This is a genomic window from Thalassospira sp. TSL5-1, assembly GCF_001907695.1.
Taxonomy (GTDB): Bacteria; Pseudomonadota; Alphaproteobacteria; order Rhodospirillales; family Thalassospiraceae; genus Thalassospira.
Window position 1 is genome coordinate 1 of sequence record NZ_KV880637.1, and the last position, 57,671, is coordinate 57,671.

The 57,671-nt window shown below is 54.8% G+C and carries 51 protein-coding genes, 1 tRNA gene and 1 rRNA gene (1 of these 53 running past the window's edge); 27 read left to right on the forward strand and 26 right to left on the reverse strand.

From position 1 onward, the window contains the following. Positions 1-305 precede the first annotated feature (305 nt). The 8 genes from LF95_RS00005 (at position 306) to LF95_RS00040 (ending at position 10,133) form a co-directional block, all read left to right on the forward strand. The gene (locus LF95_RS00005; RefSeq protein ID WP_073953115.1) at positions 306-1,310 is read left to right on the forward strand and encodes a helix-turn-helix domain-containing protein; all 1,005 of its coding nucleotides are present in this window, start codon (positions 306-308) and stop codon (positions 1,308-1,310) included. After that, positions 1,298-1,864: an HD domain-containing protein gene (locus LF95_RS00010; RefSeq protein WP_073953116.1), complete on the forward strand. Its 567-nt coding sequence runs from the start codon at positions 1,298-1,300 to the stop codon at positions 1,862-1,864. Before LF95_RS00005 ends, LF95_RS00010 begins: the two co-directional genes overlap by 13 nt. Next, positions 1,851-2,150, forward strand: coding sequence for a hypothetical protein (locus LF95_RS00015; protein ID WP_073953117.1), 300 nt, complete (start codon positions 1,851-1,853; stop codon positions 2,148-2,150). The genes LF95_RS00010 and LF95_RS00015 overlap by 14 nt, the downstream gene beginning before the upstream one ends. A gap of 487 nt (positions 2,151-2,637) precedes the next feature. Beyond that, positions 2,638-5,967, forward strand: a complete 3,330-nt coding sequence (locus LF95_RS00020; protein WP_073953118.1) for an Ig-like domain-containing protein — start codon at positions 2,638-2,640, stop codon at positions 5,965-5,967. A gap of 235 nt (positions 5,968-6,202) precedes the next feature. After that, positions 6,203-8,347: a type I secretion system permease/ATPase gene (locus LF95_RS00025; protein WP_073954713.1), complete on the forward strand. Its 2,145-nt coding sequence runs from the start codon at positions 6,203-6,205 to the stop codon at positions 8,345-8,347. Next, positions 8,331-9,773, forward strand: a complete 1,443-nt coding sequence (locus tag LF95_RS00030; RefSeq protein WP_083607421.1) for an HlyD family type I secretion periplasmic adaptor subunit — start codon at positions 8,331-8,333, stop codon at positions 9,771-9,773. Before LF95_RS00025 ends, LF95_RS00030 begins: the two co-directional genes overlap by 17 nt. Before the next feature lie 60 nt (positions 9,774-9,833). After that, positions 9,834-9,948 (forward strand): 5S ribosomal RNA (gene rrf, locus LF95_RS00035). A 108-nt stretch (positions 9,949-10,056) separates the two neighbouring features. Beyond that, positions 10,057-10,133, forward strand: a tRNA-Met gene (locus LF95_RS00040). 293 nt (positions 10,134-10,426) lie between these two features. Here LF95_RS00040 and LF95_RS00045 read toward each other — a convergent pair. After that, positions 10,427-10,666, reverse strand: coding sequence for a hypothetical protein (locus LF95_RS00045; RefSeq protein ID WP_073953119.1), 240 nt, complete (start codon positions 10,664-10,666; stop codon positions 10,427-10,429). 270 nt (positions 10,667-10,936) lie between these two features. On the opposite strand from LF95_RS00045, the gene LF95_RS00050 reads away from it, so the two are divergent. The 7 genes from LF95_RS00050 (at position 10,937) to LF95_RS00080 (ending at position 19,451) form a co-directional block, all read left to right on the forward strand. Continuing rightward, the gene (locus tag LF95_RS00050; RefSeq protein ID WP_083607422.1) at positions 10,937-12,304 is read left to right on the forward strand and encodes an FAD-binding oxidoreductase; all 1,368 of its coding nucleotides are present in this window, start codon (positions 10,937-10,939) and stop codon (positions 12,302-12,304) included. Then, a complete protein-coding gene (locus LF95_RS00055) occupies positions 12,301-12,825 on the forward strand; it encodes a TRAP transporter small permease (protein WP_073953121.1) in 525 nt (174 codons plus the stop codon). Before LF95_RS00050 ends, LF95_RS00055 begins: the two co-directional genes overlap by 4 nt. Before the next feature lie 9 nt (positions 12,826-12,834). Then, complete coding sequence (locus LF95_RS00060; RefSeq protein WP_073953122.1) at positions 12,835-14,112, forward strand: TRAP transporter large permease; 1,278 nt, start codon at positions 12,835-12,837, stop codon at positions 14,110-14,112. Positions 14,113-14,150: 38 nt separating this feature from the next. Next, positions 14,151-15,155, forward strand: coding sequence for a TRAP transporter substrate-binding protein (locus LF95_RS00065; protein WP_073953123.1), 1,005 nt, complete (start codon positions 14,151-14,153; stop codon positions 15,153-15,155). 482 nt (positions 15,156-15,637) lie between these two features. Next, positions 15,638-15,838: a hypothetical protein gene (locus LF95_RS00070; RefSeq protein WP_073953124.1), complete on the forward strand. Its 201-nt coding sequence runs from the start codon at positions 15,638-15,640 to the stop codon at positions 15,836-15,838. Positions 15,839-16,148: 310 nt separating this feature from the next. Continuing rightward, a complete protein-coding gene (locus LF95_RS00075; RefSeq protein WP_073953125.1) occupies positions 16,149-17,984 on the forward strand; it encodes an autotransporter outer membrane beta-barrel domain-containing protein in 1,836 nt (611 codons plus the stop codon). 666 nt (positions 17,985-18,650) lie between these two features. Then, entirely contained in the window at positions 18,651-19,451 is an 801-nt protein-coding gene (locus tag LF95_RS00080) for a SapC family protein (RefSeq protein ID WP_252509603.1), read from the forward strand. 108 nt (positions 19,452-19,559) lie between these two features. Here the strand turns inward: LF95_RS00080 and LF95_RS00085 are convergent, their stop codons facing one another. Next, positions 19,560-20,741 carry a fumarylacetoacetate hydrolase family protein gene (locus tag LF95_RS00085; protein WP_073953126.1) on the reverse strand — a complete coding sequence of 394 codons (1,182 nt, stop codon included), beginning with the start codon at positions 20,739-20,741 and terminating at the stop codon, positions 19,560-19,562. A 209-nt stretch (positions 20,742-20,950) separates the two neighbouring features. Continuing rightward, positions 20,951-21,586 carry a trimeric intracellular cation channel family protein gene (locus tag LF95_RS00090; protein ID WP_073953127.1) on the reverse strand — a complete coding sequence of 212 codons (636 nt, stop codon included), beginning with the start codon at positions 21,584-21,586 and terminating at the stop codon, positions 20,951-20,953. 151 nt (positions 21,587-21,737) lie between these two features. Between LF95_RS00090 and map the strand changes: the two genes are divergently transcribed. Then, on the forward strand, positions 21,738-22,490 hold the full coding sequence (map, locus tag LF95_RS00095; protein ID WP_073953128.1) for a type I methionyl aminopeptidase: 753 nt from the start codon (positions 21,738-21,740) through the stop codon (positions 22,488-22,490). 223 nt (positions 22,491-22,713) lie between these two features. On the opposite strand, the gene LF95_RS00100 is transcribed toward map, so the two are convergent. The 11 genes from LF95_RS00100 to LF95_RS00150 form a co-directional block, all read right to left on the reverse strand. After that, positions 22,714-23,634, reverse strand: a complete 921-nt coding sequence (locus LF95_RS00100) for an efflux RND transporter periplasmic adaptor subunit (RefSeq protein ID WP_073953129.1) — start codon at positions 23,632-23,634, stop codon at positions 22,714-22,716. Between the two features lie 4 nt (positions 23,635-23,638). Next, positions 23,639-24,352, reverse strand: a complete 714-nt coding sequence (locus LF95_RS00105) for an ABC transporter ATP-binding protein (protein ID WP_073953130.1) — start codon at positions 24,350-24,352, stop codon at positions 23,639-23,641. 3 nt (positions 24,353-24,355) lie between these two features. Further along, positions 24,356-25,492: an ABC transporter permease gene (locus LF95_RS00110; protein ID WP_073953131.1), complete on the reverse strand. Its 1,137-nt coding sequence runs from the start codon at positions 25,490-25,492 to the stop codon at positions 24,356-24,358. After that, on the reverse strand, positions 25,489-26,955 hold the full coding sequence (locus tag LF95_RS00115; RefSeq protein ID WP_215905634.1) for a TolC family protein: 1,467 nt from the start codon (positions 26,953-26,955) through the stop codon (positions 25,489-25,491). Before LF95_RS00115 ends, LF95_RS00110 begins: the two co-directional genes overlap by 4 nt. A 139-nt stretch (positions 26,956-27,094) precedes the next feature. Continuing rightward, positions 27,095-27,493: an EamA family transporter gene (locus LF95_RS00120; RefSeq protein WP_073953133.1), complete on the reverse strand. Its 399-nt coding sequence runs from the start codon at positions 27,491-27,493 to the stop codon at positions 27,095-27,097. After that, on the reverse strand, positions 27,490-28,653 hold the full coding sequence (locus tag LF95_RS00125; RefSeq protein WP_083607424.1) for a GNAT family N-acetyltransferase: 1,164 nt from the start codon (positions 28,651-28,653) through the stop codon (positions 27,490-27,492). Before LF95_RS00125 ends, LF95_RS00120 begins: the two co-directional genes overlap by 4 nt. Continuing rightward, the gene (locus LF95_RS00130) at positions 28,631-29,536 is read right to left on the reverse strand and encodes an alpha/beta hydrolase (RefSeq protein ID WP_215905635.1); all 906 of its coding nucleotides are present in this window, start codon (positions 29,534-29,536) and stop codon (positions 28,631-28,633) included. The genes LF95_RS00125 and LF95_RS00130 overlap by 23 nt, the downstream gene beginning before the upstream one ends. Then, on the reverse strand, positions 29,533-29,883 hold the full coding sequence (locus tag LF95_RS00135; RefSeq protein ID WP_073953134.1) for a DMT family transporter: 351 nt from the start codon (positions 29,881-29,883) through the stop codon (positions 29,533-29,535). The genes LF95_RS00130 and LF95_RS00135 overlap by 4 nt, the downstream gene beginning before the upstream one ends. After that, complete coding sequence (locus tag LF95_RS00140; RefSeq protein ID WP_073953135.1) at positions 29,880-30,830, reverse strand: arginase family protein; 951 nt, start codon at positions 30,828-30,830, stop codon at positions 29,880-29,882. The genes LF95_RS00135 and LF95_RS00140 overlap by 4 nt, the downstream gene beginning before the upstream one ends. A 4-nt stretch (positions 30,831-30,834) precedes the next feature. Then, entirely contained in the window at positions 30,835-32,247 is a 1,413-nt protein-coding gene (locus LF95_RS00145; protein WP_073953136.1) for an aspartate aminotransferase family protein, read from the reverse strand. A gap of 14 nt (positions 32,248-32,261) precedes the next feature. After that, positions 32,262-32,969, reverse strand: coding sequence for an MtnX-like HAD-IB family phosphatase (locus tag LF95_RS00150; protein WP_215905636.1), 708 nt, complete (start codon positions 32,967-32,969; stop codon positions 32,262-32,264). A gap of 507 nt (positions 32,970-33,476) precedes the next feature. Here LF95_RS00150 and LF95_RS23485 point away from each other — a divergent pair. After that, complete coding sequence (locus tag LF95_RS23485) at positions 33,477-33,803, forward strand: M24 family metallopeptidase (RefSeq protein WP_073953139.1); 327 nt, start codon at positions 33,477-33,479, stop codon at positions 33,801-33,803. A gap of 81 nt (positions 33,804-33,884) precedes the next feature. Here the strand turns inward: LF95_RS23485 and LF95_RS00165 are convergent, their stop codons facing one another. The 6 genes from LF95_RS00165 to LF95_RS00190 all read right to left on the reverse strand — a co-directional run bounded on the left by LF95_RS00165 (position 33,885) and on the right by LF95_RS00190 (position 41,114). Beyond that, positions 33,885-34,544 carry an amino acid ABC transporter permease gene (locus LF95_RS00165; protein WP_073953140.1) on the reverse strand — a complete coding sequence of 220 codons (660 nt, stop codon included), beginning with the start codon at positions 34,542-34,544 and terminating at the stop codon, positions 33,885-33,887. Next, on the reverse strand, positions 34,541-35,275 hold the full coding sequence (locus tag LF95_RS00170) for an amino acid ABC transporter ATP-binding protein (protein WP_073953141.1): 735 nt from the start codon (positions 35,273-35,275) through the stop codon (positions 34,541-34,543). Before LF95_RS00170 ends, LF95_RS00165 begins: the two co-directional genes overlap by 4 nt. Next, complete coding sequence (locus LF95_RS00175; protein ID WP_073954718.1) at positions 35,275-35,946, reverse strand: amino acid ABC transporter permease; 672 nt, start codon at positions 35,944-35,946, stop codon at positions 35,275-35,277. The genes LF95_RS00170 and LF95_RS00175 overlap by 1 nt, the downstream gene beginning before the upstream one ends. A 76-nt stretch (positions 35,947-36,022) precedes the next feature. Continuing rightward, positions 36,023-36,859 (reverse strand): ABC transporter substrate-binding protein, encoded by an 837-nt coding sequence (locus tag LF95_RS00180; RefSeq protein ID WP_073953142.1) that lies wholly within the window; start codon positions 36,857-36,859, stop codon positions 36,023-36,025. A 432-nt stretch (positions 36,860-37,291) separates the two neighbouring features. Next, a complete protein-coding gene (locus LF95_RS00185) occupies positions 37,292-39,484 on the reverse strand; it encodes a malate synthase G (RefSeq protein WP_073953143.1) in 2,193 nt (730 codons plus the stop codon). Between the two features lie 265 nt (positions 39,485-39,749). Beyond that, positions 39,750-41,114 carry an MFS transporter gene (locus tag LF95_RS00190; protein WP_073954719.1) on the reverse strand — a complete coding sequence of 455 codons (1,365 nt, stop codon included), beginning with the start codon at positions 41,112-41,114 and terminating at the stop codon, positions 39,750-39,752. 529 nt (positions 41,115-41,643) lie between these two features. On the opposite strand from LF95_RS00190, the gene LF95_RS00195 reads away from it, so the two are divergent. Further along, positions 41,644-42,609, forward strand: coding sequence for a TAXI family TRAP transporter solute-binding subunit (locus tag LF95_RS00195; protein WP_073953144.1), 966 nt, complete (start codon positions 41,644-41,646; stop codon positions 42,607-42,609). Between the two features lie 78 nt (positions 42,610-42,687). Continuing rightward, positions 42,688-44,469 (forward strand): TRAP transporter permease, encoded by a 1,782-nt coding sequence (locus tag LF95_RS00200; RefSeq protein ID WP_073953145.1) that lies wholly within the window; start codon positions 42,688-42,690, stop codon positions 44,467-44,469. Positions 44,470-44,580: 111 nt separating this feature from the next. Here the strand turns inward: LF95_RS00200 and LF95_RS00205 are convergent, their stop codons facing one another. From LF95_RS00205 to LF95_RS00215, 3 genes are all read right to left on the reverse strand, one after another. Further along, positions 44,581-44,766 carry a PLD nuclease N-terminal domain-containing protein gene (locus LF95_RS00205; RefSeq protein WP_073953146.1) on the reverse strand — a complete coding sequence of 62 codons (186 nt, stop codon included), beginning with the start codon at positions 44,764-44,766 and terminating at the stop codon, positions 44,581-44,583. Positions 44,767-44,975: 209 nt separating this feature from the next. Beyond that, the gene (locus LF95_RS00210) at positions 44,976-46,160 is read right to left on the reverse strand and encodes a BaiN/RdsA family NAD(P)/FAD-dependent oxidoreductase (RefSeq protein ID WP_073953147.1); all 1,185 of its coding nucleotides are present in this window, start codon (positions 46,158-46,160) and stop codon (positions 44,976-44,978) included. Positions 46,161-46,353: 193 nt separating this feature from the next. Further along, positions 46,354-47,475: a GGDEF domain-containing protein gene (locus LF95_RS00215; RefSeq protein ID WP_073953148.1), complete on the reverse strand. Its 1,122-nt coding sequence runs from the start codon at positions 47,473-47,475 to the stop codon at positions 46,354-46,356. Between the two features lie 491 nt (positions 47,476-47,966). On the opposite strand from LF95_RS00215, the gene LF95_RS00220 reads away from it, so the two are divergent. Further along, positions 47,967-48,734, forward strand: coding sequence for a TPR end-of-group domain-containing protein (locus tag LF95_RS00220; RefSeq protein WP_252509604.1), 768 nt, complete (start codon positions 47,967-47,969; stop codon positions 48,732-48,734). 108 nt (positions 48,735-48,842) lie between these two features. Here LF95_RS00220 and LF95_RS00225 read toward each other — a convergent pair whose 3' ends face one another. Then, complete coding sequence (locus LF95_RS00225) at positions 48,843-49,517, reverse strand: D-lyxose/D-mannose family sugar isomerase (RefSeq protein ID WP_073953149.1); 675 nt, start codon at positions 49,515-49,517, stop codon at positions 48,843-48,845. A gap of 222 nt (positions 49,518-49,739) precedes the next feature. Here LF95_RS00225 and LF95_RS00230 point away from each other — a divergent pair, with 222 nt between their 5' ends. The 3 genes from LF95_RS00230 to LF95_RS00240 all read left to right on the forward strand — a co-directional run bounded on the left by LF95_RS00230 (position 49,740) and on the right by LF95_RS00240 (position 52,233). Further along, on the forward strand, positions 49,740-50,465 hold the full coding sequence (locus tag LF95_RS00230; protein WP_073954721.1) for an SIMPL domain-containing protein: 726 nt from the start codon (positions 49,740-49,742) through the stop codon (positions 50,463-50,465). Between the two features lie 67 nt (positions 50,466-50,532). Next, complete coding sequence (locus LF95_RS00235) at positions 50,533-51,336, forward strand: rRNA large subunit pseudouridine synthase E (RefSeq protein ID WP_083607426.1); 804 nt, start codon at positions 50,533-50,535, stop codon at positions 51,334-51,336. Between the two features lie 15 nt (positions 51,337-51,351). Continuing rightward, positions 51,352-52,233: a 23S rRNA (adenine(2030)-N(6))-methyltransferase RlmJ gene (locus tag LF95_RS00240; RefSeq protein ID WP_073953150.1), complete on the forward strand. Its 882-nt coding sequence runs from the start codon at positions 51,352-51,354 to the stop codon at positions 52,231-52,233. A gap of 88 nt (positions 52,234-52,321) precedes the next feature. On the opposite strand, the gene LF95_RS00245 is transcribed toward LF95_RS00240, so the two are convergent. Both LF95_RS00245 and LF95_RS00250 read right to left on the reverse strand, forming a co-directional pair. Next, positions 52,322-53,026 carry a ChrR family anti-sigma-E factor gene (locus tag LF95_RS00245; protein WP_073953151.1) on the reverse strand — a complete coding sequence of 235 codons (705 nt, stop codon included), beginning with the start codon at positions 53,024-53,026 and terminating at the stop codon, positions 52,322-52,324. Continuing rightward, positions 53,023-53,613: a sigma-70 family RNA polymerase sigma factor gene (locus LF95_RS00250; protein ID WP_073953152.1), complete on the reverse strand. Its 591-nt coding sequence runs from the start codon at positions 53,611-53,613 to the stop codon at positions 53,023-53,025. The genes LF95_RS00245 and LF95_RS00250 overlap by 4 nt, the downstream gene beginning before the upstream one ends. Positions 53,614-53,845: 232 nt before the next feature. Here LF95_RS00250 and LF95_RS00255 point away from each other — a divergent pair, with 232 nt between their 5' ends. The 4 genes in view from LF95_RS00255 to LF95_RS00270 are tightly spaced (at most 18 nt apart) and all read left to right on the forward strand, a layout consistent with a single transcriptional unit that may run on beyond the window. After that, positions 53,846-55,168, forward strand: a complete 1,323-nt coding sequence (locus LF95_RS00255; protein WP_215905637.1) for an NAD(P)/FAD-dependent oxidoreductase — start codon at positions 53,846-53,848, stop codon at positions 55,166-55,168. Beyond that, complete coding sequence (locus tag LF95_RS00260; RefSeq protein WP_143181898.1) at positions 55,169-56,029, forward strand: DUF1365 domain-containing protein; 861 nt, start codon at positions 55,169-55,171, stop codon at positions 56,027-56,029. Continuing rightward, positions 56,022-57,296, forward strand: coding sequence for an SAM-dependent methyltransferase (locus tag LF95_RS00265; RefSeq protein ID WP_073953154.1), 1,275 nt, complete (start codon positions 56,022-56,024; stop codon positions 57,294-57,296). The genes LF95_RS00260 and LF95_RS00265 overlap by 8 nt, the downstream gene beginning before the upstream one ends. A gap of 18 nt (positions 57,297-57,314) precedes the next feature. Then, positions 57,315-57,671: the 5' portion of an MFS transporter gene (locus tag LF95_RS00270; protein ID WP_073953155.1), read on the forward strand. 1,065 nt of this gene lie beyond the right edge of the window; 357 of the gene's 1,422 nt are visible here — the first part of the coding sequence; the start codon lies at positions 57,315-57,317; the stop codon falls past the right edge of the window.

Here is a 57,671-nt window from a genome sequence, read left to right on the forward strand (position 1 = left end):
CGTCAGTTCAAATCTGGCCCCCGCAACCACTCTTTCCGATCCGTCGATTCTTGAGATATAGACTCGACGGATTCGCGAAACAAGAGAAAAAGCTCGGGAGCATGCCTCTAATAGAGGAGGCGGCACTTCCGAGCTTCATTTTTTCCAGAATTTTCAAGTAGATAAAGAAAAAACCCGTCGGCTGCAACCAACGGGTTCTTGGAAAGGCTTAATCTTTGCCCCTCGTGAAACATGAGGCAAATTTTAGGCGATGGGACCGCTTTGTCAAGTGCAAATGCGGTGTGAAGACTCTGCCGATATCATAGATGACATCTTCCATTTTTGACGCTCAAACCGGCGCGGATGCTGAGCCTTCAGCGCCGGTCGGAACGTCTGCCGTTGCCCGCTGGCACTGGGTGCAGACAAAGGTTCTCGATCATCCTGATCTCACGACCGCCGAGATTTGTGTCGCCGTTGTTCTGGCGTCGCATGTCAATGATCGCACCCAGAACTGTTTTCCCAAAATTGAAACGATTGCCCGTGAAGCCAGCCTGTCGGATCGCAAGGTGCGTCAGGCGCTCAAGCGGTTATCCGAGCTTGGCCTGGTTGCCAAACGCTGTCGGGCGGTTGGGCGGTTGCGGAATCGCAATGCCTATCAGTTGCTCGATCTCGGCGCTAAACCGGCATCTGGTTCCCTCATACCGGCATCAGATTCCGCTGTTAAACCGGCATACCGTGCCGGTTCCAATAAGAAGAACACGGATAAAGAAGAAAACACGGATGAAAGAGAACAGGCACCTGCCGTTTCCGGCGCGGGTGCCACCGTCCTTCCTGCCGTCGATGATCGCTGTTTGGTGTTAGCAAGAGAATGGCAGCGGCTGTGCTGTGAACCATGGACGCTGGCCAATGCTTGTCTGCGAGTGAATGAAGCGATTGAACGGGGCGGGTTCGAGGTGGTGCAGCAGGCACTCGATGATTTGAAGTGCCAGGGAAAAAGGCCGTCCCGTTTGGGGCTGCTGGATGTTCTCGATGGTTTGGTTCCAGAGAGCACGGGGCAGAGGTCTGAAACATCCCCTGATCCCTTTGACCCATCGGATCCGGCAGAATGGCAGCAGATATGCCGGATTGTCGCTCAGACCGATATTCCCGGGTGCCGCAACCCGCGCGCCTGGCTGTCACAGATCCGGGCCAATATCACCGATAATACCATTGAGTTGAGAACACCAAATCGTTGCGTTCAGGATACAACCCGTCACCAGTTGATGGTAGCAATCCGGCCTGTTGCAGAGCGCAAGGGATTGCAGATCGGCGGTGTGACATGCTTGAACTGATCGCCCCTACTCAAAACATTCCCCCGTCTCTCGAAAAACGCCTTGAGATTTTCAGGCATCAAGCGGCAGGTCTGGCGTATATCCGGCGCTGGAACGGGGCCTGCGAGGTTACGGTGGCCCAGCATTGTGTGCAGGCTTGTGATCTGGCCTCATCGCAAGCTGCAGGATATGCGCTGCTGCATGATATCGAGGAATTTGACACTGGCGACATTATCTCGCCGGTCAAAAATACCCTGCGTCGGCTCGGCGTCTGGCAGCGTTTTGAAACTGAAATCGTTCTGCCGATCCGGCGGCATTTTACCCTTCTGGCCGGCCTTGAATGGCCTTGGCCTCAAGCCGTGCTGCACGAAGTCCAGGAGATCGACCAGCGGTTGAAGGCGACGGAATATCGCGATTGTGTGGATCCGTCTCTGGTGCAGTTGAATGCGGGCGATTTGGCGGCACCGTTTGATGACTACATGCAGCCCTGGAGTGCGATCAAGGCCGAACGGGTTTTTATGGAGCGGGTGCGGTGCGTTCTGCCAGCATTGCGAGGTTGTGATGCTGGATGGTGACGTCACAGCCTATGCAAAAGAAGCAATTGATACCCTCGAAGCTGAGAAAAAGGCGTTGCAAACGCAGCTTGTCGAGCTGGACCGGATACAAACCCGGCAACCGGATGTCCAGGTCTGTGGCAGTGATCCCTTTGCATCTTTGGAACCGGCACAACGGGTAAGTGCCATGGAAACCCTTTACGAATGGGAATATCAGAATGCGCGCCGATCCGGGATGCGCCAGAGGCTGGTTTTTGTTGAAGTCGAGATTGCACACTGGTGCAACCGGCAGGATTCTGCCGGTTAGTCTGAAAAATCTCCCATATCGGGAATTGGGCGTGATTTACACTTATTGGGGCAGGCACCTTTGATGCAGTCAAAGATAGACTTTTGCGTGATAGGGCAGAAGAACGGTTTTTGTTCTTTGCCCGGTATGTGGGAGGTCGAGCGTGGAGTTGCCCCGCGTCCCCCGCATTGTGAGCCTCGCGGAGGTTTTTCGGGTTAGGGCCCTCGGAAAAGCGGATGTTTGGACAGGGTCGAGCTTCGGTTGAGGACAACCCTAAACGTCCATTTTTAATTTGTTCCATAGCGCATCCCTCCATGCCGATTTTTAAAGGAATTAAAAGGGTTTAGGTCGTAGATGATTGTTCGATTTTTGATTGAAAATTAAAACTATAACTTGCGAGCTTTGTGGTGACCAAATATTCTCGCAATGAGGGTTTTTTCATCATATTGCACGTATAGATAAGTTTTGATTCGTTCTTGTTTATGGGTGCCGAATTCAGGAGATTCATGTGCAAGACGACCTTTTCTCAGTTATAGCGAACCGTTCGACGGTATTTCTGGCGTCGGATCTTCTGGCGAATGATGACGGTGCGGTGAGCATCAGCTCGGTTCAGAATAGCGAATACGGGACGGTGTCGCTTGATGGTGATGGCAATGTGGTATTTACGCCGGTTGCGGATTATTACGGTCCGGCAGTGTTCAGCTATACCGCAGAGGATGCCAATGGCACCAGCAGCACGGCGACGGTGACGATAGATGTCAAGGCGACGCTGGATGAAAGCCATCTGATCAATAATGCGAATGGCAAACTTGCAGATCCTGCGAGATGGGATGTCGCCCAGTTGGCAAATGGCGGTCAGGTGACGGTATGGAGCGAGGGTCTCTATAGCTATTTGCAGCTCACGAAAGCGGATGGGACGATGCAGCGTGACCGTTATGTGATGTCTGATTCAGCGGGCCGTGTGACGGAGTTTAAGGTTGAGGGGCTTGTCGGTGGCGGTTTTGTCGTCATGGAGACGACGTCGGCCTATTCGCCACAAAGGACCCGTTTTGTGATGTATAACGCGGCGGGATACCGGGTGGGCAAGCCCCAGATGGTGACGGTTGAAGACCGCCAGCAGGGGTCGGCCGAGATCATTGCGCTCCAGGATGGCGGTTTTGTTCTGCTGTTTTCGTACCGGATGTCTGGTGATTCCAATGATGATAGCTATGGCCAGCGTTATTCTGCCACCGGGGAGGCCATTGGTGAGCGTTTTGAGATCAGTGGAGCGCAGACAGGAGTTGATGCGCAGACCAATGGTGTTGAGCTTGCCGATGGTCGTCTTGTTATTTTCTCGATGAATCAGTTTGGCCGGACGCATACGACCACGCTTCAGGTGTTCAGTGCGCATGGGGTCAAACTTGGCAGCAATGTTGTTGCTTTGCAGGGGGATGGCACGAATCCGGAGTTCAAGCCGAGTGCGATGCTATTGGCCGACGGCCGGGTCGCGGTGACCATCGGGACGACGCTTCAGGTCTATAGCATTGATGTGAACAATGCTGTGGCGCTCGATATGACAGTTGATATCGATGCGGCGAACATGACGAGCGGTGATGTGACCGTCTCGGATCTCGTTGCCCTAGCGGATGGGGGCGTGTTTGTGGCCTTCACGCGTCTTGTGCCCGGGGGCTTTGCCAAAGTTTATGGTCAGCGTTATGACGCGGCGGGCAATCCGGTGCATGGGGAGGTTGACTTTGAAGATCTTGCCTATGGGTCGGAGCTGAATATCCGTCTTGAACCAGCCTCGGACGGGGGTGTGTATCTGTATTACAGCAACGAGAATGCGTCGGGAACGACGGACCTTTATCGTATTCATGTTGATGCGGGCGTGACTGGAGAGACACTTGGCGATGCCCAGTATCTCGATGTCCCGACGGCTTATGCGGATGCCGTGTCGATTGTCGCGAACCGTTCGACAGTACTTCTGGCGTCGGATCTTCTGGCGAATGATGACGGTGCGGTGAGCATCAGCTCGGTTCAGAATAGCGACTACGGGACGGTGTCGCTTGATGGTGATGGCAATGTGGTGTTTACCCCGGTTGCGGATTATTACGGGCCAGCGGTGTTCAGCTATACGGCACAGGATGGTAACGGCAATAGCAGCACGGCGACGGTGACGATAGATGTCAAGGCGACGCTCGATGAAAGCCATCTGATCACGGAACAGGGATATAAACTTGCAGATCCAGGCAGATGGGATGCTGCCCAGCTGGCAAATGGCGGTCAGGTGACGGTGTGGAGCGAGGGTCTCTATAGCTATTTGCAGCTCACGAAAGCGGATGGGACGATGCAGCGTGACCGTTATGTGATGTCTGATTCAGCGGGCCGTGTGACGGAGTTTAAGGTTGAGGGGCTTGTCGGTGGCGGGTTTGTGGTCATGGAGACGACGTCGGCCTATTCGCCACAAAGGACCCGTTTTGTGATGTATAACGCGGCGGGATACCGGGTGGGCAAGCCCCAGATGGTGACGGTTGAAGACCGCCAGCAGGGGTCGGCCGAGATCATTGCGCTCCAGGATGGCGGTTTTGTTCTGCTGTTTTCGTACCGGATGTCTGGTGATTCCAATGATGATAGCTATGGCCAGCGTTATTCTGCCACCGGGGAGGCCATTGGTGAGCGTTTTGAGATCAGTGGAGCGCAGACAGGAGTTGATGCGCAGACCAATGGTGTTGAGCTTGCCGATGGTCGTCTTGTTATTTTCTCGATGAATCAGTTTGGCCGGACGCATACGACCACGCTTCAGGTGTTCAGTGCGCATGGGGTCAAACTTGGCAGCAATGTTGTTGCTTTGCAGGGGGATGGCACGAATCCGGAGTTCAAGCCGAGTGCGATGCTATTGGCCGACGGCCGGGTCGCGGTGACCATCGGGACGACGCTTCAGGTCTATAGCATTGATGTGAACAATGCTGTGGCGCTCGATATGACAGTTGATATCGATGCGGCGAACATGACGAGCGGTGATGTGACCGTCTCGGATCTCGTTGCCCTAGCGGATGGGGGCGTGTTTGTGGCCTTCACGCGTCTTGTGCCCGGGGGCTTTGCCAAAGTTTATGGTCAGCGTTATGACGCGGCGGGCAATCCGGTGCATGGGGAGGTTGACTTTGAAGATCTTGCCTATGGATCGGAGCTGAATATCCGTCTTGAACCAGCCTCGGACGGGGGTGTGTATCTGTATTACAGCAACGAGAATGCGTCGGGAACGACGGACCTTTATCGTATTCATGTTGATGCGGGCGTGACTGGAGAGACACTTGGCGATGCCCAGTATCTCGATGTCCCGACGGCTTATGCGGATGCAACAGTTGGCGATGTTGGCGATGATTTTATCGTTGGGTCTGCTCTGGATGATGTACTTGTTGGTAACACCGGGAATGATACTTTCTATGGTGGTTCTGGTAGTGACACTTTAACCGGTGGATCGGGAGCAGATACTTTCATGTTTGGACGGGGAGCAGATCACGACATTATTGTTAATGCCGATCCTACAGATACCATCTCCTTGGGAACTGAACTGGCGGCTGAAGATGTTTGGTTGTTTCAGCAAGGTGATGACTTGATGATTCAGCTCCTTGGATCCGATGATAGTTTGACGGTGGCTGATTGGTACGCCTCGAACGCTCACCAGATTGGAGCAATTGAGATTGGCGGCAGTACGCTAGAAGCTTCGAATGTGCAAAACCTTGTTGATGCAATGTCGGTTTTTGGCGTCAATGATGTTGCTGTTGACAGTTTGGATCATAACAGTACTGATTTTCAGAATACTCAGGCCGTAATAGCTGCAAACTGGCAAAGCAGTTAATGAAGGTTTGTCGGAGCAGGGCGCAGTAATGGGCCCTGCTTTTCTACTTCTGTCTTTGGTGCTTTACATTGGTCATTTTGAACTGATGATCAGGTGCTGCGAATTCATCAATCTATAATTGCAGCAGGCTTCTATTGTATGATTTATACGCAGTGATGCGCGCAGATACGATGGGTTTCTGTGTTTAGGGTGGGGAAATCTATTGCAGGAAGCAATCGAAAATAACCAATCGGAAGTGCAGGGATCCAAGGATAGTGGGTTATTGGCGCTGGTCACGATTTTGCGTTTCTTTAATTTGCCCGCAGACTCAGAGCAGATCAGGCATCAGTTTGGGAAGCCCGGTGCGTTTTTCGCAATTGAAGATCTGCAGCTGGCGGCCAAGCGGCTAAAATTGAAATCGCGAATTGTTCAGTCGAGCTGGGAACGCTTATACAAAACACATCTTCCTGCTATTGCCGAGATCAAAAATGGCAGCTTTGTTATCATTGCCAAGATCGATGCAGAGCAAGAAAAAGTCCTTTTACAGGAACCGGTAGCCGGGCGCGCGGTTGCTGTTAACAAGGCCGAATTTGAGGATAAATGGTCAGGGCGTTTGTTGCTGGCAACGCGCCGCGCAGCGATTTTGGGACAGGGGGGCAAGTTTGATATTTCCTGGTTTGTTGCGGCCCTGTCGAAATATCGCCGGATATTTATCGAAGTTCTGATCGCATCCTTTTTCCTGCAGTTATTTGCCCTGATTTCTCCGCTGTTTTTCCAGGTGGTGATTGACAAGGTTCTGGTTCATCGGGGGCTTACAACGCTTGATGTTTTGGTTTTCGGATTGCTTGTTGTCTCGGTGTTTGAGGTGTTACTGGGCACGCTCAGGACCTATATCTTCTCGCACACGACAAACCGGGTTGATGTCGAGCTTGGCGCTCGGTTGTTCCGACATTTGCTGTCTTTGCCGATGGGATATTTTCAGGCACGTCAGGTCGGACAAAGTGTTGCGCGTGTGCGTGAGCTCGAAAGTATCCGAAATTTCATCACAGGCTCAGCCCTGACCCTTGTGATTGACCTGTTCTTCACCATCGTGTTTTTTGCGGTCATGTGGCATTTCAGCCCGCTTCTGACCGTGATCGTTCTTGGGTCCATCCCGTTCTTTGTTGTTTTGGCCTTTGTTGTGACCCCCATCCTGCGCCGACGGCTGGATGAGAAGTTCCGGCGCGGGGCAGAAAACCAAGCCTTTTTGGTCGAAAGTGTGACCGGGGTTGAGACGCTTAAGGCGCTGGCGGTTGAGCCACAAATGCAGCGCCGATGGGAAGAGCAGCTTGCCGGTTATGTGCATTCAAGCTTCAAGACGGCCAATCTTGGCAATGTGGCAGGTCAGCTTACCCAGTTGATTTCAAAAACCACCACGGTGCTTACACTTTATTTCGGAGCAACCGCAGTGATTAGCGGGGATCTGACCGTCGGGCAGCTTGTCGCATTCAATATGTTGGCTGGGCGTGTCACCGGACCGATCCTGCGTTTGGCACAGCTTTGGAATGACTTTCAGCAGGCCCGTATTTCTATTGATCGTCTTGGCGATATCCTTAATTCCCCGACTGAACCAACCTATAACCCGAACCGTTCGACTCTGAATGACATTAAGGGTGATATTAAATTTGATCTGGTCACTTTCCGCTATCGTCTTGACGGGCCGGAAATCCTCCGTCGGGTAGATCTGAACATAAAGGCAGGGGAAATCGTAGGTATTGTAGGTCCTAGCGGATCGGGCAAAAGCACCCTGACCAAACTTGTGCAACGGATGTATGTTCCAGAAAGCGGTCGTGTATTGGTTGACGGCATTGATCTCGCTATGGTCGATACGGCTTGGCTACGTCGTCAGGTTGGCGTGGTCTTACAGGAGAACATTTTATTTAACCGGTCCCTCCGGGAGAATATCGCTTTATCCGATCCCGGTATGTCGATGGAACGCGTTATTGAAGCTGCCAAGTTGGCGGGTGCCCATGAATTCATCCTGTCACTGTCTGATGGCTACGATACCAAGATTGGAGAGCGAGGGTCTAATCTGTCGGGAGGGCAGCGCCAACGTGTGGCAATTGCGCGCGCCTTGGTCAATAATCCCCGCATCCTGATTTTTGATGAAGCGACCAGTGCTCTGGACTATGAATCAGAGAAGATCATTCAGGAAAACATGCGTCGTATTTGTAAGGGGCGAACCGTTCTGATTATTGCCCATCGGCTGGCAGCCGTTCGTGATGCGGATCGAATTATCACAGTGGAAGAAGGGCAGGTCATTGAAGACGGCACGCATGAAGAGTTGCTTCTTCAAAGAGGGCGTTACGCCAAGCTCTATCAATTGCAGGCAGGGACGGTGAGTGATGTCGCTGCGCAATAAGGTTGTAAGCTGCTGGGTAAGTGCAGAACGTGCACTTAAATTTGTTTGGGGCAAGTTTGCTGGTTTTCTTCCTTACTTGAATTCGGACAATCGCAAATCACGTCACGCTTCGCAGGAACGGCAGTTTTTACCTGCTGCAATTGAAATAATGGAAACGCCTGCCAACCCGATTGGCCGGGCGGTTGCGTTGTCGCTTGCGGGGTTCTTTACCATTGTATTGGCTTGGGCCGCGATTGGTGAAGTGGATGTAGTCGCAGTAGCCCAAGGGAGGCTGGTGCCGACAGGTGGTGTTAAACAAATACAACCGCTTGAAATCGGTACAGTGCGGGCTATTCATGTTCGTGATGGGCAGCATGTTAATGCAGGGGACCTGTTGATCGAATTAGATCCAACCGAAAGCGAAGCGGATAAGGGGCAGTTGTTGCATGAGCGCGATGCGTCAGCACTTGATATTGCGCGCCTTAAAACGTTTCTTGATGGTTTGGAAAACCGCGAGATTTCCGCTTTGCCGAAGCATGCCGCTCTCGATGATGAAATTCTGCAAACAGCAGAGCAAAAACTGCGAAGCGACCTTGCCGCTTTTTTTGCCAAACTTGCAGCCAAGGATGCGGAGGCAGCAAAGCTTCGGGCCGAGCGTGCCTCAATTAAGGCGGAGATCACGAAAAGTCGTGAACTTTTGCCTCTTCTGGTGGAACGTGAAGGGTCTCTTTCCGGGCTTGTGTCACATGGTATAAGCACCAAGCCGGTCTGGCTTGAAGTAAAACAACAACTGATCGAAACAAAAAGTAACTTAGAGATCTATCGAAATCGCCTTGAAGAGGCTGACGCGTCGATTATGGCGGCAGAAAAAGATCGTGAAAATCTGATTGCACAGACAAAGCAGCAAACGCTTGAGAAGTTGCTTGAAGCGCGCAACAAATTTCAGAGTGCTGCAATTACACTACGCAAGGCGGAAAGCCGCGAAGACCGTCAACAATTACGCGCCCCGGTTAGTGGTACGATCCAGCAATTGACGGTTCACACCGTGCGTGGAGTTGTTTCTCCTGCCGAAAGTCTGATGGTGGTTGTTCCTGACGACGTAGAGCTTGAAGTGGTCGCCAAGATTCAGAACAGGGATGCCGGTTTTGTTAGTACAGGGCAGGCAGCCGTGATCAAAATCGATAGTTTTCCATTTACCCGATATGGAAAGATCGATGGAAGGGTCAAAAGCATCTCGCGCGATGCTATTCAGGATGAAGACTTGGGATTGGTATATGAGGTCCGCGCGACACTGGATACCTCAGAAATCCTCGCAGATGGGCGGATGGTCAAGCTAACGCCTGGGATGACAGCATCGGTTGAAGTAAAAACCGGAAAACGGCGCATTATCGAATTCTTACTTTCCCCTATGATGAAGTATGGAGATGAAGCATTAAGGGAAAGATAAATGTTGGAAGCAATACTAATTTTCTTAAAAATCTATCAAATCATGACTGTGTTTTGACGGCCCGGTGGCCATAGCGGCCGGGAACCACCTGATCCCTTCTCGAACTCAGCAGTGAAACCTGCCTGCGCCGATGGTACTTTGTCTTAAGGCACGGGAGAGTAGGTCACCGCCGGGCCTTCAAAACACAGTCAGATCATATTCCCTAGCACAACGCAAAATAAAACGCCGTTCATTCCCTGATGCGGCGTTATCTGTTTAAACCCAAACAGATATCCCCCACCAACGCGGGGTGGAGCAGCCCGGTAGCTCGTCAGGCTCATAACCTGAAGGTCGTCAGTTCAAATCTAGCCCCCGCAACCAACATTAAAATAGCTCGCCCTTGTGGCGGGCTTTTTTAATGTCTGGTAGGTGGGGCCCGTATGACTTGAGCTGATGATTTTCCTGCGTTATGAGACTGTGCTCAGTGCTTGATGGTTTTGAGGGAACCGTGCACCCAGTGGGTGCGCGTAAGTCCCGAGAAAAGGCGTTAAGAAAACGTGCCTGTGGTACGTTTTTAGTCTGAAGGTCGAGCACGGCGAAGCCGCGCGCAGATTGCGGGTCTCTCCTCATCTACAGCACGAAGAACCATCCGGATCGCCCTTGTGACGGGCTTTTTAATGGAAGAGCGTATCGTCGGTGATGCCCTTGAAGTAGGAAGTCGGTGCGGAACTGCCCTCTGCGCCCTCGGGACCACAGGCTGCGATGCCGGCGGTCACGCCAGAGTCCTTCACCGCGTCCAGCATCGTTGCATGCCCGTTCATGCCAAGCGAGGCGCCTTCTCCCGTGGTGCCATAGAGCGTAATCCTTCCCACCCCCTGCACCACAACGTTGGCCGTGTGCGCCGACCGCTGCACGAGATTACCGGTCCGCTTTCGGTGAAAGGTGTCACCATTGCCAAGGAGACCCCGAAAAGATAGGCGCGGGGGCGATTTTCGCGCTTTGGTCGAGGGTCAGAGGGGCAAAGAGGTGCTTCTCCGAAGCTGGATGGATGCTGACATGTTAGTGCGTTGACATTAATGTAACAAGCTGTAACTATCGGGCAAAACTAAAGCACTAGAGGAGGAGTACGGCGCATGAATGGAGGAGTCCCCAATCCTGCATGCCAGTCAAAGGCGTTGGCCGAGATGCTATCTGGACTGCCCGAGATCGCGCGCGCCACGCTGGTCGATCCGGTGCCGCCACGCAACTGGAATGATTGGTCAGCCCTCGCGCCGGAAGCACCTGCCGCGCTGTTCTGCCCGCGTTCTGTCGAGCAGGTCTCGGCGATCCTTGCTGCCGCGAATGCCGCACGGGTACCGGTGGTGCCGCAGGGCGGTTTGACCGGCCTCTGCGGCGGGGCACGGCCGATCGCAGGCGGCATCGCCCTGTCGCTCGAAAAAATGGTTGGTATCGAGGAAATCGATGAAGCGTCGGCCACGATGACTGTGCTCGCCGGGACACCGCTCGAGACCATCCAGAAGGCTGCCGCCGAGCGCGGGATGTTCTTCTCGCTGGACCTTGGCGCACGCGGGTCCTGCGCCATCGGCGGCAATGCCGGGACCAATGCGGGCGGTAATCGGGTGATTCGCTACGGGATGATGCGCGACCTCGTCCTTGGCGCCGAAGTGGTGCTGCCTGATGGCACCGTCGTCAATGCGCTGTCCAAGCTCATCAAGAACAACACAGGCTACGACGTGCGACAGTTGTTTATCGGCTCGGAAGGCACGCTCGGGGTGATCACGCGACTGGTGCTTCGCCTGCACCCGGCGCCCGGTTGTACCCATGCGGCGATCTGCGGCCTGCGCGATTATGGCAAGGTGGTCGATCTGCTGCGCGGCGCGCGGCGCAAGCTAGGACCGATGCTCTCGGCCTTCGAGGCGATGTGGCCCGACTACTGGCAAGTGGCCTGCGCCGTTCCGGGGGTGCGCGACCCGCTTGATGGGCCCCACGCCCACACCGTATTGATCGAGGCGCAGGGCACGGACGAAGATATCGACGGCCCGCGCTTTATGGCTTTTCTCGAATCAATGTTCGATGAGGGGATCATCGACGACGCGGCGATCTCGCAGAGTCTCTCGGACGTGCAGTCCTTCTGGGGCGTGCGCGACGCCTGTGCTGAGTTCAAGACCACGCTCGGCCCGCACCACGCCTATGACGTCGGTCTGCCCACGGGCCAGATGGACGCCTTCGCCGACGCTTGCCGGGCCGCCGTGGCAAAAGCCGTGCCGGGAGGGCGCTCCGTCTATTACGGGCATATCGGTGATGGAAACCTGCACCTTTTGGCCTGGGTGCCAGGGGCTGATCCGCAACCCGGCGAGACGCTGGACGAGGCGGTCTATGCCACGGTACGCGCCTTTGGCGGATCGGTCTCGGCCGAGCACGGGATCGGCACGACCAAGAAGAAATACCTTGAATTCTCGCGCACGCCCGAGGAGCTGGATGTGATGCGACGGGTCAAACATGCGCTCGATCCCAACGGCATCCTGAACCCTGGCAAGGTGATCGACGCATGAAGCTGCTTCGCTTACTGGAAGCGCATTTCGAGCGCGCCATCCTTGCCACCATCCTCTTTGCACTGGTCACGATCCTCGCAGCACAGGTGGTATTTCGCTACGTCCTTGGTTCGCCGTTGGTCTGGTCCGAGGAACTGGCCCGATACCTGCTGGTCTGGTGCACCTTCATCGGGGTGAGCCTCGCGGTCCGTGAAGGCCGCAACATCTCGGTCGATCTGCTTCCGGTGCTCTTCGGGACGCGCTGGCTGCGCGCCTTTGCTGTGCTGGCACTGCTCGGCTCGGGGCTCTTCTTTGCCCTGATTGTCTGGTACTCGGTGCCGCTCACCCAACGGATCGCAAGGATCGGACAGGCCTCGCCGGGGCTGGGGATTCAGATGTGGCTGGTTTACCTCGCGGTGCCGGTGGGCATGGGGATGGCCTTGCTGCGCGCCCTGCAAGCCCTCTGTCTGCTGATCCGTAACGGAGCTGTTCCGGGCCATGAGCCGACGGACAACCATACCGTCATCAACGAAGACGTTTAGGGGACCCTGATGCTCGCCGCTTATTCTCTTGTCTTCTTCATCGTCGTCTTGCTGCTGAGCATTCCGGTCGCCTTCGCGCTCGGCTATGCGGCACTGCTGCCTGGCTGGCTCGGGGCTCCGACCAATCCGGGGCAAGTTGTGCGCTCGGTGGTCACCGCGCTCGACAGCTTCCCGCTTCTGGCCGTACCGCTGTTCATTTTGGCGGGCGAGATCATGACGCAAGGCGGGCTGGCCCGTCGTCTGTTCAGCTTTGCCGATGCGGTCTTCGGGCGCTTTCGTGGTGGCTTGGCAATGTCTACCGTGGCGGCATGTATGCTGTTCGGAGCCATTTCCGGCAGCTCGCCAGCGACAGTGGCCGCGATTGGCTCTATGGCTGTGCCGTTGCTGGTGGCGCGCGGCTATGATCTTCGGTTCGCGACCGCGCTGATCACGGCGGCAGGCACGCTAGGCGTCATTGTCCCGCCCTCGATTCCGATGATCATCTATGGCATGTCCGCGCAGGTCTCGGTCTCGGCACTGTTCATTGGCGGCATTGGCCCCGCCCTGGTGATTGGCTCGCTGCTGATGCTCTATGCTCATTTTTATGGTCGCAAGCACGCCGCGCGTATCACCTCTGACGCGGGAACGGTGAACGCGGTGAAGGCCTTCCGCGAAAGCTTTTGGGCCCTCGTTGCGCCGGTTTTCGTGCTTGGCGGAATCTATGCAGGGGCCTTCACCCCAACCGAGGCGGCGGCCATCGCCTGTGTGTATGGCGGTTTTGTCTCGATGGTGATTTTCCGCGAACTCTCCCCTTCCGATATGGGGCGCGTGCTGGTCAATACTGGTCTTACCATCGCACCGATCCTGATCATTGCGGGTACAGGGGCAGCACTCGGTCGCGTGCTGACACTTCTCCAGGTGCCCGCCGCCATTGGCGACTTCATTGGCGGCGCGATTGACGAGCGGATCATTCTGCTGCTGCTGATCAACCTGATCCTGCTTGGCGTTGGTATGGTCATGGAAACGCTCTCGGCGATCATCGTGTTAACCCCGATCCTGCTGCCTGTGCTTGCGCCTTACGGCGTTGATCCAGTGCATTTCGGGCTGATCATGGTGGTCAATCTCGCGATTGGCTTTGCCACGCCGCCGGTGGGGGTGAACATTTATGTCGCGAGCGGCATCACCAAGCTTTCGGTGATCCAGATATGCCGCGGTCTCGTGATACCCATCGCTTTGCTCATCGTCGGCCTTCTGGTCGTCACCTATTGGCCGGGGCTGACACTCTGGCTGCCAAGTCTCGCCGGCTGACCGCCGACGAGTACAAAACCTACAGGGAGGAACCAACAATGAACCTGAAGAAGCTTTCCATATCGGTACTGTTCGTGCTTGGCACGTCGATGTCCGCCTCGGCGGCGGATTACACGATGATCCTCGCCCACACGCTGAACGACAAGTCTCATCCGCTTTACCAGGCGTTTGACAAAATCGAGAAGGATATCGAGGAAAAATCCGGTGGCCGTATCGACGTGCAGCAGCAGGGTGGCGGCGCGTTGGGCGGCGACCGCGAGCTGATGGAGTCACTTATGCTCGGCGACATACAGTTCGTGCCGATCTCGACCTCGGGCGCGGTCCAGTTCGTGCCGGAATTCGCAGCCTTCGAAATTCCTTACGTCTTCCCGACCGACACAGCGCGGCTCCGCAAGATCCTCAATGACAGCGAGTTTTCGGCCTTCATCGACAACAAGCTGGCAGAGAAAGGCATCAAGTTCGGCTTGTTCTATAACGCCGGCTTCCGGCAGCTCACCACCTCCGAAGTCGCAGTGCATACGCCAGAGGATATCAAGTCGAACAACCTGCGTATCCGCGTGCCCGAGAACCCCTATTCAGTTGCGACCTGGAAAGCGATTGGTGCCGCCCCGACCCCGATCGCCTTTCCCGAGCTTTATGGCGCGCTGCAGCAGAATGTGGTGGATGGCCAGGAAAACCCCTTTGGGCATATCCTCTCGCAGCGTTTCTACGAGGTGCAGAAATACCTGACCACAACCAGCCACATCCTGCTGGCTAACGTGAACCTCATCAACAAGGAGTGGTATGACAGCCTGCCCGAGGACCTGCAGCAGGTGGTCGACGAGGTGCTGGTGGATGCAGCCAACTTCGAATGGGACGTGCAGGACGAAATGCTGAGCAAGCAGCGCGCACAGATCGCCGAGCATATGGAGATCATTGACCTTAACGAGGATGAACTGCAGCAGTTCCGCGACGCGACTGCGCCGCTGCAGGATATGGTGCGTGACAAGATCGGCGACGAGGCCGTGGACTCGCTGCTGAGCGCGATCAACGCCAACAGCTAAAGAGACACAGGTATGGGGCGGCATGTTCGGCCACCCCATACCGTCGGCGTCTCCATAAAATTTTCTGCGTGTTTGGTATAGATCGATCCGCGCCCGCCGACCCTACCTTTCAACGAAAGCTTCTCAAGGGCATCTGTTCCAGTGCTCTGAGGCTTTTAAATTGGATCGTTTTTTATTTATGCGGGTGTCTGCTTTGAGCTGATGATCTTCCTGTGTTATGAGACTGTGCTCATAACTGAAGGTCAAGCACGGTGAAGCCGCGCGCAGATTGCGGAATTTTCCTCATCCACATCACGAAGAAGCATCCGTCGTGCCCACATGACGGGCTTTTTTAATGCCTGCCAGGTGGGGCCGCTTTGTAAGGTGCAACTGCAGTAATTGAACTCTGCCGATATTGTCATGAGATCAATAAGTTCTCATGCGTTCACGCATGGGGCGGCCACCGTCTCCGGTCTTGTGGGGCGGACGGAACCTATGGCGATTTGCTCGCGCTCTGTGACGGTTTTACTGGCTATAATGATGTGACCACGGCTTTGGTTGTGGGGCTGGTCAACCGGGCGATTTCCTGCTTATCCCGCTGTTTCACCTATCTTTCCGTTCGGGTTCTCATTTTTCTGATCAAGCCTGTCTATGATGTGCGCGCCTGGCGTAGTGGCCGTTTGATGGCCTGGCCGGGCAATTGACGGTTGGTCGAACTGATCGGGATATGAGCCCGGGGGCGAAAACAGCGTTCGGGCATCTGTGGCAAAGACATTTCGGCCATGCTGGTAACCGCATAGAAGGCCGGTTAAGCCACCTTGGGTAGAAGATGTTCATCCTATCAAACGAAGCAGCCCAGGGCCGATAGTTTGTCCGTGCGCCGAATCACGCATCGTTCTTTGTAATTGATAAAATATTGATCACCATAAAGTTTTTTGTTTATAAGGCTGTTATGCAACGCAACGTTGTGTGGGGTTAAGCCGTTTGGGTGCGGAATGGTTCGGGGGAACATGTATGATTAATATTGCTAAATTGCCATCGTTGTTGCTTTTGGCGATGACCGTTTTTTGTGGCCTTATGATCGGTGATGGGCGCCACGCATTTGCGGCAACGACGACAATAACGTGCACCGGCCTCGCCACTGCCACATCAGCTGTATCTCATGTGTTCTACGACGACAGTGAAGGCGACTGCGTCGCGGGAAGCGGTAATCCCACCAGCGACGATTTGCGCGACATCATCTTCCAAGTCAATAACAATAAAGACGCATTCGACCAATTCTCGATCGGAATTGGCGGTGCCTCCAATTCCACAGCGCATAGAGGATGCAGTATTGGCGATAAAAACTTCGCCGCTGGTGTTTTGTGCGTAGATGACCGCACTAATGTCACTAATGAAACCGCGACGGTCACCATTGATGGGGAGAACGGGGCGACGATCCGGATGACCGTCAATTATACGCTTTCCGGATTAGGGGGAGGAAGTACTGTGGCCTTCAACAGTGCATCGGTCACAATCACGACTGCTGATGCGGCGTCCTCCTCGGGGAGCTCGGCCGCTGCCCTGCGCGCGCTTCAAGGTTCGGTGACACGGGCGCAATCTGTGATCATCGGGCAGAATTTTGGGTCGCGGGTGGCCAATGTGGCAGCGGGCCCAACCGTTGGAACGGTGCCAGCGGATGCCGCCTCGACACCGACACAGCAATTCGGTTTTGCTTCGGCGCGCTTGCTTGATGATCCCATGGAAAAGAAAACGCGCACAGAGGGCACAACCCTGGGCGGTCTGGCGATGCTTGCGTCTTTCGATACATCGCGGCTTTCTGCTGCGCAAGCCGCTGATAGTCCGACGGATGGAGCGGAACAACGCACGCTGCTGTCTCGCGAAAGTCCGATTACGGTCTGGGGGCATGGGTCCTTTACCGATATTGAGAACACACGTAATCGGATGGGCGAGGACAGCCGTTATGACGGCAACGTCTGGGGGTATAACCTGGGTGCGGATTATCGTTTTTCGTCCGCACTGGTGGCGGGCATGTCCGTCGGCTATGCGCATACCGACATTACAACCACCTTTGAGAGCGGAACTTACAAAGAGGATACGTGGAACCTTTCTCCTTATGTCATCTATAGACCGTCGGATATGCTGACCTTCTCGGCGATTGCGGGTTATGCGTTCGGGGATGTTTCCAGAAGCCGCAATAGCACTGTGACGGGAAACACCGACAGCCAGAGCTGGTATCTGCAGGTCGATGTCCGCCAAACTTTCCAGCCGATCGCAGATAGCCCGTTTCGGGTCACGGGCGGGCTGGGAGCGTTGACGTCGCGCAGTACGCTTGCTGCCTACACCGAAAGTGACGGCAACCGGGTTGCTGAATCCTCGGTCAACACGGTTCAGTTAAAGCCAAATGCCGAGCTGGCTTATTCTTTCCAGATCAGCGAGACGTCTCTGACCCCATATGTGAAAGCGGGTTATATTCACGATTTCACCGACCAGACCAACGGCGATGCCGGGGCCTTTGACCTTGGCGGTGGTTTGCGGTTTGCCTCGGGCGGGACGGGTCTGTCGGGATCAATCGAAGGGTCGCGCATGGTCGGGCGTGAAGATTACCGCGAATACACGCTGAGCGGCTTGGTTGCTTATGGCATTTCGTTTACCGGTCGGGATGGAAGTTTTGCCGGAACGGCATCGCCCTATGTCGGTACCAGCCTGTCCGATAGCGGCACGCCTGGAATTTCTGCTGGCGCAACGCTGACCGACCGTGATGACAGATTTTCCAGCAAATTGAATTTGTCCGGTGATCCGGCCACACGCAGCGCAGATATTCTGATCACGCTTGATCTAAAGTTTTGAATTTTGCGCGATGCTGTTTGCACCATGATGGACCAGTCATAAGAAAAGGGCCGGATAACCGGCCCTCAGACCGCTGACAAACCCCGGGCTAAATTGCCTGGGGTTTGTCCGCAGTCTGAAATCGCTCCTGTGGGGCGATTTTAAGCCGAAGGTCGAGAAAGGGCTCAGATTGCAGATCTCTCCTCATCTACATCATGAAAAAGCATCCTGCTCGCCCTTGTGGCGGGCCTTTGTAATGTCTGCTAGGTGGGGCCCTGTATGAGTTGGGCCAACTGTTCAAAACAAGCAAAGCATCGCTTTGCGCAGGCTCAGCAAGGGTGTCGCGCGCGGCAAAATCTGGCCCGGAAACCGACGATCTTCCTGCGTTGCGGGCCTGTATTCAGAACTGAAGACAGATTTGCGGCCTTCAGCACTAAAATGGGACGCTCCGTTCAGTCATAGCTGTTGCAACGGCAAGGACCGGGCGTGTATTGAGGAGGATACAGGCAGGTTCTTTACCCGGTTGCGTTCTGTCAGGGGCGATGGTTGGATGGTTCGCGGCAGGTTTACTGCGCACATGTGACTGTCTATCGGGGCTTTCGATGCGGGTCGAGAGAGACGGGAAGGAACTGCGGACCGTTTTTGAGCAGCCGTTTTCGGCTGGCGTTAGGAAGATGTGAGGATATTTTGGCGAAAGAAAGCAAAACAAACGGCGCGGCAACCAAAAATGCAGCAACTGCAGCACCAGCGGCAGCGCCTGCTGCTGGTGCATTGCCGCTGTTTTACAGCAAGCCGCGTGCGGTTCTGGCGGAACGGCATGGCAATATGTCGCTGACCCCGACGTCGGACTTTTCATTTGCCGCCAACACCAATTCGGTGCCGGTTGTGGCAACCGAACTGCCGATGGTCTGCAAGAATTATCCGATCCTGTTTACCGATGGGGCACAGACCCAGATGGTTGCGCTTTTGGGCCTGCGGGCATCTGAAAACGTGATGGTCGATGACAAGGGCAACTGGACCCCGGGTACCTATGTTCCGGCCTATATCCGCCGTTATCCCTTCATCTTTTTTGAAAATGAAGACAAAAGCCAATACACCCTGTGCGTTGATGAAGATGCGAAAACCGTTGTTGAAGGCACGGAAAACCCGTTCTTTGTCGATGGTGAACCGTCCAAAATGACGCAGGGCGCGCTGGATTTCTGCCGCGATTACCAGGCGCATTATGCCGCAACGGCAGAGTTCCTCAAGGCAATCAGCGAAGCGGACCTTCTGGTGGAAAACCGTGCCGATGCGACGCTGGCCGATGGCCGCAAGCTTAGCCTGTCGGGTTTTAAGGTGATTGACGAAGCCAAGTTCAACGCGCTGGATGATGAAACCTTCCTGGCGTGGCGCAAGCGCGGCTGGCTGCATCTGGTGTATTGCCATTTCATTTCCAATGGCAACTGGAATGCGCTGATCGAACGCACGGCGATGAAGACCGCCAATTAAGCTGGTCGTAACCGGCCTTAGGGCGAGAAATAGATAAGCAAAACCCCGGTGCCATAAATACGGCACCGGGGTTTTGTGCATTTAAGCGGGTTTGTTCGCCGTGAGGGCTTATTTCAGCAGGCCACGCCGGGCGAGGTTGGACATCAGGGCGGTGATGCCAAAGGTCCAGGGGCTGATTTTATCGGAACGGTCCACCCGGTTGATCAGCGCGCCCAGTTGCGGGGTCGAGATTTTGACAATATCGCCAATTTCATGGGTAAAGCCTGCGCCCTTGGCCCCACGGTCCTGAACCGGGGCAAACATGGTGCCCAAAAACAGCATGAAACCATCGGGATATTGGTGATGCTTGCCAATCGCCTGCCCAACAAGGCTTTCGGGCGAGCGGCTGATTTTGCTCATGGAACTGACGCCTTCAAGGTGGAAGTCGTCCTCGCCATCAATGGTCAGCGCGATATCGGCCGATTTGACATTTTCAAGCGTGAAGCTGCCGTCAAACAGGCGAATGAACGGCCCGACCGAGCAGGAGCCGTTATTGTCCTTGGCCTTGCCCAGCAAAAGGGCGGAGCGCCCCTCGACATCGCGGAGATTGACATCATTGCCCAGCGTCGCGCCAACAATGCGGCCGGTTGACGTAACAGCCAGGACCAGTTCGGGTTCCGGGTTGTTCCAGTGCGAAATCGGATGCAGGCCCACATTGGCCCCCTGGCCGACCGATGACATGGGCGGTGCCTTGGTGAAAATTTCCGCATCCGGGCCAATGCCGACTTCCAGATATTGCGACCAGGCACCCTTTTCGAGCAGTACCTTTTTAATATCGGCGGCTTTATCGGAGCCCGGCTGAATTTGCGAGAGGTCTTCACCGATGATCTCGGTGATTTCGCGGCGGATCTGATCTGCCCTGGAGGAATCGCCCCGGGCCTGTTCCTCGATCACACGTTCCAGCAGGCTGGAAACAAAGGTCACACCGCTGGCCTTGACCGCCTGAACATCGTTTGGTGCCAGCAGGTGCATTTTGCCAGGGTCGCTATCAGGCGTGCTGTTGGCAAGAACATCATCAAGCGCGCCCAGTACCGGGAAATCAGCCGCATTGGCAAGTTTCGCCACCAGGTCGTCACGTTCAAGAAGCTGGCTGGTGGTGGGCGCAAGCGCGCTGATGTCGTGCAGCATGCCATTTGCCAGCAAAACCGGCGTTGGGCCGCTGGCGCGCGGGTCCCAGACCCGGCCAATCAGTAGGGCGTCAGAGCTATCGTGCGGCAGAATGTCCTGGGCGTTCATTGAGTGTTCAAGCATTAAACGGGCCTGTTATTTTTCATGGGGTTCGGATAGGGGTGCAGGGCATGAAAAATGTGGTGCCCATGCAACCCTGCAAATATCTTGACCGACTACATCATGGAAAATGTGTTTTATCAATAAAATACCGAATCATTTTTCAAAAGGGGAGAGACAGGCTTTGGGGCCGCCCATTTCCCTTTTTTGCGCCTGTTTGTTCTTTCTGGTTCCTAATATTCACGGCCCGGACGGGCGCGATACACCGGGAAACTGAGCCGGAATTTAAGGGCGGCGGCCCGCAGGGCAAAGGCGCACAGAAAGGCGACCAGGGCGACGGGCTGCTTGGGCAGTTCAAGCATTGCGGTGCCGACGGTATAGATCAGGGCACCCAGCAGGGCTGAGGTAATGTAAATTTCCGGTCGCAGGATAAGCGGCAATTCATTACAGACAACATCGCGCACCATGCCGCCAAAGGTGGCACTGATCATGCCCAGAATGATGGCAACCAGCGGCGAGAGGTTAAGGTTAAGGCCAATCGCCGCCCCGGTCACGCCAAACATCGCCAGCCCCAGCGCATCGAGCCATAAAAGGGCGACATAGCGGCGTTCAAGCAGATGGGCGGTAAAATAAACCACAACGGCACTGACAATGCAGGTGATGATCCAGGCAGGATCGCGGATCCAGAAAACCGGGGTTTCGCCGGTGATCACATCGCGTACCGTGCCGCCGCCAATGCCGGTAAAGGTGGCAATCAGGATAAAACCGACAATATCCATTTGCCGGCGCGAGGCTTCAAGCGCACCGGTTACGGCAAAAACCGCAACGCCGGTTAGCTCCAGCCAGTAGGTCATGTCGGTCATGGTCATGATTTTTATCCGTTGCCATGTTTTCAGGGACGTTTCAACCCTAGCATAATGCTCGCACGATGATCTGCCAGTGCGATTTTTGCAAGGGGTGGCCTCGTTTGTAGCAGGCTGTATTCTTGACTTTGCCAGGCCAACATCGCATAGCCTTTGTATGACGATTAAATCCGAAAAAGACCTTGTCGCCATGCGCCGGATCGGGCGTTTGTGCGGCGATATTCGCGATGCCATGTGTGCCGCCGCCGAACCTGGCATGACCACAGCCGAGCTGGATGATATCGGCCGGGCGATGATGGACCGTGCCGGGGCGATTTCCGCACCGGAAGGGGAATATAATTTTCCCGGTGCTACCTGCATCAGTGTAAATGAAGTGGTGGCGCATGGCATTCCCGGTCCGCGTGTTTTGCGGCACGGGGATTTGGTAAATGTCGATGTTTCGGCTTCGCTGGATGGCTATTTTGCCGATACCGGGGCCAGTTTTGTGCTGGGCGGGTTCGAGGCCAGCCGACCAGAAATTGAAAAACTGTGCCGCGATGGCAAAAAGGTGATGATGCGGGCGGTCAAAACCGTGCGTCATGGCACGCCGTTGCGTGAAATTGGCCTGACGGTGGAAAATTTCGCTCGCAAAAACGGTTATACGCTGCTTCGCAACCTTGCCAGCCACGGGGTGGGGCGGTCGCTGCATGAAGAGCCCAAGACCATCGCTACCTGGGATGAACCGCGCGAGCGCCGTACCCTTAAAAAGGGGCAGGTGATTACCATCGAGCCGTTTTTATCCCTGGGCTCGGAATGGGCGACCGAAGACAAGGATGATGGCTGGACGCTTTATGCTGATACCGGCGCGCCCACCGTGCAATATGAGCATACGGTGGTGGTCACGCCCAAAGGCTATGAAATTCTGACCTGAAGGGCATCAACGCAAAACCCCCGCCATACTGTCGACGCCATCGGCTCAGAGGATTGTCACCGACCCCTGTCAGGCCGCAAATTCCTGTACCGGTACATCACAAACAAAACTCGCCGCAACAAGATGCTGGTTTTCCTCTGTCGTCAGTCTGCTCTCGCGGAGCGGTGAGCGCCGGTTGGGTTTGATCGCAGATTTGTACGGGTCGACTTCAAGACCTTTGAAGCTATTTATAGACACGAATAATGACCCGCTGTCCTACCCGAAACGGAGCGTCGGGGCTCAGCATGACTGTCGAAGTTGCGGTGCGAATGTCGTTGCGTTCGCCGGATATGCCGGTTGACTGCATCAAAACGGGAGAAATGCGGCTGATGCGGCCTTGATATGCCTGCCCTGTTCTGTCTTCTGCAACCACCTCAACAGGTACTCCGGGTTTGATGTTGTCGAGAAACTGTTCGGGAATCTCAGCCCTTACGATTTTTTGGCCTTCAGGAAGAATCGTGAAGACAACTGTTGCCCCGCTCGCGGCGGCAAATTCTCCGACCTTGATGCCCTGTCGAATAATGAAACCGTCAACGGGAGCGTGAATTGTTCGTATTTCGACCTCGCGCTTGGCAATATCACGCCGCATCCTGGCGACATTGAGAACCGAGGAGGCCACTTTCAGTTCGCCGGCGAGATTGTCCCTGGCCGCGAGTGCGTCATCAAGGGCTTGAGCCGAGACAGCATTTGCCGCTGCGGCACGTTTAACCCGGTCTGCCTGGCGAGAAAGATTTTTCATCTTCATTTGCAGAAGATTATATTGCTCTTCGGCCTGCAGGGCTTCCTCCGATGCGATCTTTACCGATAACGATTCCTGACTTGAATCGAGTATCGCCATCACGTCCCCCGCCTTGACCTGATCGCCCTCGTGCACCAGCAAGGATGCGACGATACCATCCCGGGGGGAGGTGACCCGAAAAAGACCGCCCGGGATATCCACGACCCCCCTTGCGGCAGCCAGGATGGGGCGACCGACCAGATCCGGTCGGTCGGTGTTTTCCTGTGCGCTTGGGGGAAGCGTGGTGAAATACAACAGCGCCACGCCGATCAGGCCAGCGGAAATCGTTGTCATTGCCGGACGTTTGATACGAGAGAAAAACTTCATGACTTCAAGATCCTGTGGAACTCTTACCGGAGAAGGAGCGGACGTCCCTGAACAAGCGTCCGTCTTCCATCTGGAGGACACGGTCAGCCTGCTTGACGAGACGCATGTCGTGCGAAACACACAACACCGCGGAACCGGAGTCTTTTGCGATGGATTGGAGAATCTCGACGATGTTACGCCCATTTTCGCTGTCGAGGGCGCTCGTCGGTTCGTCTGCGAATAGAATGGCAGGTTTTTTGACAATGGCGCGGGCAATCGCGACGCGCTGCTTTTCACCGCCGGACATTTCCGCCGGCCGCAGATGGCTTCTCTTTGACAAACCCACGCTGGCCAGAGCATCGATGGCCCGCTCACGGGCCTCCGCCGCCGGAACTGACATGTAATCGAGAGGTATCTGCACCTGTTCGACCGCAGTCAGGCCGGGGAAAAGATTGAACCCCTGAAAAACAAACCCGCAATTCTTCAGGCGAAATTCATCCCGCGCTTGGTCGCTCAATGACGAGAGCATGACATCCCCGGCATTGACGGAGCCTTCGTCTGCTTTGGTCATGCCGCTGAGGATTGCAAGGAGCGTGCTTTTGCCGCAGCCGGACGGCCCGGTCAGCAGCGTGAATTCGCCAGCGAATATATCCACCGAGACATCCGACAACGCCTGCATATGGATATTGTGTATCGTAAACGACTTACCGAGATTACGCGCGCTGAGGGCAGGCAACATGGTTCACCTTAAAAGCGTGGCGGGATCGGTATCCCGCAAACGATGTATCGCCAGGAGACAGGCGACAGCCGCGACAAGAAGCACTACCGTTGAGGACGAGGCGATGATGCTGAAGCGCAATTCGAAAGGAACCCGGTAAACAGCCGCCATCAAGGCGATGGCCACGCTTAGAAACATGCTGATGACAAAGCCGAAAAGACCGACCCAGCCTGCCTGTTCGATGACGATGAAACGCAACCGGTCAAAGGGCACGCCTAGGGCTCTCAAGGTTGCATATTGCGGAACGGTTCCTGCCACGGCACTCATCAAGGTTTGGCTCGTTATCACGGCGCCGATCATGACGGCGATCAATGTTGCGAAAATGAACGCAATTCCCGCACCTGAATCCATTAGCATGTACATCGTCGTCATCGATGCGAGTTCGTCGGCCGACCAGACCTCGAAGCGGCGTGTGTCGGAATCGCTGTTCAGTCGCGCCTGAATAGCGGGGCCATTGGTACCCGGCTTAAGGTCATAGAGGAAATAGGTGGCGCCGCTGTCGCCGGGCAGGCTTTGATCGAGATTTCGGGCGGTTTCCAGTGAGGCCACGACATTGACGCCTCCCAGGCCGCGAAGGCCGTCAATATAGCCGATGATCCGCACCGAGTGCAGGTTCACTTCGGCATAACTGCCCTTTTTCGCGGAAAGCTTCGATGCGTCCGCAATGTCAACGACAACCGTGCCGGGCTCGTTCAATTCGTTTCGAAGCGAACCGGGAATGATGCGCGCGAGCGCCTCGGCATCATTTGCGGTATCGATACCGAGCACCGTCACGCTAACACCGCCACCACCGTGCGTGCCTCTCCAGTCGCCGGAGCCGAACAGTATGGACTCCACATGCGAAATGGCCGGCTCGGCATAGAGATTTGTCGCCACACTCGCCGGGATCGTGCGCCCAAGATCGACGCTCTGTGTTCCGGGAAATCCCACCCAATATTGGGCGGTGGATTGCGTGACATAAAGACTATTGGCGCCCACAATGCCCAGCAACAACGCCCCTTGAACCGTCATCAGGACGCCAGAGAAGGCGATCGCGATCGTTGCGGGTAAAAAACGGCGCCACTCGTGGATCAAAGTCTTGCGCGCAATCGAGACCGTCATGAACCGTTTTTCCTCCGTTTATCAGGGGAGGTTGCGATATCCTGTGCTTCCGCGCTCAGACTTCCGCCCGTCGCTTTTGCAAAAACAATCAGTGCTTCCGCTTCGTCTTTGGTGGCATCGGTGAGTTGACGGCGGGTTTCCAGGGCTGCCAGTTGGCGGGCGACAAGGATGGATGGGTCCGACAGTCCTTCGCGGGATAGTAATTGAGCTTCAGCCGAGCCTTTTTCAGCCGTCGAGTAGGCTGATCTTGCACGCGCAGTTTCGAGCCGCGCGGTGAGAAGCGCGCGCAAGGCTGACGAAGCTTCGCCGTGAGCGACAAGTACCGTCTGTCGGTAGGCCGCGACGGCTTCACGCAATTGCGCTTTTTTCGCTTCCACGACATCCAGTCGTTTCCCGTAGTCGAAGAGGGGCATCTGTAATGACGGACCACCCATGATGCCAAAGATGGACCCGGAGACGGGCGACCCGATGCCAATCATTCCTGAAAGATGGAGTTTCGGATAAAGATCGGACGTTGCAATTCCCACCTCGGCTCCCGCCTTGAGGACGGCGAATTCAGCCCTTCGGACATCCGGACGCTGGCGAAGCACATCGGCCGGGACCGCCTTGACCAGCACTTTGTCTGCGACGGGTTGCGGTTTGATTACTGACAGTGCTGCATCGTCTTCCGCTACGCCCTGAAGCACGGCAATGCGCTGGATTTCGTCTGCAATAGCATTGTCGAGAACACGCTTTTGTTGCGCCATCGCGGCACTAACGTCGGTCGCTGACTGTGCTTCGAGCATTGTCGCCAATCCGCTGCGGAACCGCACGGTCGCTATATCCCTGGCCTTTGCCTTGGCGGAGGAAAGGAGATCGGCATTTTGCCGCTGGTGCTGCAATGCCCTCAAGCGAATATAGCTTGTTGCGGCCTCCGCGATGACGGAGAGCTTTGCGGCATTGACGTCTTCGGCGGCCATGCGCCCATCCAGATCGGCGGATTTCTGGGCCAGTTTGTCTTGCCCGAAAAGAGCGATTTCCCATCCGGTTTCAAGATTGAGCTGGACTGGACGACGGGAAATGTCGTCTACCCTTGTGTTGCTGCTCGAAGCCGTTGCAGAACCCGAAAGGCCGACATTGGGCAGGAAGCCGGAAGATGCAGAGTGTGCAATGGCAGCCGCAGCCGCCAGTCGCTCGCGGGCCTGCGTGACGGTCAGATTCCCCCGCTGAACACGCGCCACGATGGCGTTGAGCTGGCGGTCATTGAACGCCAGCCACCACGCTTCGCTTTTTGAGTTGGGCCGCTGCCCGCCCATCAGCGAGAATTGCGGCGGTAACTCCGGCAGTGCAATGTCCGAAAAGGTCGAACCCCCTTGATAGCAGGACGATAGGAGCAGGGCCATGAAGACCCAGCGATACCGCTTCAAGACCACATAGCAATTTGACCCCGAAAGATCACACCAATCAAGATGCACCTTATTCATTTTGGACCACATGAAGCACGCACTACCCGGAAAAATCGTTGTTGATCCTTATTGCCGGCCCCCGATCCGGCAATTCGAATGGATGCCGTCGCATTCATCACCTCTCCCAAGGTCATTGCAGGCTTCAGATTTAGCACCGTCACTGCGCAGATTTGCTCGGGGAAGCCGGTATCGACTTTTCGCCAGGTGCGGTTGACACGCACCAGGCGCCAGCAATAATCAGCGCGCTGCCGCCCAACTGGAGGCCGGAGACCTGTTCGGAATAGAAAAGCCATGCGCTTGCGAGCACGAAAACATAGCTGATCGCGGAAAGAGGAAACGCTTTCGACAGATCAATCCTTGCTAGGACACGTAGCCACAGGACGAAACAGACGATTTCGGCGATGATGGCGAGAATGAACCATGGGGATGAGACAAGTTCGATGATCCATGTGATGCCAAACTGGCCGGAAATATGGTCCGCGCTCTCTTTGAGAAAAATCTGCTGCAGCGTGTTCAAAAACGGGATGGAGAGCCAAAGCGTTGAGAGATCCTTCATTGTTTCTCCAATCCATCGGAGCTGAAAAGTGGGGAAATCCATTTCAGTACCCTGTGAAGAGCAGGGTTTTGGTGCCTGAAAAACATGGCGTTAGCCGTTAGCGTACTGCCGAGGCGGAGCTTGTTTTGGTAATAGGCCTGCCCGCTTTGATATCGGGTGAGCCCATGCTTGAGACAAAAGCGAAGATTTTCGAACCAGCTGAGATAATAAAGGTTGTAAGGCTTGCCGCGGACGGCATCCATGCAGAAGAATTTATCGATGAGCAGATCGCGGTTGTGCAAAAGCAGATTGAAGGCAAGGATGTCGTCGCCAACGCGATAGACGGTGCAGAACGCATTTTCGGGCAAGTTTGACAGGATACCTGTGAAGTAGTCCGACGTCAGTTCTTCGAACTGCCATTCGCTTCGGTTACGGGTATCGTGGTAAAGTTCGAGAAAGCGGGGCAACATGTCGCCAAGTTCGGTGACCCTCTCCACTGTAACCTTGGAGGCTGCACGGCATTTGCGGCGCATGTCCTTGCGTGTCGAAGAAGACAATCTTGCGAGATAGGTGTCAATATCGGGAAAGTCGATGCGCAGCCATGCGGTTGGCAAGCCGGGCATGGTGACGAACTTGCGTTTGTGGATTGCTGTCGAAAGTGCTCGCCCAAGAGGCATCGGCACGTCTTTCAGCGCGAACAGGCCATATCCTGACATGTGCGCCCATCGTTCCGTGCACTCCAGCAAATGGGCCATCACATCAGCTTCCCAACCGCCGGGAATATCCGGATGTATGCCGATGTTCGCGCACTCTGTACAGGGAGAGCCGATACAGGCAAGCCGGAGCGATAAAAAGCGGGCGAATTTTTTGCGGATGCCTTCGACAAGGGACGTGAGCCGTCCTCTTTCCAGCGTCGTTTCCAGATGGTAATCGCATAGAAAAATCGGAGCGGCGGCCACGACGACCCCATAATAGCTGATCGTTGCATATCGCCATTCGAAACCGACAAGATTAGCCTGCTCGACTGCAAGCAAATAATCGTAGCGTTCTATATCTGCCTTAAAACACACATCCCAAGCATCCCTGTCGATGGTCGCAAGCGTGTCGTGGATCAGAAATTCGAGGTTTCGGGAATTGACACCCGCCCCGTCATCAATCTCAAATCGGGTTTCTAAAAGCATGTTTCGTCTCGAAAAACTGTGCGGAGAGATCGGCGACCTTGCGATGCTCTCTGTCCACGTGGATCATGTGATAGCTGTTGTTCAACCAGTACAGCGCTTTTGGTCCGCCAAGCTTTGCGGCGATGTAGCGGGCATGGTCTGGGCCACTGAGATCATCTTTGGTTGAATGGATGATGAGGGATGGAGTGGTGATCGCAGGCAGATGCTTTTTGAGATGACGGCTGAGCCGGTTCATTTCGATGAGGCCGCGGCCGGGGAAATGGCTGAGAACGCCTTCGTTTTCCATTCCTGCAATGATGCGCCTCAGGCGTTCGTCCTTGATGCCAAGGGAAGGCGTTTCGCTGAAGTTGAGGCGATCGATGAAGGGTATCATCCTGATCCATCTGATGTGCGGTGAGAGGATCGCGTAATAGCGAGGAACATTCCAGCCGTCGAAGTGAAAGCAGGGGGAATAGAGGGCGACGGACTGGATCGGGGATGATTTCATATGCGATGCGAGAAGTGTCAGCTTGCCACCAACGCAGATGCCAGCGGCATAGACGGTATCGCTGCGTGTTGCCAGCCAGTCGGCTGCAGTTGCGATGCTGTCAAGCCAGTCTTCGAAGCGGGAACGCCGCAAGGCTGCTTCCCCACGCCCGTGCCCGGCGAGCAGGGGAGCAAAAACCGAATACCCCCTGCGCCTGAACTGCCGCGCCACCAGACGCATTTCGGCAGGGGCGCCACTCATGCCATGCACGAGCATGACGGCCTTACCGTTCGTACCCTCTTCGAAAAAAGACAGGCCATCATTTGACGGGTTGAACACTGGCATTTTTTCTTCTGCCGAGGCGGTGAGTAAAGAGCGCGCAAAGCCGGATTGAGAGTCAGCGAAAGAAAACGTCATAATCCTGATACTCCCACGCAGATGACGCCGCCCGATACCAGCGCAACACCGATGGAATGCCGCAGACTGATGGTTTCCCCAAACAGAATGGCCCCGAAAATAGTGATAACGGCATAGCTCGAGGCCATCAGCGGGAATGCGATGGAAAGCGCAACATGCGCAAGGACATAGGTCCAGGCGACGAGCTCTACGCCCCAGAACACGATCCCGGTTAACGTCCATGGATGCAGATAAATGTTGCCCCTGTCTTTGGCGGAGGCGAATTTGAAGCAGATTTCCCTGCCGGCCTCCGTCAGCACGCAGAACAGAATGAGAGCAAGCATTGTTTTATTGAGCCCGTCCGTCATGCCAGTATTTCCGAAAACGACCTTAAAAGAGTAAGGTTGGTAAGGGTGTTGCGATCTCGGGTCATCACCGCATCTGGGGCGCTTAGAGGCTGGTCGATCAAGATTTCCCCCTGCTTCAGAAGTCGTGTGAGCAGGGGGCCGCTATAGATCGGTGACGAATAATCACCGATGACATCCGCCCCTACGATGCGGTGTCTTAAAGCGATGTCGTTTAACAGCTCAAGGATCGCAGAAAGCCGTAATTGGCCCTGATCCCAATTGGTGATGGCATCGTCCAGAGACAGGCAATCCTTGTCGATTGTGATGTAGACATTGGACGTGAATATCCTCGACAGCAGGTGCTCCCTGAATGCTGTCAGCCCCATCTTTTTCATGGTCGACCAGATGAGATGGCCGCCCGATTGGGTGTAGCTGGCACTCTCGCTATAGTCGTGTTTGACGCGGCTGGGCAGGTGGTCGTAAGGGTAGAGCTCAACCTTGCCGTTGGCCAGATTATCCAGGTTCGCTCTTTTTCGCTCTGGCGATTGCAGGTCCCCGCTGCACACACCAAGCGTGATGATTTTTTGAACGTTTCTATGTTTCGCGACCTCGTTGACCCATGAGCCGCAATGGACACCATTGTCGAAATTGACCCAGTCTGGATGGTTGTCGATATGGATGACCGTCAAAGGTCCATCGAAGCTTTCTGCCGCTTCGGCAATCAGCAGGGCTGAGACATGATGAAAGTCGCCCGATCCGAGAAAACACAGTCGGGGGGACGGGGACACGCCGGCGGGGCGTGCTACACTGGGTTTTAACAGACCGAGCGACTCTCTCCTGCTCCAGAGACGAACAGCGCTTCCACAGCGTCGTTCGTCAACCTCGCGCGCGTTCACCGAAAGTGCCGCATCAACAAAGGTTGGCTGCAGAAGCAGGGCATCGTCGAGATGGAGCAGAAGTGTGTCCACGAGATTACCTCCGTTCGGCGCGGGTCAGAAGCTGGTCAAGCAGCGCGATTGCCAGATTGATCTCGTCGAAAGAGATGTTGAGGTTTGGCGCGAACGTGATGACGTTCTTGTGGTAACCACCGACATCAAGCACCAGGCCGTATTTGCGCCCGTTCACGACCATGTCGCCCTTCATGCCCTCATCGGACATCCAGTCGAGTGTGGCCTTGTCAGGCGTGAAGCTGTCGTCGCGGCAAATTTCCATCCGAAGTGCAAGGCCGAGCCCATCCACTTCGCCGACGATCGCGTGTTTGCGCTGCAACTGCTGCAGACCATCGAGGAAGACGGCGCCCTTCGCCATGACACTGGCGCCGATATTCTCTTCTTCAGCCATTTTGAGTGTTTCGAGGGCGACGGCCGTTCCCATCGGGTTGCTGGCGAAGGTGGAGTGTGTGGAGCCGGGTGGGAAAATCCCGGGGTTGATCATCTCCTCGCGCGCCCATATGCCGGACAGCGGGTTGAGACCGTTGGTGATTGCCTTGCCGAACACCAGAATATCAGGGGAAACGCCGAAATGTTCGATCGACCAGAGTTTACCGGTGCGATAAACGCCCATCTGGATTTCATCGACGACAAGAAGAATGCCGTGCTCATCTAGCACTTTCTTCAACTCGACGAAAAAGTTCATTGGCGGAATAACGTAGCCGCCGGTGCCCTGGATCGGCTCGATGTAGAAGGCCGCATATTCGGATTTTCCGGCTTTCGGATCCCAGACGCCGTTATATTCGCTTTCAAAAAGGCGGGCGAACTTCTGGACGCAATAGTGACCGTATTCCTCTTTCGACATGCCCTTCGGGCCGCGAAAGTGATATGGAAATTCGATGAATTGTGCGCGTTCACCAAAATGGCCGTAACGGCGGCGGTAACGGTAGGAAGAGGTGATGGAGGTGGCGCCGAGGGTGCGACCATGATACCCCCCCTCGAAAGCAAACATCATGCTTTTGCCGCCCGAATAGTTCCGGACAAGTTTCAGCGAGTCCTCGACGGCCTGCGAACCGCCGACATTGAAATGCACGCGACCCTTGCAGCCAAACTTTCTTTCCGCGTCCTGGGCAATCATCGTCGCCAGTTCGACCTTCTCGCGATGGAGATATTGCGAAGCGACCTGTGGCAGGGTATCGAGCTGGCGATGGGCTGCAGCATTAAGGCGGGGGTTGCGGTACCCGAAATTAACAGCAGAGTACCACATCTGTAGATCGAGGAAGGCTGTACCTGTCTCGTCATACATGAAAGATCCGTCACAACCGGTGAAAAATTTGGGATGATCGGTGTAGTGGACGGTGTCGCCGTGGGAGCAATAGATGTCCTCAAGGTGACGGAGTTCGTCTTCGGATGTAATGTCGTCATGGCCGTCAATCGGCTTGATAAGTGAATGCACTTTCTTGTTCCTGATCAGGCAGTTTTTGAAAGGTGAGAACCCACGCCGTGGGCGGTGTAGATGTGCTGAAGCTGTGCGGCGGCTTCAGCTTGGACATCTTTGAAAGTCGTGTAGGAAACGAACGGAATGGAATTGCCGGTGCAATGCGTGGCGAGTTTGTGCTTGGCGAAAAGCAGGTCCGCCTGTGCCGAGACGCAAAAATCGCTTCGCCCGTCGCCGACATAGATGTGGGGTATGTTCGATGCTACGACGGCGCATTTGCAGACCCCGGATCCAGCGTGGCAGGCGGACTGCATAAACGGTGCTTCCAGTTGGTAATGGACGCGGTTTTCGGTTTTTTCGATACAGAGGCGATTGGCAATAATGTCGAGACGGCCAAGGCCATGATTGGACAAGACGCGGTGAATGAAGCGATCGACGCCGTCGCTGACGACGGTTACGGGGATCGAATTTTTCGAGCACCAGCGGACGAATTCAGGGAATTCAGGATCGATTTCGACCGTGTCGAGAAATTCATCTATTTGGTTCATGGCCGCTTGGATGAGTGTGATTTGTGCACTCATGCATTGTCGCGCGTCGATCCGTCCTGCTTCCCAGGCCTGCTCTATGTCGCGCCACTCCGGCGCGGCAAACCGCTCGAGAACGGCATCCGTCACGTCGATCGTAGCGATCGTGCCATCAAAATCGCAATAGGCGTGCATCAGCGCACCATCTCTGTACATGCGACGCTGGAATGCCCGGAAACGCGAAATGTGTGGCGATGAATAGCCAAATGGCCAAACCCTGCTGAAATATCCGCCCTATAAAAAGAGGATTTCATCGGCGATTGGTCAGTTTTTGATTTTTTCATGTTTGAAAAGCTCTCCGTCAAATCCAGCGCGTCGGGAAACGGAACGGTTCTGCTTGCCGAGGCCGAGCTGGCGGAAAGAGAAATACGCCGCGTCTGTCGAGAAAACGTCGAGAAAATCTTCATATTCGGTGGAGCGGGGATATGTCGGCAATGTCACCGATTAACGCGCAAGGATAAGTTGTCCTAACTGCGAGCAGAATATCGAAGCCGGGCAGCGATCACGACGTTGGCATGTTGAACCAATGGCGCTGATGCAAAGGCTTCCGCGTTGTTACTGCAGGTGGCGGTAAAGTTGGATTGGCCCATCACCAACGCCTTAGGCCGGATCTGGTCGTGCTGGATACTGGATATCTAGCTGTCGCGTTAGGACGGATGCGAAGTGCTTGCTGCCATCGGGCGGGTGTTCGATACGCCTGTTACCATGATGATGGAGCTTGCTGACGATCTGGGCAAGATGCAGGCTTTGCGCATTGGCGCAGACGACTATACCGTTAAACTTTTCAACTCCAGGAAATCGTTGTGCGAGCGCCGCACCCTTAAAAAGGGTCAGGTGATTACTATCGAGCCGTTTTTATCCCTTGGCTTGGAATGGGCGACCGAAGACAAGGATGATGGCTGGACCCTGTATGCCGATACCGGTGCGCCCACCGTGCAATATGAGCATACGGTGGTGGTCACGCCCAAAGGCTATGAAATTCTGACCTGAAGGTCGTCAGCACCATACCCCCGCCATACGGGGCAGGGGTATGAATGTGAGCCGGTATTTCGTTTTTGTTTTCCGCGCGGTTTAAAGCCCGGGAACGGAAACTTTCTTTTCCAGCAGATGCAGAAGTTGCGCAACGATGCTGGTCATGACCACATAAATCGCGGCGATCAGCAAAAAGACCTCGAAAAACTGGAAGGTTTCGTAGCCGATTTTTTCGGCCCGCGCCGTGATTTCAGTAACCCCAATCGCATAGGCGATCGAGGTGTATTTCAGTTCCAAAATGGCCTCGTTTGACCATTGGGGAATAACCCGGCGCAAGGCCTGGGGCAGGATGATGGTGGTAAAGGCCTGAAAACGGCCCATGCCCAGCGCGCGGGCCGCCGTCATTTGCCCGGCAGGAACAGAGCGCACCGCGCCGCGCAAATATTCGGCTTGATAGGCGGCGGTATTAAGGCCAATGGCAATGATGGCAGCGGTGAGCGGGTCAAATGTGATGCCAATTTCCGGTAATCCCAGATAAATGAACAACATCTGCACCAGCATTGGCGTGCCGCGAAAGATTTCCACATAGACCGTGGCAATCGCATAAATTGGCCGGTTGCCATAAATGCGCGCCCATGCCAAAGCCAGCCCCAATATCGCGCCAATGACCATTGCCGAGACCCACAACCCCAATGTGGTGGGCACGCCCTCAAGCACATAGGGTAAATGTTCCAGTGCAAAATCGAGCCACGCGCTCATGCGTCGCCTCCATGCTCGATCACATTCAGAAAGACACGGGTGCGGTCCTGTTGCGGGGCTTCAAACAATTGCGATGGTGGTCCCTGTTCAATGATCTTGCCGCCTTCCATAAAAATAACCTCGTCGGCGGCCTTGCGGGCAAAACCGATTTCATGGCTGACGACCAGCATCGTCATGCCTTCGGATGCCAGCTTGTTCATCACCGAAACCACTTCACCGGTCAGTTCCGGGTCCAGCGCACTGGTGGGCTCATCAAACAAAATCAGCTTGGGTTCCATTGCCAGGGCGCGCGCAATCGAGGCACGCTGTTGCTGCCCGCCGGAAAGCTCTGCGGGATAGGCATCCGCCCGGTCCGACAGCCCAACACGGTCCAGTTCCTGATAGGCAAGGTCAAGCGCGGCTTTCTTGTCAAAACCGCGTAATTTGCGCGGCCCGATGGCAACATTTTCAACCGTGCGCAGATGGGTAAACAGGTTGAAATCCTGAAAAACAAACGCGACCTTCTGGCGCATTGCATTGAGATTTTTTGCCGTCAGTTCTTCGCCTTCAACAAAAATCCGGCCCTGATCAGGCGGGGTCAGATGATTAACGCAGCGCAAAAGTGTTGATTTCCCGGTGCCCGAGGGCCCCATGATGACCTTGGATTGCCCTGGTGCCATGTCAAAGGAAACGCCCTTGAGAATCTCGACTGCGCCGTAACTTTTGTGAATATTTTCAACACGCAGCAGCATTATGCGTCTCCCCTGTGTTCAAAGCCCGGCAAAGCAAGGCGGTTTTCAAGCCGGTACAGTGCCCAGTTGCCTGCGCGATTGACGACAAAATACATCAGCGCCACCACACCAAACACGATCAGGATATTCCCCTGGGTATTCGAGATGATGTATTTGGCCTGACGGGTCAGTTCGACAACACCGATGACATAGGCAAGCGACGTTGCCTTTAATTCGCTGGAAAATTCGTTGGTCCAGGGACCGATGGACATGCGCAAAGCCTGTGGCAAAACAATATCGCGGATGGCCAGCAGCTTGTTCATGCCCATAGCGCGGGCCGCCATCATTTGTCCTTTGGGAACGGATAGAAACGCCCCGCGAAAAATTTGCGACTGATAGGCCGCCGAACGTAAACCAAGGGCCAGAACGGCTGCTGTAAACGACCCCATTTCGATGTAATCGGTGACGCCGTAATAAAAGAGCAGCAATAGCACAATGGCCGGAATGCCGCGAAAAACGCGCTCGAAGGCGACACAGGCCAGCCGCAGGCTCCAATGGCCGTAAACTTCCAGGGTCGCTAGTATCAGCCCCAAGACAAGGCCCAGTGACAACAGGCAAACAAGCAACCCGATGGCGACGGCAAGGCCATGTGCCAGATAGGGCATCTGGCTTATCAACGTTTCGAAAATCATGTTTTCATGCTCGTTGGAACGAAAAGAAATGCCGTATTGCCGCGACGTGATGCGCAGCAATACGGCGTGCCGTCAGTTATTTTGTATAACCGGGAATGTCACCCTGATAGGTATCGACATAGGCTGGCATCGTGGTCGGAATCTCGCGAATGGTTGATTGCGGTGCATAACGATGCACAATCTCGGCCCACTCGCCGGATTTATAAATGTTCATGATCCCGGCATTGATTTTGCCAAGCAATTTTTTGGGGTCGCCCTTTTCCACGGCAAGTGCCTGGGGCTGGTTTTGCTGGATGGTGCCGGCAATCTTGATTGGCCGCCCCTTGGCAATGAAATCTTCGGCGGTATCGGTTGATGTGACAACCGCATCCAGACGCCCGGCCAGCATGTCGGCAATGGCAGTGACATAGTCTTCATAACCGCGCAGGGTCATATCAACTTTGTCGTTCGAGGCCAGGTTGTCTTCCAGCCATTTATACTGGGTGGCACCGCCCTGGGCGCCAACCGTGGCACCACAGCACATGGCTGTGATCAGGTTTTTGTCGGAATCTTTGGGAACAAGGATTTCATCGTCATTTTCCCACCAAGGGATGGTGAAATCCAGAACCTTGGCGCGTTCCGGGGTGACATTCAGCCCGGTAACAAGCATGTCAATGCGCCCTTTGACCAGAGCGGGGATCAGGGATGGCCAGGGCAGGTCCTTAAATTCAACATCTAGCCCCTGGTCCTTGGCAATGGCCCGCATGGCATCAATGGCGATGCCTTTATATTTGCCGTCTTCGACATAGGCCCAGGGCGGAAAGGCAGCTTCGACCCCAGCGGTTAGTGTTTCGGCCTGCGCATGGGCTGATCCCCAGCTTGTCATGGCAAGCATGACAGCCGCAGGCGCTAGTTTTCGTAAGATGCTTTTCATTTATAGCCTCCTGATATGTTGATTGATGGAATGCGTCGATATTGCCCAGTCGAACAATCGCATTTCCATTCTGTGTTGTTTTAAGTGACGATGATGTTTCACAACATAATCAGTAAATAAAAAAATGTCTAATACAAATAATGTCTCAGAAAATGAGACAAATTTCGGAAATTAAAGGGGAAGTTTGAGTTTATTTGTGAAATATATTGGTGTTATGGATAAAATTTTGACTCTATTTTTAGTATATTATTTTAAGTAATATTGCGTATGTATTTATGAATGTTTTTTCAAATGATCATCAACTTAAAGTTATTTCTTTTTTATTGTGTCATTACAAAAAAAACACCCCGCCACAAATGGGCGGGGTGTGTCTGTATCTGAACCGGGGAAGGCTTACACCATTCCGAATGGATATTTTTTGCCAAGGGTGGCTTACGCCCCGTATTTTGCCTTGGCCTCGCGGCGGCGGGCATGCAGAACGGGTTCGGTATAGCCATTGGGTTGAGCGCGGCCCTTGAAGATCAGGTCGCAGGCGGCCTGGAAGGCAACGCTATCGTTAAAATTTGGTGCCATATTGCGATATTCGGGGTCGCCAGCATTTTGTTTGTCAACAATGGCGGCCATGCGTTTTAAGGTTTCCAAGACCTGTTCTTCATCGCACAGGCCATGATGCAGCCAGTTGGCAATATGCTGGCTGGAAATACGCAGGGTTGCACGGTCTTCCATCAGGCCGACATTGTTGATGTCGGGCACCTTGGAACAGCCAATACCGGCATCGATCCAGCGCACGACATACCCCAGAATCCCCTGGGCATTGTTGTCCAGTTCGGCCTGGATTTCACTGCGCATCGGGTGCTGGTCGCCCAAACGCGGGATGGCGAGAATATCATCCAGGCTGGCGCGTTCGCGCTTGCCGACTTCATCCTGCACGGCACGCACATCAACCTTGTGATAGTGCATGGCATGCAGGGTGGCTGCCGTGGGTGATGGCACCCAGGCGCAATTGGCCCCGGCCTCGGGGTGGCCGATTTTGGCTTCCATCATTTCGGCCATACGGTCCGGTTTGGCCCACATGCCCTTGCCAATCTGGGCAATGCCCTTCATGCCGCATTCAAGGCCGACATCGACATTCCAGTTTTCATAGGCATGAATCCAGTACTGATCCTTCATGGCTTCCTTGCGCACCATCGGCCCGGCTTCCATGCTGGTATGGATTTCATCGCCCGTGCGATCCAGGAAGCCGGTATTGATAAACACAACCCGGTCCTGTGCCGCGCGAATACATTCCTTCAGATTGATCGTGGTCCTGCGTTCCTCGTCCATGATGCCGACCTTCAGGGTATGGGCTGGCAAACCGGCGGCTTCTTCGGCAAAGGCGAACAGGTCGCTGGTCAGCTGGACTTCTTCCGGGCCGTGCATTTTCGGTTTGACGATGTAAATGCTGCCCATGCGGGAATTGGTGACACTGCTATTGCCCTCCAGGTCATGCTTGGCAATAACGGCGGTCATCATGGCATCCAGGAACCCTTCGGGCACCTCGTTGCCATTGGCATCAAGCACGGCATCGGTCGTCATCAGATGGCCGACATTGCGCACCAGCATCAGGCTGCGGCCGGGCAGGGTGACTTCCTGTCCATCAAAGCCCTGATAGGTGCGGTCCGCATTCAGGCGACGTGTCAGGGTTTTGCCGCCTTTTTCAAAGCTTTCCTCCAGCGTGCCCTTCATCAGGCCCAAAAGGTTGCGGTAAACTAGGGTTTTGTCTTCGGCATCAACGGCGGCGATGGAATCCTCGCAATCCTGAATGGTGGTCAGGGCGGATTCCATCATCACATCGGCAACATGGGCCGGGTGGTCCTTGCCAATGAAATGGGTCGGATCAATCGAAATTTCGATATGCAGGCCATGATTGCGCAGCAGGATGGCGCTGATGGCATCATCCTTTTCATTAAAGCCGATAAATTGCGACGGCAGGGCCAGAGCGGTTTCGGTGCCGTCCTTCAATGTGGCCTGCAGCGCCCACCAGCCCGCGCCATTGTCGCGGACTTCATATTTGACAACATCCTCGTGTACGCCATTGGCCAGCGGTGCGGCATGGTCCAGGAAATTGGCGGCATAGGCAATGACAGCGGCACCCCGTTTGGGATTAAAGGATGTGCCTTTTTCCTTGCCATCGGCCTCGTCAATCACATCGGTGCCATAAAGCGCGTCATAGAGGCTGCCCCAGCGGGCATTGGCCGCATTAAGCGCATAGCGCGCATTCATGACAGGCACCACCAGCTGCGGCCCGGCGACACGGGCAATTTCCGGGTCAACATTGGTGGTGGTGATGTAAAAATCCTCACCTTCGGGCAGCAGATAGCCGATTTCCGACAGGAAATCCTTATAGGCAGCAGGGTCGCGGGCCTGATCGCGGCGCGACAGGTGCCATTCGTCAATTTTGGCCTGCAATTCGTCACGTTTGGCCAGCAGGGCGCGGTTGCGCGGGCCCAGTTCTGTCACCAGCTGTTCAAAAGATGCCCAGAAGGCGTCCGCGTCCACGCCGGTACCCGGTAGGACTTCGTTTGCCACCAGATCGTGCAACACGGTTGCAATCTGAAGGCCACCTTTGCTGATTCTTTGGGTCATGTTTCCTCTCGCCAGTGATCATGATGCACCAGGCCCACAAGTGCCTGACTGTTGGACGACAGCATAGGTGCCACTCCCACCCCGGGTCCACTACAGCTTTCAAATTTGTGGGATGTTTTCCGCATTATGGAAAACGTTTGAGCCGGCAAAATGATCCTTGCCGAGGGGATCAAATTTTTCTGGGACTGTAAGAGGGTGAAAAAGGGCGTTAAAAATGGCGCTAAAAATAAAGCCAAATGGCCCCTTTTCGAGACATGGATATGCGTTAATCGCGTGTTTTGGGCGTATCTGATCCTGTCGTGCCGGAAATATTTGCAGCTTCGGAAGGGGCGGTGTTTTCGCTATTTTCTGTTTCAGCTTCAGCTTCAGCATCCGCATCCGTTTCAGTTTCTGTGTCCTCACCCATCGGGGCAAGTTCAGTTACCATTGGTGTTGTGCGCGGCACGGCAACGAATGTGCCCTGTTCTTCGAGGCTGATACGACGGCCAAAACCGGCACGATAGGTGGCAAAGACAGCCATGCAAAAGGCGACAATCGAAAACAGCAGCGGCAAGCCCCAGGGGCCGAAATAATCCAGGAACATCGAGCCCACAATCGGACCAAAGGCGGCAGACCCGCCATAAACAATCAAAAGTGCGCCACTGGCGGGTACGAAATCATCGGGGTCAAGATAGTCATTCACATAGGCAACGGAAATGGCATAGATCGGCATGGTGAACACGCCCAGCACTCCGCCCCAGATTGACAGATTGTCACGAATGACATTGGGCATGACATAGGGGACAAGGCCGGTAAAGATCAGCCCGACCAGCATGGCGATCAGCACATATTGACGGGGCACCATGTCGGATGCGCGGCCAATTGGCCATTGCAGAATCATGCCGCCGACAATAACGAAAAACATGAAGGTGGCGATGCTGGCTGTTGGCAGGCCCAGATCGGCGGCAAACACCGGCCCGACACCATAAATCGCGCCCGAAAACACGCCGCTGCCTGCTGCGCCGACAAAGCCCAAAGGCGAAATTTTAAACAGGCGGCGCAATTTCATGCGTTCGCCGCTCACCGCTGCAGGGGGCGGTTGCCGGGTCAGCGCAATGGGCACAAGTGAAAGGGACAATAAAACCGACGCCAGGGTAAAGAGCTCGAACCCGGAAATGGGCGACAGATTGAGCATGAGCTGCCCTAGCGCCAATCCCCCCAGCGAGACGGTCATATAGGAGGCCATCATGGCGCCGCGCGAATTGTTATCAACCTGTTCGTTCAGCCAGCTTTCCACGACAAGATAAAGGCCCGACAGGCACAGCCCGGTCATGGCGCGAAACAGCGACCATGTGATGGGATCGACAAAAATTGCATGCAGCAGGGTGATGGCTGACCCGGTAGAGGCGAGGGCGGCAAAGGTGCGTATATGCCCCACCCGGTTCACAAGGGACGCCCCCCAGAGAATGCCACCAACAAAACCGGAATAGTACGAAGCCATAATGATACCGGTATAAATCGGGGCGAAGCCTTCGGATGACGCGCGCAATGCCAGCAGCGACGATTGCAGCGACGACCCCGAATTCAGGGTGAAGGCTGCAAAAAGTGTTGCCGAAAGGGCAATTATCATCGCGATGGGGGAACGCGGCATGGTCAAAACCTCTGGGGCGTTGCAATATGCAGAAAAAATACCCTGCCGGATCGACAGGGGGCCTGTCAATCTGACGGGGTGAAACGTAAAATCTTTTCAGAAACGTATCCTGAGACGGGGTGTTCCCGGCCATCTTTGCGAAAAGGCAGGTGACCCTATGTATATAGTTGCCCGCACATAGGGCATTTTGCACGCAAATGCCAGCCTTCAATTTGCAACCGTGGCACGAAATGCCGGCATGCCCCCAAGGGGCGATTTATTTGCCGACCCTCATGCCGGGGGCGGCGGCGGGAATAACGGGAATAAAAACATCGCCAGAATAAATAAATTGCCGGTTTTGTTGGTTCGCAAACCGGCGCGATAAGGTACTTGACCTTTGCATACCAGATGCTTTCTATGAGCTGAATTGGGTTGAGTTTTGCGCAATTGGTCCGTTTTTTGGGCAGAATTTTGCGCAACAGAGATGTTACGAGATGCAAACGGCCAGAATCAATGTTCACAGGGCTGGCCGAGAAACGGGAGGATACCCTTGAAAATATTGCGCACAATTGGCGTCATTGCCGCAGGGATAAGCCTGCTTGGCGGATTAAGCACCGCCGCACAGGCCGAAACGCGGGTGACGCTTAAATCGGCAAAATCGGCATCATCCTATTACCAGATGGCCGCCCAACTTGCCGAGGCCACCAAAACCGGCACGAATGGTGATATTATTGTCACGGTCGAGGAAAGCCAGGGGTCGGTACAGAATGTGATGGAAGCCTCGGTCCGCCCGGGAAACTATATGTTCACATCGCCACCCGCACTGGTTGAAGCCGCCCGCGAAGGCAAGGGGGCCTTCAAAGGCCGTCCGACCGAAAAATTTGCCGAAATTCGCGCCCTGTTTCCCATTCCGTCGCTGACCATGCACTTTGTCGCCCGGGCTGATCGCGGTATTAACACCCTCGATGACCTGGCCGGGAAAACCGTGCTGCTGGGCAAGGGGTCCTTTGGCGCGAAAGAAGGCGAAAAATACCTGGAACTGTTTGGTCTGAAAGACAAGGTAGAGTTGGCTAGTGCCGAGCTTTCCAATGCGGTTGCTGCCCTTAAAAACGGCCAGATCGATGCCTTTGTGACGGCCGGTTCCTGGCCTGCCCCCAATGTGATCGAGGCCGCGGCGGGCATGGATGTCAATGTGCTGTCGCTGAGTGACGAACAGATCGCCAAAACCGGGCGTGATCTGGCGGTGATTCCTGCCGGAAGCTATAACGGCCAGACCAAAGATATTCATACATCGTCGTTGTCGGTCATTGCCTATGCCACCACGGCAATGGATGATGATACCGCCTATGCTCTGACCAAAACCTTTTGGGATCAAAAGACCAAAATGGGCCAGGACGCAAAATGGTGGAAAGGCGTGACACCCGAAATGCTTGCCAACATCAAGGGCAAGATTCATCCCGGAGCCCTGCGCTATTACGCTGAAGCTGGTTTTCCGGTGCGTGACGTGCAAAAATAAGCGTTTTTAAACTTTATCTGCCCTTGTGGCCCGGTATGCCGTTTGGCGTCATGCCGGGCCTTCTGTTTCAGGAATATCATGCAATCTGCTGTCAAACCCGGTTTGGGCCGGTGGGTCTGGATCGCGCTGGGTGCCTTATCCATTGTCTTTCATCTTTGGCTGATTTTTTCGGGCCTGGTGCCAAACCTGGTCAGTCGCCCGCTGCATATGGCGCTGGCTTTGCCTTGGGCGCTGATTTTTGTGGCAAAGACGCCGCTGCAAAAAGTCACGGGCACGCTGTTTACGGCAGTCGGGCTGTTTGGCTGTCTCTGGATTGCCTGGCATCATAGTGAACTTTCCGACCAGTACGGCTTTTTGACGGATAATTTCCAAATCATCCTGTCGCTGGCACTGCTGATAACGGTTTTGGAAATGGCGCGTCGGGCCATTGGCTGGCCCCTGCCGCTGGTGGCAAGCCTGGCGCTGATCTATGGTTTTTGGGGGCAGTATATTCCCGGCGAATTTGGTCATGGCGGTTTGCCGGTGGAAAGCATGCTGGGCACGCTGACCATTGCCGAAGGCGGCCTGTGGGGCAGTTTGACCGGTGTTTCGGTCAGCATCGTTGCCATCTTTGTTATTTTTGGTGCGGTTTTGAATGCCGGTGAAGCAGGTCAGGGCTTTATGAATGTTGCCGGGGCAGCGGCCGGGCGTTTGCGTGGCGGGGCGGCCAAGGTATCGGTTATTTCCTCGGCCCTGTTTGGCTCCATTTCCGGCTCGGCATCGGCCAATGTGGCCTCGACCGGGGCCATTACCCTGCCTGCCATGACAAAGCTGGGCTACCCCAAACGTCTGGCCGCAGCGGTTGAGGCGGTTGCGTCATCGGGCGGTCAGATCATGCCGCCTTTGATGGGGGCCGGGGCCTTTGTGATGGTCGAGCTTACCGGTCATCCCTATGCCGAAATCATGGTGGCGGCTTTGCCACCGGCAATTTTGTATTTTCTGGCTGTCTGGATTGGCATTAACGCCTATGCCGGGCGTTATGACCTGCCCGGCCTGCCCGAAGAGGACCGGCCGGGCCTGCGTGCGGTTGTCATTACATCGGCCTTTTTCCTGGTGCCGTTTGTTATTTTGCTGTGGGGCATGTTTGGCGGGGGCTATACCCCGCAATATGCCGCTTGCATTGCGCTTCTGGCCGGGGCGGTGTTGCTGTTCTTTGATGCCGGGTTGACGTTTGATGTGCGGCGCAGTTGCGACCGCTTTATGGATGTCTGCCTGAATGCCGGGCGTCAGGTTTCCATGATTGCCGCAATCATTTTGTGTGCTTCCATTGTGATCGGGGTGCTGGGCTTAACCGGGCTTGGCGTTAAAATTACCTCGCTGTTGCTTTCAGGCTCCGGCGGCATGTTGTGGCCCGCATTGTTGCTAACCGCTATTGCCTGCCTGGTACTGGGCATGGAAGTGCCGACCACGGCGGCCTATGTGATTTGCGTTTCGGTTGCCGGGCCTGCCCTGGGGGAATTGGGTCTTGATCCTTTGCAGGCGCATTTATTCGTGTTCTGGTTTGCCCTGCTTTCCACCATCACCCCACCGGTCTGCGGGGCGGTTTTTATTGCGGCTGGTATGGTCGAGGAAAACTGGCTCAAGGTTGCCGGTACGGCCATGTCGCTGGGTGTCGGGCTTTATCTGGTGCCGCTGGCAATGGTGGCAAACCCGTCCCTGTTGCTTTTGGGCGCGCATCCATTACTGGCGCTTGGCGCGTCGCTTAAGGTCGCGGTGGGGCTGGGCGCCATTTCGTTTGGTATTATTTCCCCGCGTATTTGGCCACTACGCATGGCCCTGATCGGGGCCGGGGCGGCGATAACTTTTCTGTTCGGGTTTTAACCCTGGTCGCTGGTTAAGCGTATGGCATGAAAAAAGGGATGCCGCGATGATGCGGTATCCCTTTTTCTTTGGTGTTTTGTCTGGCTGTTTTTTACAGCAGAAATCCTGTCTTTAAGCGCGCGAACTGCGCGGGCCGGCAAAGAACCAGATGATCAGCCCGACCACGGGCAGGACAAGAATCAGGATCGTCCAAAGGATTTTTGAGCCGGTGCTTGCACCACTACCAAAGACATTGATGATGGCCCAAATATCGGCAATCAGAATGATAAGGCCAATGATGCCGTCAAAACCTGTCATAACCCAACCTCATTTGTTATTTGTATTGGTGGGCGTGCCACCATTGCTGAGTATTCAATTAACAGGCTAACGTTTGTGAAAGCGGGAATGTTCCCGATCACGCCGGAGATGTGAGGGCAACCGGTCATAGACCTGGATATGAACACACCAGCGTAAACACAGCTTGGTCTTATGACGTGTTGTGGTTGGCCTGGTATGTTGCCCTATTGTTAAACGACCTGACCTGCACACCAGCCTGATGACCAGGCCCACTGGAAATTGAACCCGCCCAGATGCCCGGTGACATCCACCACCTCGCCGATGAAATACAGGCCGGGTGCCTTTTTGCTTTCCATCGTTTGCGAGGATAATTCGCGCGTGTCCACCCCGCCCAGGGTGACTTCGGCAGTGCGATACCCTTCGCTGCCTTGGGGGGCGATTTGCCACTGATTGACATCACTTGCCAGTTTGCGCAGCGCCTTGTCACCGGTTTCGCCAATCGGGCGGTCCAGACCGTGACGTGCGGTAATATATTGCGCCAGCCGGTTGGGTAGCATGCGTGAGAGAACCGTATGAACCGCCTGTTTCGGGCTTTCATCCTTGGCGGTTTTCAAAAGCGTGAAGGCATCCTGTTCGGGATTAAGGTTAACGCTGATGGTTTCGGCTTCGCGCCAATAGGAAGAAATTTGCAAAATCGACGGGCCGCTAAGGCCACGATGGGTAAACAGCAACCCTTCGCGGAATTTGGTTTTCTGGTGCGAAACAACCGCATCCACCGAAATACCTGCCAGTTGCCCCAGATCGGCACGGGTATCGGGATCAAATGTAAGGGGCACAAGGGCGGCCCGGGTGGGGACAATATCCAGGCCAAATTGCCGGGCGATCTGATAGCCAAACCCGGTCGCGCCGATTTTGGGGATCGACAGGCCACCACAGGCGACCACCAGCGAATGACAATGCCAGTTGGCGCCGCTTTGCAGGGTCACGACATAACCACCGCGCTGGGCGGGTTCGATGGTGCGAATGCTGTTGTCGAGGCGAATGTCAACATTCGCGTCGTCACATTCATCAAGCAGCATGTCGATGATCTGAAAGGAGCTGTCATCGCAAAAAAGCTGTCCCAGAGTTTTTTCATGCCAGGCAATATTGTGGCGGTCTACCAGGGCAATAAAATCGTGCTGGGTGTAACGTTTAAGGGCGGAAACACAGAATCGTTTGTTCTGCGAGATATAATTTTCCGGGCGGGTGTGAAGGTTGGTAAAATTACAGCGTCCGCCACCCGAAATACGGATTTTTTCCGCCGGTTTGCTGGCGTGATCGATAACCATAACGCTACGCCCGCGCTTGCCCGCCTCTATGGCGCACATAAGCCCCGCCGCACCGGCCCCAATAATGATCACGTCCAGGTTTTTCACAGCTTTTCTATTCTTTCTGTCGGTCAGGTAAATTGTTCGGCCCGCTTATAGGCGGAAAATACAGCCCTGTCAGCCTTTGCCATTGTTACTGCCTCTGCCACTACCAGCTTCGCCGCATCATTAATGAGCCGTGCAGGAAGTGCAAAAGGCATCCCAAAAGCTTAGGGGCAGGTGCCAGATCGCTTGTCGCGTTTCAGGCCGGAATGCTTTTGGTTTTTTTGGGCTGATTTTTGCGGCGGATTTGTGGATCAGCGGGTTTGGGTGCCTGGGGAACAAGAAGCTGTGTTGTTGCCTCGGGCTGGCCTGAATGATGGTTGGCAGAAAGGTCCAGTTCGTCTTCGGTGATAACGCAATCACGACCGTTCTGCTTGGCCAGATAAAGTGCCTGGTCGGCCCGCTGGATCAGATGCCCCAGGGGTTCACCAAATTCAAAGCAGCCGATACCAATCGATACCGTGATTTTTTCGATCTGCGTCCCATCGACTTCGCTGATAACATTTTTCTGCCGGACATTATTGCGAATGGCCTCTGCCAATTGGCGGGCGCTGGCAATATTGGTGCGTGGCAGGATAACCGAAAATTCCTCGCCGCCATAACGTGCAGCGGTATCGCGACCCTTGATATTGTCGCGTAATGTCTGGGCCAGCAGGCGGATGACCTGGTCGCCGGTTTGATGACCATAGGTGTCGTTGAACTGCTTGAAATGGTCAACATCGATCATCAACAGGCAAAGCGGCGTGCCATTTTCCATTGCCTCCATTGCCCGGTTGCGCAATTGCTGGTCAAACATTTTGCGGTTGGCGATACCGGTTAGCGGGTCGGTCATTGCCTCCTTGCGCATCTCTTCCAGATCCTGGCGCAGACGGGAAATTTCGGAAGAAACCGTATCGTCTTCTTTTGATTGATCGCTGTGACGGGCCTTTTCCGTGTTGTCTTTGTTGCTATTGATACCGTCGTGCGCCGGTGCAAAAATTGCTGTTTCCGACATATGCGGCGGGTGGGCGTCAATCAGCCGGGAATGGAGTGATGGTTCCCCCTGATAATAATCGGGAGCATGGCCTGATAGCGTTGGTGCGAAGGCCTGTGAACCAAAAAAACGTTCACACAGATAATGACAGCGCAGTAGATCGAATTCCTGATGGTTCGAGCGCAGAATATTTATGGTTCGCGTCAGTTCCGGATTTGTCCCGGACAAATAATGGTAAAACAGCGCATAGTTTGAAGGTGTCGGCGCAACATCAAGGCTGGAGAGCAACGCAACGGTTTCCGTTGCGAGCTTCTGGGCCTTGTTAATTGCGTCGGCATGGTCGTTCATCAACTCTGAAGTCCCGGGTGTTTTGGAATGTTGGCATTGGATCAGCATCTGCGCTACCAGACGTCCGGATCAAATAATATGTCCCAGGATCGGCCTTTTCATTGTCGCATATTTAGGCAGACATCAGGCACACAGAATTCTAGAACTCAAATATAGTATTTCCTATCCTTTGTATAGGTCTAAGCACCCCTGTTTTGTCTTGATTTGAGTCAAAATCATCGAAAAGGTTTAAACTGTTTATTATTTGGGCAATTATAACGATTCGGGACGATAGTTGTTCTTGCTGGAACAAGAAAAAAACAATCGGGAGGTATTCGCAGGTGTCAGGACTGCACGTTAGACGAATTATTATTGTATTTCTTATCGGCCTGCTGGCAAGTTCTTCTGCATTTGCGCAGCAACAAAAAGAATCAGCCCCTCTCGATTCTCCATCTCGGGTTGTTGATTTGCGTAAAATCACCGCAGATGAAAGATCCAATCTGCCACCTCTGATGGAACGTTACCTGCTTGATGAGATCAAGTCGCTGCGCACAGACATGCAGGGCATGCGGACAGAGCTGATGCGTGAAGTGGTCAACCGCCAGCTTGAGGCGATTGACAAGGCGATCAGCTATTCATCCAATACCGTTACCTATTTTTTCTATTTTGTCGCGGCGGTGGGCGCGCTTTTGACCATGCTGGGCTGGCAGTCCCTGCGCGAGTTGAAATCCAGCGTGCGATCCCTGGCCGATACCGAATTGCGCCGTTTGTCGGACGAATTTGAAACGCGCCTAAGCGCCCTTGAAGAGGAATTGCGCCAGAAAAGCCAGGTCATTAACGAGAACCAGCGCGAAATTGAACGCACTCAAAGCCTGCATGCCTATTGGTTACAGGCCAATCAGGTGAGTAACCCGCGCTCCAAGATCGAGATTTATGACCGAATGCTGGAAATGTCGCCCGGCGACCCGGAAGTGATGGCCTATAAGGCCGATGCGGCCCTGATGCTGGGTGAACGCGACTGGGCCTTAAGCTTGTGCAATCGCCTGCTGGCCGAAGCCCCCGAAAGTGCCAATGGGCATTATCAACGTGCCTGTGCCAATGCAGGCCTTGGGTTTCGCGAGGCTGCCCTGGCCGATTTGCAGCGCGCCGTCGAGCTTTCGGATGCCATGCGCCAACCGGCCTGGTCGGAAGAGGAGTTTGAAAATTTGCGTGACATGCCGGAATTTTCGGAAATTTTGGGTCCGCGCAGCGAAAGTGACGGTCATCGTCCGGCTGAATAGGGTGCGCGACGGGATTCGGAGTGCATATTGTCGCGATATGAAAACACCACCTGGCGCATCAGCAGGTGGTGTTTTGCATTTGGTTTATCGTCGGTAACGGAAAGGCGGTTACTGGCCCAATTCATTCCATAGCGGATGGATCGGCGCTTCGTCTTCTTCAATTTTGGTAAAGCGGGCGTCGGTATCGAAGAAATAGTTATCGGTCAGGTCATCATTGACCTGCGATACTTCACCAACGATGACAGGCCCTTTGCCTTCTTCACCATAAAAGCGATGGATCATGGTGCGCGGCAGCGTGACACTCTGGCCCGGTTCCAGCACAACTTTGCCGCCAGCAGGCAGGATGTTCAGTTTGCCGTCAGTCCGAACCTGAACATCGCTTTCCTTGTCCATTTCGCCATCTTTGCCCAGGTTATAAAGTTCTATCACCAGATTGCCGCCACCCCGGACAATGATGTCCTCCATTTTGACCTTGTGATAATGCCACGGGCATTCCTGGTTTTCGCCGACAATCATGATTTTTTCGGCATAGGGCACTTCGCCGGGCTGGCGCAAAATGCCATTGCGCACGCAAAACAGGATTAGCCCGCGTTCGGCAAAACGGCCTTCGCCGTAATCGGTCACATCCCAGCCCATTTGGTGGGCATGGCACCATTGTGCCAGATCGGGCTGCTGTTCCCAGTCTGCTGGCGAATAATGCGCCCATTCGGGCAGGCGAAACGAAATCGAATTGTAAAGGTCCTTGGCCTGCCGGATGCAGGCATTGATTTCCGAGCGACGCATGGGCGCAGTCCCCTGAGATCTGTTGTGCCACACGAGATGACTTTTCAAAAAGGCCATCCGTAAAAGATGCGTGGTTTTAACATGGCTGTTGTTATTGTGCGACGAGAATTTGAATGGATTCAAGTCCCCTGATGGCGATCAAACTTTCACCATGATTGGCGGTTCTATTTATCGGGTTCTGGTTGAATGGCACAAATGACAATTACGGTTATTGGAGGGTTCATGGGTAAGGTTTCGGTTGTGATTGCGGCAATCGTTGTGGCGGCGGGGATTGCTGGTGCCGGGGCGCTGGTGGGGCAGGGCATTGTCAATATGCGCTCGCTGGATCGCTTTGTGACAGTCAAGGGCCTGGCCGAACAGGATGTAAAGGCGGATCGTGCGGTGTGGCCGATTACCTTTGTGGCCACCAATGATGTGTTGCAAACCGCCCAGCAAAAAATTGAGGATGATACCGAAACCCTGCAAACGTTCCTGGAGGCTCATGGCATTTCGCGTGATCAGACCGAATTGCAAAACCTGCAGGTGACGGATCAACTCGCGCAAAGCTATCGTTCCGGCCCGGTTGAAAGCCGCTATATCGTCAGCCAGACGGTGCAGGTCAGCTCCAATGATGTGGAAGCAGTGGCAAAGGCCTCGCAGGATATTGGCAAATTGCTGCAAAAGGGCATTGTTTTGGGCGGGCAGGGCTATAATGCAGGGCCAAGTTACCTGTTTACCAAGCTCAACGATATCAAACCCGAGATGATTGCCAAGGCAACCGCCAATGCGCGTGAAAGTGCGCAGCAATTTGCCCAGGATTCCGGTGGCAAGCTGGGCGGCATTCGTCGCGCCAACCAGGGTTTGTTTCAAATTCTGGCCGCAGATGGCGCCCCCAATACCACCGAAACCAACCAGATCAATAAAACCGTGCGGGTTGTCACAACAATGGAATATCTGCTGGAAGACTGATCCTGATCTGTCGGGTATTATCAGCACCAATTGACTTGTTGGAAAAAAGCGGCTTTATGCGGCAGCTATGGCGCGACTGATTTTATTAAATAAACCCTATGGGGTTCTGACCCAGTTTACCGACAAAGAAAATGGCCGGTCGACGCTGGCCGATTATGTCGATTTGCCCGGCGTTTACGCCGCCGGAAGGCTGGATCGCGATAGCGAAGGGTTGTTGCTGTTAACCGATAATGGCGCGCTCAATGCCCAAATCGCGCATCCCAAATACAAAAAGGCCAAAACATACTGGGTGCAGGTCGAAGGCGAGCCGGATGACGCGGCACTGGATGCCTTGCGCAAAGGTGTGATGCTCAAGGATGGGATGACCCTGCCTGCCAAAGTTCGAAGGATCGCCGAACCTGAAGGATTGTGGGAGCGGGACCCGCCTGTCCGGTTTCGTAAATCCATTCCGACAAGCTGGATCGAACTTGGCATTACCGAAGGCCGTAACCGCCAGGTCCGCCGGATGACAGCCGCCGTGGGGTTTCCCACCTTGCGGTTGATCCGCTATGCGATTGGCGACTGGTCTCTCGATGGGCTGGCACCGGGGCAATGGCGGGAAATCGAGGTTGCTGCCCCTGCAGCACCCCCGCCATCCGCACGCGATAACCCGGGCCTGCGCCAAAAACGGTCTCGCGGAGGTCTTAAAAAGGCCGTGCCAGGCAAAACGGAGGAGCAAAACGGTCGCCACGCAGCAGAGGGATCAGATGGTGCTGCCAAAAACCGGCGTAATCGTTATAAACCCCAACCCGCAGATGGGGCCGGGCAGGGCGATAGGGTAAAACGCCGGGGGCGGCGTTCTGGTGGGGCAAAGCCGCGGTCTGGCCGATAGGGATAGGATTAAAAAATGCTGAGTTACCTGCACGGGTTTCACGCCGGCAATGTTGCCGATGTTCACAAACATGCCGCATTGGTGCTGATCCTTGCGCATTTGCAAAAAAAGGATAAGCCCTTCTGCGTGATTGATACCCATGCCGGGGCGGGCTGGTATGATCTTTCCAGCCACCAGGCGCAAAAAACCGGCGAGTGGAAAGCTGGGATTGCTGCAGTGCAGCATGGACGCAATATCCCGGCCGCGCTGAAACCCTATCTGGACCTGGTAACAGGGTTTGTGCCGGAAAACCTGCATAATGAAGAGAGTGGTGAGACAGGCGGAAAACCGGTTTATTATCCGGGCTCGCCTTTTATTGTGCAAAAAATGCTGCGCGAAGGCGACCGGCTTTTGCTGATGGAATTGCATCCGCGTGAATATGAAACGCTGGACCGTCGCGTGTATCATGATCGGCGGATCAACCTGCAAAAACGCGACGGTTATGAAGGCTTGGTGGCGATGGTACCGCCGACGATCCGCCGGGGAATGGTCCTGATGGATCCCAGCTATGATGTGAAGCAGGATTATGCCCGTGCCGCCAAATCGATTATGGCTGCACACCGCCGCTGGGCCACGGCAACCTATATGCTGTGGTATCCGATCCTGACCGATGGATTTGAGGGCGAATTACACCAGATGTTCCGCCAGATCCAGACACCGGGCGGGGTTTTATGCAGCGAGCTTGCTGCCAGCCACGGCGGGGCCAGGGGCCGAATGCTGGGTTCGGGGCTTTTGATTGTGAACCCGCCTTTCCAGCTTGATGCACAATTGGCTGAAATCGGTGATTGGCTGGCCGGGGTGGTGCAGTTGCCCGGGCCTGCGGCACACCAGTTGGACTGGCTGGTAAACGCACAATAAAAATACCATAGAAAAAAGCACCAGCCCCGCAATGCGGTGTGGCTGGTGCAGTCGGCAAGTAACCTGTTTGTTGCCCTTTATGCTGCGATTACATCCCGATAAAGGGTTGCAGCAATTTGGGCAAAATTCCGTTGAATTTCAGTGGTGCGTCGGTGGCAATCAGGCAGATGCAATCCTCGGCAGTATCGGCAATGGGCTGATGGTCGGTATCATCCATCAAGTCTGCCACATCACCGGCACAAAACCGGCCCACATCATCAATATAGGATCCTTTGAGCAGCAGGGTCATTTCATGACCGCCATGCCCATGATCGGGAATGCTAATACCCGGGGCAATTTTAAGCAGCCGGACCGTGCCCTTGGTCTGCACAGATTTTAAGGGGAAATGCTTCACACCCGGTGCCAGGCTGCGCCAGGGAATATCCTCCAGCGACAAAATGTTTTCCGGCAGCAGGTTGGCAAGCGGGGTTGGCAAAGATGGCACCGCGTTGCCCCGCATGCTGGGCGCAACGGCCACCCGGCGCGGTGCCGTTACCGCGGGGGCTGGCATGTTTTCGTTGGCACTTTCCTGTTCGATCATCGCCATGACCTGATCAAGCGCATCGACATTCATGGCAAGGCCGTCGCTGCCATTCAGCATGGCACCGCCACAGGCCTCCATGTCGGCAACTTTTGCGCGGCAATGGGGGCACAGGGTCATATGGGTGGCAATGACAAGCTCCATCGCCTGGGACAGGGTGCCGCCGGCATAGGCCAGCAATGTTTCGTCTGTCGGGTGGTGTTTGATGTTCATGATACCCCCTCCAGTCCATTACGTAATTTGCCCAGTGCAAGCCGCAGGCGTGATTTTACCGTGCCTAACGGGATGTTTAGCCTTTCGGCAATTTCACTGTGCGATATGTCTTCAAAAAACGACAATTCCACGACCACTCTTTGATCCTGTGGCAACTCGACCAGGGCGTTTTGTACCAGGGCGGCTTGTTGGCTCTGGCTGACAACTTCGTCCGCAATCGGGGCGTCATCAACAATCAGCGTTGGGTCGGCCTCGTCCACTTCGATATGTTTGCGTTGCCGTAACCGGTCGATCCGAAGGTTACGGGCAATGGTGAAAATCCAGGTGCTTGCCGCGGCTTTTTGCGGGTCAAACAAATGCGCCTTGCGCCAAACCTGCATCATCGTTTCCTGTGCAAGTTCTTCGGCCATTTCCTGGGTTCCGATAAAACGGAACATGTAAACCTTTACCCGTGGCCCGAAATGGGCGAACAGACGGGCAAAGGCGGCCTTATCGCGCGAAGCCGCAATCGCGACGATCCAGTCGGCATACTGACGGGCATCCTCCGGGTTGGCCGGGGCGCGTCTGTTTGTCGCTGTACCGTTCATGAGTTTCCCTGGTCCCTTGTCGGACCGAACCGCGACAGTTTGCATCATGTGTCGAGATACGGCTGTTTTTCATGCCTGGATCACAAGGATCAAAATTTTTGTGCTCTAACCTGTAATTAATTGAGAGCCATCGTAATTTTTTGATCCGTATCCATGTGTTGCTCGTAGTTATATGTAAGTTATATCAATAAACTGCAAGCAGGCACACAGAATGATTGTCTCTGGCTCCAGAATGAAAATTGCTGTCGTCGGTTCCGGTATTTCCGGTCTTTCGGCGGCGTGGCTGCTGTCGCAAAAGCATGACGTGACACTGTATGAAAAGGATGATCGCCCCGGCGGTCATTCCAATACGGTTGAGGCGGGAAGCACTCCGGTTGATACCGGGTTCATTGTTTATAATACCAAAAGCTATCCCAACCTGTGCGCGCTGTTTGATCATTTGAATGTGCCAACAACGGCAACCGATATGTCCTTTGCCGCATCGCTAGATGATGGCCGGGTTGAATATGGTGGCAGCGACCTTGCCAGCCTGTGTGCGCAAAAGCGCAATTTGTTTCGTCCGTCCTTCTGGTCCATGATCCGCGATATTTTGCGTTTTTACCGCGAGGCCCCAAAGGTCCTGCAGGACCCGGAAGCCGGGGCCCAAAGTCTGGGTGCGTATCTCACCCGGCACCGCTACAGCCAGGCCTTTATCGATGATCATCTTTTGCCAATGGGGGCGGCGATTTGGTCAACCCCGGTCGATATGATGATGTCTTATCCGGTCGCGGCCTTTGTGCGGTTTTGTGACAATCACGGCCTGCTGCAAATAAAAGATCGTCCGCAATGGCGCACGGTTGTTGGCGGGTCGCGCCAATATGTGCAGCGTATGCTGGCCGGTATTGGCACTGTGGTGCTGGACCGTGCCGTGGCCGAAGTTGGCCCCACCACGGAAGGCGGTGCCTTTGTCCAGGATCGCTATGGTCAGCGTGAAGACTATGACCATGTGATTTTGGCCTGCCACGCCGACCAGGCCCTTGCCCTGCAACCGGAGCCTGATGCTGCCGTCGCCCGTTTGTTAAGGTCCTTTCGATATGAGCGCAATCTGGCGATTTTGCACAATGATGCCACGCTGATGCCAAAGAACCGCAAGGTCTGGTCGAGCTGGAATTATCTGCGCCATTCGGGGGGTGATGTGCCCAAGGTCTGTGTGACCTACTGGATGAACCATTTGCAGCATATTGATGAAAACCAGCCGCTTTTTGTGACGCTCAATCCGCCGGTTCAGCCGCGTGACGGGTCGGTAATCCGGTCGTTTTTATATGATCATCCGGTCTTTGACAATGATGCGATGGCAGCCCAGCGCATGTTGTGGAACGTGCAGGGCACGCACAATATCTGGTATTGCGGCAGCTATTTTGGCTATGGATTTCATGAAGATGGCATTCAGTCCGGCCTGGCCGTGGCCGAGGCGGTGGGGGCGGTACGCCGCCCCTGGAATGTCGAAAATGAAAGCGGGCGTATTCATGTCACCCCGCTTGTGCGTCAAAAAGGCACCGGAACAGAGGCAGCATAAATGGCACAATCGGGCGAGCAAAAGGTGATGTCAGAACAGGGTTCAGCCCTGTATCAGGGTGTGGTCACGCATCAGCGTGTGCGCCCGCGCCAGCATCGCCTGCGCTATCGGGTGGTGTCGTTTTTGTTTGACCTTGACGAAATTGACGACCTGCATCGTCGCCTCAGGTTTTTCAGCCGGAATCGGTTTAACCTGTTTTCTTTTCATGACCGCGATTTTGGCCAGGGGGAGCGCACCGATATCAAGGCGCAAATCCTCGACATCCTGCAGAAAAACGGTCTAGGCGATTGTGGTGCCCGCATTGAAATCCTGTGTTATCCGCGCATTCTGGGGTTCGTTTTTAACCCGCTAAGCGTTTATTTCTGTTACCGGGAAGATGGGGGGCTTGGGGCCATTTTACATGATGTGTCCAACACCTTTGGCGACCGGCACGGATATTTAATTCCGGTGACGGATGATTGTCATGATGCCAAGGGCGTTGTGCATCAGCAATGCGCCAAGGGGTTTTATGTATCCCCCTTTATCGGCATGAAGGCCGATTACCGGTTTCGCATTTGCCCGCCCGGCGAAAAGGTGGCTGTTGTCATTGCCGAAAGTGATGATGCCGGTGTTTTTCTGAATGCCGCCTTTGCCGGAAACCGCACGTCGATGACAGATCGAAATCTTCTATCTGCCTTTGTGCGATACCCGCTTATGACGCTCAAGGTCGTTGCCGGTATTCACTGGGAAGCGGTGCATTTGTGGCGCAAGGGTTTCACCTTCCATCGTCGCCCGACCCCGCCCGAAAACCGTATCACCTATGTTGCCAGCAACGGTGCTGCCCTTCTGTCCACGTCAGGAAAAGGTAATCATCATGCCTGATCGTTCCCGGTCCAATTCAATGGTTGTGCGTTCCCTACGCGAACGTGTTTTGCCCTTGATCGGCAGCGTCATGCGGCCAAAATCCATGCTGGAACGCATGTTGGTGCGGATTTTGGCGCATTTGCATTATGGGCGGTTAACCCTGGTTCTGCCCGATGGACGCACCCTTAATTTTTCCGGGCGCGAAAAACTGGACCTGCATGCCGTGCTGGAATTGCGTAACTGGCGCGCCTTGCGCAAGCTGTTCACCGGGGGCGATCTGGCTTTTGCCGAGGCCTATATCGAAGGCGAATGGCGCAGCCCGGATCTAACCCGTCTGATGCGGTTTGCCATTGCCAATGAAAACATCGTCAAGGCCCGCTTTGCCGCCGGTGTTTTTGCCCGGCTGATGTATCGGGCGGCGCATTTGCGCAATGCCAATACCCTCGAAGGTTCGCGGCGCAATATTTCCTATCACTATGATTTGGGAAATGACTTTTACAAGCTGTGGCTGGACCCCGGCATGACCTATTCCTCCGCCCTGTATCAGCACGATGATCAATCGCTGGCCGAAGCCCAGCAGGCAAAATATGACCGCATTTGTGAACTTGCCGGGCTTAAACCGGGTGAAACAGTGCTGGAGGTTGGTTGTGGCTGGGGTGGTTTTGCCGAAATTGCGGCGGGCAAATATGGTTGCCATGTCGATGGCGTAACCCTGTCGCACGAACAGCTTGCTTATGCCCGCCAGCGCCTTGGCGATGCTGGGCTGGGCGACCGCGCCATTATGCGATTGCGCGATTACCGCCATCAGGACGGGCAATATGATCATCTGGTGTCGATTGAAATGTTCGAGGCGGTGGGTGAGGAAAACTGGGCCACCTATTTTGACATGGTGCGCCAGCGGTTAAGCCCGGGTGGCAAGGCGGTTTTGCAAATCATCACCATTGCCGAAGATCGCTTTGATGGTTATCGCAGCGGGGCGGATTTTATTCAGCGTTATATTTTCCCCGGTGGGATGTTGCCCTCTCCCTCTGCCCTGGAAAAGGCGGTGAATGGGGCAGGGCTCAAACTTCAGCATTCGGAATTTTTTGGTCAGTCCTATGCGCGCACTCTGGCGGAATGGCAGCGCGATTTTCAGCATAACTGGGAAACCATTGCCAAGCAGGGCTTTGACGACCGCTTTAAACGGATGTGGGAATATTACCTGTCCTATTGCCAGACCGGGTTTGAAGCCGGGACCATTGATGTGGGCCTGTTTGTGATTGGACATGATGATGGCGCACACTGATATGCCCGTGCGATTGTGATGGCAGGCACGCCTAATACCAACCCCAACCGTTTAACGGCACTTTGTTACGCCACGCCGGCGCTGGCGGCGGCGATACCGACGATTCCGGCCTATATCCTGCTGCCCAGCCTGTATGGCGATACGCTGGGGCTGGGGTTAACGCTGACGGGGATTTTGTTTTTTGTCATCCGCCTGATCGACATGTTTACCGACCCGCTGGTGGGGTATTTGTCCGATCATACGCAAACACGCAAACCCTGGGTCATTGCCGGGGCGGTGCTGGCGGGCATTGGTATCTGGTTTTTGTTTAATCCGCCATCGGCCCCGTCGGGGTTTTATCTGTTTGGCTGGGCCAGTTTGCTGTTTATCGGCTGG

Coding starts and splice junctions, on each gene's coding strand:
- LF95_RS00005 (WP_073953115.1), top strand. CDS start 306: ATGACATCTTCCATTTTTGACGCTCAAACCGGCGCGGATGCTGAGCCT.
- LF95_RS00010 (WP_073953116.1), top strand. CDS start 1,298: ATGCTTGAACTGATCGCCCCTACTCAAAACATTCCCCCGTCTCTCGAA.
- LF95_RS00015 (WP_073953117.1), top strand. CDS start 1,851: ATGCTGGATGGTGACGTCACAGCCTATGCAAAAGAAGCAATTGATACC.
- LF95_RS00030 (WP_083607421.1), top strand. CDS start 8,331: ATGTCGCTGCGCAATAAGGTTGTAAGCTGCTGGGTAAGTGCAGAACGT.
- LF95_RS00050 (WP_083607422.1), top strand. CDS start 10,937: ATGCTATCTGGACTGCCCGAGATCGCGCGCGCCACGCTGGTCGATCCG.
- LF95_RS00055 (WP_073953121.1), top strand. CDS start 12,301: ATGAAGCTGCTTCGCTTACTGGAAGCGCATTTCGAGCGCGCCATCCTT.
- LF95_RS00060 (WP_073953122.1), top strand. CDS start 12,835: ATGCTCGCCGCTTATTCTCTTGTCTTCTTCATCGTCGTCTTGCTGCTG.
- LF95_RS00065 (WP_073953123.1), top strand. CDS start 14,151: ATGAACCTGAAGAAGCTTTCCATATCGGTACTGTTCGTGCTTGGCACG.
- LF95_RS00075 (WP_073953125.1), top strand. CDS start 16,149: ATGATTAATATTGCTAAATTGCCATCGTTGTTGCTTTTGGCGATGACC.
- LF95_RS00085 (WP_073953126.1), bottom strand. CDS start 20,741: ATGCTTGAACACTCAATGAACGCCCAGGACATTCTGCCGCACGATAGC.
- LF95_RS00090 (WP_073953127.1), bottom strand. CDS start 21,586: ATGACCATGACCGACATGACCTACTGGCTGGAGCTAACCGGCGTTGCG.
- map (WP_073953128.1), top strand. CDS start 21,738: ATGACGATTAAATCCGAAAAAGACCTTGTCGCCATGCGCCGGATCGGG.
- LF95_RS00100 (WP_073953129.1), bottom strand. CDS start 23,634: ATGAAGTTTTTCTCTCGTATCAAACGTCCGGCAATGACAACGATTTCC.
- LF95_RS00105 (WP_073953130.1), bottom strand. CDS start 24,352: ATGTTGCCTGCCCTCAGCGCGCGTAATCTCGGTAAGTCGTTTACGATA.
- LF95_RS00110 (WP_073953131.1), bottom strand. CDS start 25,492: ATGACGGTCTCGATTGCGCGCAAGACTTTGATCCACGAGTGGCGCCGT.
- LF95_RS00115 (WP_215905634.1), bottom strand. CDS start 26,955: ATGAATAAGGTGCATCTTGATTGGTGTGATCTTTCGGGGTCAAATTGC.
- LF95_RS00120 (WP_073953133.1), bottom strand. CDS start 27,493: ATGAAGGATCTCTCAACGCTTTGGCTCTCCATCCCGTTTTTGAACACG.
- LF95_RS00125 (WP_083607424.1), bottom strand. CDS start 28,653: ATGCTTTTAGAAACCCGATTTGAGATTGATGACGGGGCGGGTGTCAAT.
- LF95_RS00130 (WP_215905635.1), bottom strand. CDS start 29,536: ATGACGTTTTCTTTCGCTGACTCTCAATCCGGCTTTGCGCGCTCTTTA.
- LF95_RS00135 (WP_073953134.1), bottom strand. CDS start 29,883: ATGACGGACGGGCTCAATAAAACAATGCTTGCTCTCATTCTGTTCTGC.
- LF95_RS00150 (WP_215905636.1), bottom strand. CDS start 32,969: ATGTACAGAGATGGTGCGCTGATGCACGCCTATTGCGATTTTGATGGC.
- LF95_RS00165 (WP_073953140.1), bottom strand. CDS start 34,544: ATGAGCGCGTGGCTCGATTTTGCACTGGAACATTTACCCTATGTGCTT.
- LF95_RS00170 (WP_073953141.1), bottom strand. CDS start 35,275: ATGCTGCTGCGTGTTGAAAATATTCACAAAAGTTACGGCGCAGTCGAG.
- LF95_RS00175 (WP_073954718.1), bottom strand. CDS start 35,946: ATGATTTTCGAAACGTTGATAAGCCAGATGCCCTATCTGGCACATGGC.
- LF95_RS00180 (WP_073953142.1), bottom strand. CDS start 36,859: ATGAAAAGCATCTTACGAAAACTAGCGCCTGCGGCTGTCATGCTTGCC.
- LF95_RS00185 (WP_073953143.1), bottom strand. CDS start 39,484: ATGACCCAAAGAATCAGCAAAGGTGGCCTTCAGATTGCAACCGTGTTG.
- LF95_RS00190 (WP_073954719.1), bottom strand. CDS start 41,114: ATGCCGCGTTCCCCCATCGCGATGATAATTGCCCTTTCGGCAACACTT.
- LF95_RS00200 (WP_073953145.1), top strand. CDS start 42,688: ATGCAATCTGCTGTCAAACCCGGTTTGGGCCGGTGGGTCTGGATCGCG.
- LF95_RS00205 (WP_073953146.1), bottom strand. CDS start 44,766: ATGACAGGTTTTGACGGCATCATTGGCCTTATCATTCTGATTGCCGAT.
- LF95_RS00215 (WP_073953148.1), bottom strand. CDS start 47,475: ATGAACGACCATGCCGACGCAATTAACAAGGCCCAGAAGCTCGCAACG.
- LF95_RS00220 (WP_252509604.1), top strand. CDS start 47,967: ATGGAACGTTACCTGCTTGATGAGATCAAGTCGCTGCGCACAGACATG.
- LF95_RS00225 (WP_073953149.1), bottom strand. CDS start 49,517: ATGCGTCGCTCGGAAATCAATGCCTGCATCCGGCAGGCCAAGGACCTT.
- LF95_RS00230 (WP_073954721.1), top strand. CDS start 49,740: ATGGGTAAGGTTTCGGTTGTGATTGCGGCAATCGTTGTGGCGGCGGGG.
- LF95_RS00235 (WP_083607426.1), top strand. CDS start 50,533: ATGGCGCGACTGATTTTATTAAATAAACCCTATGGGGTTCTGACCCAG.
- LF95_RS00240 (WP_073953150.1), top strand. CDS start 51,352: ATGCTGAGTTACCTGCACGGGTTTCACGCCGGCAATGTTGCCGATGTT.
- LF95_RS00245 (WP_073953151.1), bottom strand. CDS start 53,026: ATGAACATCAAACACCACCCGACAGACGAAACATTGCTGGCCTATGCC.
- LF95_RS00250 (WP_073953152.1), bottom strand. CDS start 53,613: ATGAACGGTACAGCGACAAACAGACGCGCCCCGGCCAACCCGGAGGAT.
- LF95_RS00255 (WP_215905637.1), top strand. CDS start 53,846: ATGAAAATTGCTGTCGTCGGTTCCGGTATTTCCGGTCTTTCGGCGGCG.
- LF95_RS00260 (WP_143181898.1), top strand. CDS start 55,169: ATGGCACAATCGGGCGAGCAAAAGGTGATGTCAGAACAGGGTTCAGCC.
- LF95_RS00265 (WP_073953154.1), top strand. CDS start 56,022: ATGCCTGATCGTTCCCGGTCCAATTCAATGGTTGTGCGTTCCCTACGC.